This is a genomic window from Ralstonia sp. AU12-08 (assembly GCF_000442475.1).
GTDB lineage: Bacteria > Pseudomonadota > Gammaproteobacteria > Burkholderiales > Burkholderiaceae > Ralstonia > Ralstonia insidiosa.
In genome coordinates, this window is record NZ_ASZV01000023.1 from 1 (window position 1) to 49,295 (window position 49,295).

A 49,295-nucleotide genomic window follows, 5' to 3' on the forward strand; every position below is an offset into this window, starting at 1 on the left:
AACCACCGGCGTCGGCGCAAAATTCTGAGCGGTATTGCTGGAGCCCACCGGGTCCAACAGGAAGGTATAGGCGCGCGAAACGTGACCGCTTGCCCAGTTCAGGTCGACCAGCACGTCAACAAACGGCTCGGCGACGGGCTGGGTGGATCGCAGGCGCACCACGTAGTTGCCATTCGACTGGCGCTCAAGCGACGCACGCAGCGAGGAGACGATCGGGTTGTAGCTCAGACCGGCGCGCGAATAGGCATCCGGAGTAGCCAGCTTGGCGACCAGGTTCTGCGCCTCTTCGGGCGTCACGCCGGTCAGATCGATTTCGGCCTGCAGCGGCTGGCCAAGGCTGGAACGCACATGCAGCGCGCCGAAACCAGCTGCATGCGCTGCGGGCTGGATCAGCAACAGGCTTGCCGCAGCAATGGCGACGGCCGACCAGCTAGGACTGCGATGGGACGTTTCTCTCCGGCGGTATTGGCTCACCCTCACCTTCGACTCCGTTATCTTTTAATGTGCAAACGAACTTAACATCAACGAGTTAGCGCAGCAAGTTCACCCAATAGGCGAAAAGCTGAGGGTTCGAACCGCCGTCGATTTTTATCAAAACGACACAATTGGCGAGATTCTGAAGCATCCGACGTACCCCCCGGAATGCGAATGCTTCGACGTGGCGCTAACTATTCCCCGTAACTGTCCACCCCACGAAAGGGTGGACGGCTTTCATACCGCAATTCTGGCCGCTATTGTGTACCAACGTTACAGCCCGTGGGCGGCCAGATGGCACAACGCCGCGCAGGCCGCGCGGCGTTGGTAGAAAAAGCGCACTTTCTGTTGTCAGGCCGCAACGACAATCGCCGCCACCCGACCCGACAACGAATGCAAAGCCGGGGTCACTTGCCCAGCAGGATGCGCAACGTGCGACGCAGCGGTTCCGCCGCGCCCCAGAGCAGTTGGTCGCCGATCACGAAGGCGCTCACGTATTCCGGCCCCATGTTCAGCTTGCGTACGCGGCCCACACCGATCTGCAGGCCACCGGTGATGGACGCCGGCGTCAGTTCCTTCTCAGTGATGCTGCGATCGTTCGGCACCCACTTCACCCACGGGTTGCCCGAGCGGATGATCTGCTCGATCTCTTCAAGCGGCAGGTCGCGCTTGAGCTTGAGCGTCAGGCCCAGGCTGTGGCAGCGCATCGCGCCAATCCGCACGCAAAGGCCATCCACCGGAACCGGCTGCGCGTTGCCCAGAATCTTGTTGACCTCGGCCTGGCCCTTCCACTCTTCCTTCGACTGGCCGTTGTCGAGTTGCTTGTCGATCCAGGGAATCAGACCACCCGCCAGCGGCGCCGGGAAGAACTCGGTCGGCACATCTTCGCGGATGGTCTTGGCGACCTTGCGATCGATGTCCAGAATGGCCGATGCCGGGTTGGCCAGCTCGTCAGCCACGGCACCATGGATCACGCCCATGCCCTTGAGCAGTTCGCGCATGTGGTTCGCGCCACCGCCCGAAGCCGCCTGGTAGGTCATCGAGCTGACCCACTCAACCAGGCCTTCGCGGAACAGACCGCCCACGCCCATCAGCAGGATGGAGTTGGTGCAATTGCCGCCGATGAAATTCTTGGTGCCGGCCGCCACCGCGTTCTTGATCAGGCCCAGGTTGACCGGGTCCAGCACGATCACGGCGTCGTCTTCCATACGCAGCGTCGAAGCGGCGTCGATCCAGTAGCCGTTCCAGCCGGCGGCGCGCAGCTTCGGGAAGACTTCGGTGGTGTAGTCACCGCCCTGGCACGTGATGATCGTGTCGCAGGCCTTCAGCGCTTCGATGTCGTTGGCGTCGGCCAGCGGCGCATCCGTCTTGGCGAATGCAGGCGCCTTGCCGCCAGCGTTGCTGGTGCTGAAAAACACCGTATCGATCAGGTCGAAATCCTTTTCTTCCTGCATGCGCTGCATCAGCACGCTGCCGACCATGCCGCGCCAACCGACGAGACCTACCTTCATGATGTGGAACCCTTAGTGATTTTCCCCGCCTCGTGCGCCCGGCGGTGACCGCGCGGGGAAGGCAGGCGGACACGACCGGACGATCTACGAGATCGTTTTTTTCGTAATGGTTTTGGTGGTCGTGCGAATCTCGACAGGCGTCAAGCGAGCGCGCGCAGCGGCGCCCTTGGCGGCGATAGCCAGGGTGCCCAGAATGCCCAGTACGAGGACGGGGAGCGCGGTCGAGATCATCTGCAAAAATATACACGATTTGGCGGCGCGCACAATGCGCTGCAGCATGCGTCCGCCGAAAAAATACGGTTGCGGCACGTCATGTGACGGTGCCGCAACGCGTGGCTCAGCTTAGAGGGCAGCCAGCACAGCTTCGCCCATCTCCACCGTGCCGACCTGCTTGCAGCCCGGCGTCAGAATGTCGCCAGTGCGATAGCCCTGAGCCAGCACCTTCTTGACGGCGTTCTCGATGCGATCGGCTTGCTCAGCCTTGCCCAGCGAGTAACGCAGCATCATCGCCGCCGACAGGATCGTCGCCAGCGGGTTGGCCACGCCCTTGCCCGCGATGTCCGGCGCCGAACCGTGCGACGGCTCGTACAAGCCCTTGTTGTTCGCATCGAGCGACGCCGACGGCAGCATGCCGATCGAGCCCGTCAGCATGGCGGCCTCGTCCGACAGGATGTCGCCGAACATGTTGCCGGTGACGATCACGTCGAAGTTCTTCGGCGCCTTGACGAGTTGCATGGCGGCGTTGTCGACGTACATGTGCGACAGCTCGACTTCCGGGTACTCCTTGTGCACATCGGTGACGATGTCCTTCCAGAACTGGAACGTCTCGAGCACATTGGCCTTGTCGACGCTGCACAGCTTCTTGCCGCGCTTGGCGGCGGCCTGGAAGGCGACGTGCGCGATGCGGCGGATTTCTGGCTCGCTGTAGCGCATGGTGTCGAAGCCTTCGCGCGCGCCGGCGAACAGGCCGTCCGGTGCGGCACGCACACCGCGCGGTTGACCGAAGTAGATGTCACCGGTCAGTTCACGCACGATCAGGATGTCGAGACCACCGACGATCTCCGGCTTCAGGCTCGATGCGCCGGCCAGTTCCGGATAGCAGATCGCCGGACGGAAATTGGCGAACAGCTGCAGATGCTTGCGCAGGCCGAGGATCGCCTGCTCGGGGCGCAGTTCGCGCGCCAGCGTGTCGTACTTCCAGTCGCCCACGGCGCCGAACAGGATGGCGTCGGCTTCCTTGGCAAGCTTGAGCGTGTCTTCCGGCAGCGGATGGCCCTTGGCTTCATAGCCGGCGCCGCCAACGGGCGCGAATTCCATCTCGAACGACTCGCCCAGTGCATTCAGCACCTTGACGGCCTCGGCCACGATTTCCTTACCGATGCCGTCACCCGGCAACACTGCAATCTTGGTCATGCGTATTTCCTTGTTGTTCTGCGTGTTCTGTTGACGAGTTCAGCCGACGAGCTTGTGTGCAAGCCACGGCATCTTGGCCAGGCGCTGCGCTTCATACGCCTTGATCTGATCGGCATAGCGCAGGGTCAGGCCGATGTCATCGAAGCCGTTGAGCAGGCAGTACTTGCGGAACGCCGTGATGTCGAACGGATAGGCCGTGCCACCAGGCGTGACGACAACCTGCTTGTCCAGATCAACGGTCAGTTGATAACCGACGAAGGCTTGCGTCTCGTTGAACAGGTGGTCGACTTGCGACTCTGTCAGCACGATCGGCAGCAGGCCATTCTTGAAGCAGTTGTTGAAGAAGATGTCGGCAAAGCTCGGCGCGATGATGGCGCGAAAACCGTACTGCTGCAGCGCCCACGGTGCGTGCTCACGCGAACTGCCGCAGCCGAAGTTCTTGCGCGCCAGCAGCACCGAAGCGCCTTGGTAGCGCGGCTGGTTCAGCACGAAGTCCGGGTTCAGCGGGCGGTTGCTGTTGTCCTGGCCGGGTTCGCCGACATCCTTGTAGCGCCACTCGTCGAACAGGTTCGGGCCGAAGCCCGTGCGCTTGATCGACTTCAGGAATTGCTTCGGAATAATGGCGTCGGTGTCGACGTTCTCGCGGTCGAGCGGGGCCACGAGGCCGGTGTGGATGGTGAATTGTTCCATGATTGCTCTCTCTATCCTGCCGCTCAAGCGAGCTTGCGCACGTCGACGAAGTGGCCTTCCAGCGCGGCCGCAGCGGCCATCGCCGGGCTCACGAGGTGGGTGCGGCCACCCGCGCCTTGACGGCCTTCGAAGTTGCGGTTGGAGGTCGATGCACAGCGCTCGCCAGGGTCCAATCGGTCCGCGTTCATCGCCAGGCACATCGAGCAACCCGGCTCGCGCCATTCAAAACCTGCCGCCTTGAAAATCTTGTCGAGCCCCTCTCGCTCGGCCTGCTCTTTCACAAGGCCCGAGCCCGGCACGACCATCGCCAGCTTCACGTTCGAGGCAATGCGCTTGCCCAGCTTCTGAACGACCCACGCAGCAGCGCGCATGTCTTCGATACGGCTGTTGGTGCACGAGCCGATGAAGACCTTATCGATGTTGATATCGCTGATGGCGACGTTCGGCTGCAGGCCCATGTATTCGAGCGCGCGCTCCATGGCGTTGCGCTTGTTCGGGTCCTTTTCCTTTTCGGGATCCGGCACGCGGTCTTCAATGCTGACCACCATTTCCGGCGACGTGCCCCAGCTCACTTGCGGGCGAATCTCTTCAGCGCGCAGCTCGACCACATGGTCGAAGTGCGCACCTTCGTCAGAATGCAGCGTGCGCCAGTATTGAACGGCCTGCTCCCACTCCACACCCTGCGGGGCAAACGGGCGGCCCTTAATGTATTCGAGCGTGACGTCGTCCACGGCGACCATGCCGGCGCGCGCGCCGCCCTCGATCGCCATGTTGCACACCGTCATACGGCCTTCCATCGACAGCGCGCGGATGGCCGAACCGCCGAATTCCATGGCATAACCCGTACCGCCCGCCGTGCCGATCTTGCCGATGATGGCGAGCACGATGTCCTTGGCGGTGCAGCCGCGCGGCAGCATGCCTTCCACCTTCACGAGCATGTTCTTGCTCTTCTTGGCGAGCAGCGTCTGCGTGGCCAGCACGTGCTCGACTTCCGACGTGCCGATGCCGTGCGCCAGCGCGCCGAACGCGCCATGCGTGCTGGTGTGCGAATCACCGCAGACCACCGTCATGCCCGGCAACGTCGCGCCCTGCTCCGGCCCGATCACGTGCACGATGCCCTGACGCTTGTCGTTCATCTTGAATTGCGTGATGCCGTAGCTATCGCAGTTGGCGTCGAGCGTGTCGACCTGCAGCTTGGAGACCGGGTCAGCAATGCCGTGCGAGCGATCGGTGGTCGGCACGTTGTGGTCCGACACAGCCAGGTTGGCGCTGATGCGCCACACCGGACGCTGCGCCAGCTTCAGGCCTTCGAACGCCTGCGGGCTCGTCACCTCGTGCAGCAGTTGACGATCGATGTAGAGCACGGTCGTGCCGTCATCTTCGGTATGAACGACGTGATCGTCCCAGAGTTTGTCGTAGAGCGTCTTGGCCATGATGCGATCCGTGCACAACGCGCCATAGTCGGCGGCTGCGCGAGCAGTTTCGTGGGGAGTGATCGATTATGCCACCCGGTGCATTGCACACCGGACGTGACTGGCGAAAGGGGGTTTCGTCATTTCACGAAAGCTCGCCCGGGCAATCTTCGGGCGACAAAAAACCCCGCCCGGTTTCCCAGGCGGGGTTTCTGACCAGCGCGTTACCGAACAGCTTAGCGCTTGTCGATCGCCGGCACTTCGCGCGTGGCGGCACCGTTGAACAGCTGGCGCGGACGGCCGATCTTGTATTCCGGATCGGTAATCATCTCTTCCCACTGCGAGATCCAGCCCACCGAGCGGGCCAGCGCGAAGATGCAGGTGAACATCGACGACGGGATGCCCAGCGCGCGCTGCACGATACCCGAGTAGAAGTCGACGTTCGGGTACAGCTTGCGGCTGACGAAGTACTCGTCTTCCAGCGCGATCTTTTCCAGCTCCATGGCGAGCTTGAACAGCGGGTCGTTGTGCAGGCCCAGTTCGTTCAGCACTTCATGGCAGGTTTCGCGCATCAGCTTGGCGCGCGGGTCGTAGTTCTTGTACACGCGGTGGCCAAAGCCCATCAGGCGCACGCCGCTGTTCTTGTCCTTGACCTGCTTGATGAACTCGGGAACCTTGTCCACCGAGCCGATCTCTTCCAGCATGTTCAGTGCGGCTTCGTTCGCACCACCGTGCGCCGGGCCCCACAGACAAGCGATACCGGCAGCGATGGCAGCGATCGGGTTCGTGCCCGACGAGCCAGCCAGACGCACCGTCGAGGTCGACGCGTTCTGCTCGTGGTCTGCGTGCAGGATGAAGATGCGGTCCAGAGCACGCTCCAGCACCGGATTCACCTTGTAGTCTTCACACGGCGTGGCAAACATCATGCGCATGAAGTTGCCGGTGTATGACAGGTTGTTCTGCGGGTAGATCAGCGGCTGGCCGATGTTGTACTTGTACGCCATGGCCACCAGCGTCGGCAGCTTGGCGATCAGGCGGATCTGCGAGATCTCGCGCTCGCGCGGGTCGTTGATATTGGCAGCATCCGGGTAGAACGCGCTCATCGCACCGACCAGGCCCGTCAGCACGGCCATCGGGTGTGCGTCACGACGGAAGCCGCGCAGGAAGAACTGCATCTGCTCGTGCACCATGGTGTGATTCGTCACCACATGGTTGAACTCTTCCTTCTGCTTGGCGTTGGGCAGTTCGCCCTTCAGCAGCAGATAGCAGATTTCCATGAAATCGCACTTGCTAGCCAGATCGTCGATGGCGTAGCCGCGGTACAGCAGCTCACCCTTGTCGCCGTCGATGTAGGTGATCTTGGAGTTGCACGACGCGGTCGACATGAAGCCGGGGTCGTACGTGAACTTGCCCGTTTGACCGTACAGCTTGCGGATGTCGATCACGTCCGGGCCAACCGTGCCCTTGTAGATCGGCAGCTCAACGCTGGGCGAGCCATCGGAAAACGATAGGGTGGCTTTCACTTCGGACGGCGTCATGTCGGTTTCCTTCTCTGCTGTTTATGAAAATGAAGTCGGGAGATTCCCGCCAGACGGATCGCAGGGTGCCGTGGGGGCGGCTAGACCGATTCGTCTTGCGGCAACCTCTCGCGCGTTGGCCTGCGGTCGAACAATCAGACCGAACGCAGCAAGGTCAGGACGTGCTTGACTTCCGGCACGTCGAGATCACCTTCCGGCTCCTTGCGTGCAAGCAGGAGATCCATCAGGTCGTTGTCGGGCAGCTCGAACAACTGCGAGAGTGCAGCAACGTCATCATCTGACAGCTCCGTCTCGTAGCGGTTGAAGAAGCGCTCGACGATGATATCGTTCTCCAGCAAACCGCGTCGGGCACGCCAGCGCAAACGCGCGCGTTTGTGCGGATCGGATTGGTGAGAGAACGTCGGGGTAGTCACAGCGGTCATGCTTCTCAAAAGGACGCGTCGCCGGAAAACCGCTCCGGCGACGCTGGGTGCGTTGCGATTTACACCGCGCGGCGCACCATCAATTCCTTGATCTTGCCGATGGCCTTGGTCGGGTTCAGACCCTTCGGGCACACATCGACGCAGTTCATGATGGTGTGACAGCGGAACAGGCGGTACGGGTCTTCGAGGTTGTCGAGGCGCTCGTTGGTCGCTTGGTCACGGCTGTCGGCGATGAAGCGGTAAGCCTGCAGCAGGCCAGCCGGGCCGACGAACTTGTCCGGGTTCCACCAGAACGACGGGCACGACGTCGAGCAGCTCGCGCACAGAATGCACTCGTACAGACCGTCCAGCTCTTCACGCTCTTCCGGCGACTGCAGACGCTCCTTCTCGGGCGGCGGCTCGTCGTTGATCAGGAACGGCTTGATCGAGTGGTACTGGTTGAAGAAGTGCGTCATGTCGACGATCAGGTCGCGCACCACGGGCAGCCCCGGCAGCGGACGCAGTACGATCTTCTCGGGCAGTTCACGCATGTTGGTCAGGCAGGCCAGACCATTCTTGCCGTTGATGTTCATGGCGTCGGAACCGCACACGCCTTCGCGGCATGAACGACGGAACGCGATCGACTCGTCCAGCTTCTTCAGCTTGACCAACGCGTCGAGCAGCATGCGCTCGTGACCGTCGAGTTCGACCTCGTAGGTCTGCATGCGGGGCGCTGCGTCCTTGTCCGGATCGTAGCGATAGACTTCAAAAATACGCTTCATTTTTGTGGGTCCTTCCGGTTAGAACGTACGGGCCTTGGGCGGCACGCTTTCTACCGTCAACGGCTTCATCGTCACAGGCTTGTATTCCAGACGGTTGCCTTCGCTGTAGTACAGCGTGTGCTTCATCCAGTTTTCGTCGTCGCGGTTCGGGAAGTCGCTGTGGGCGTGGGCGCCACGCGATTCCTTGCGGGCAGCAGCCGACACCATCGTCGCCTTGGCGACTTCCACCAGGTTGGCCACTTCCAGCGCTTCAACGCGCGCGGTGTTGAACACCTTGGACTTGTCCTTCAGGTGGATGTTGGCGCTGCGCTCAGCCACTTCCATGATGCGCTGGACGCCTTCGTCCATCAGGGCCTGCGTGCGGAACACACCCGCGTGCGACTGCATGTTGCGGCGGATGTCGTTGGCAACGTCCTGCGCGTACTCGCCCGAGCTTGACGAATCCAGCTTGGCCAGGCGCGACAGTGCGAAGTCAGCGGCGTCAGCCGGCAGCGGCTTGTGTTCGCGGTTCTTCAGGTTCTGCGCAATGATGTGGTTGCCCGCCGAACGGCCGAACACCACCAGGTCGAGCAGCGAGTTCGTACCCAGACGGTTGGCACCGTGCACCGACACACACGAACACTCGCCGATGGCGTAGAAGCCATTGACGACTTCATTCGGGCTGCCGTTCTTCGGCACCACGACCTGGCCGTGATAGTTGGTCGGAATACCGCCCATCTGATAGTGGATGGTCGGCACGACCGGAATCGGTTCCTTGATCGCATCGACGTTGGCGAACTTCAGGCCAATTTCGCGGATCGACGGCAGACGCTTCATGATGGTCTCGGCACCGACGTGGGTCAGGTCGAGCAGCACGTAGTCGCCGTTCGGGCCACAGCCGCGGCCTTCCTTGATTTCCTGGTCCATCGAGCGCGACACGAAGTCACGCGGTGCCAGATCCTTCAGCGTCGGGGCATAGCGCTCCATGAAGCGCTCGCCATCCTTGTTACGCAGGATGCCGCCTTCGCCGCGCACGCCTTCCGTGATCAGCACGCCCGCGCCGGCCACGCCGGTCGGGTGGAACTGCCAGAACTCCATGTCTTCCAGCGGCACGCCAGCGCGTGCTGCCATGCCCAGGCCATCACCGGTGTTGATGAAGGCGTTGGTGGAAGCGGCATAGATACGGCCGGCACCGCCCGTGGCGAACAGCGTCGTCTTGCCTTCGAGGATGTAGACCTCGCCGGTTTCCATTTCCAACGCGGTCACGCCCAGCACGTCGCCTTCCTGATCGCGGATCAGGTCGAGCGCCATCCACTCCGTGAAGAAGTGCGTCTTAGCGCGCACGTTACGCTGATACAGCGTGTGCAGCAGTGCGTGGCCGGTACGGTCAGCGGCGGCGCAGGCACGCTGCACCGGCTTCTCGCCGTAGTTCGACGTGTGGCCACCAAACGGACGCTGATAGATCGTGCCGTCGGCATTGCGGTCGAACGGCATGCCGAAGTGTTCCAGCTCATAGACCACGTTCGGCGCCTGGCGGCACATGAACTCGATCGCATCCTGGTCGCCGAGCCAGTCGGAACCCTTGATGGTGTCGTAGAAGTGATAGTGCCAGTTGTCTTCGCTCATGTTGCCCAGCGAAGCACCGATACCACCCTGCGCCGCCACGGTGTGCGAGCGGGTGGGGAAAACCTTGGACAGCACGGCCACGGAGAGGCCGGCTTCTGCGAGCTGCAGCGATGCACGCATGCCCGAACCGCCCGCACCGACGATCACGACGTCGAATTTGCGGCGCGGCAGCCCAGTCTTGACTGCGACCATGTCTTAAACCCTCCAGAGAATCTGAGCTGCGTAGCCCGCACAACCAACGAGCCACAGAATCGTCAACACTTGCAGCGTCAAACGCACTGCCACGGGTTTCACGTAGTCCATCCAGATGTCACGCACGCCAATCCAGGCGTGATACGTGAGCGACAGGAAGGCTACGAACGTCAGCAGTTTCATCCACTGGTTGGCGAACAGGCCAGCCCAGCTTTGATACGACGTGTCTTTCGAGAGCAGGAACGCGGCCAGCAGCACAACGGTGTAGACCGCCATGATCACGGCAGTGACGCGTTGCGCGAGGAAATCCTTCAGGCCGTAGTGCGCGCCAACGACGAGGCGCTTGGGACCGATATTGTTATTTGCCATCTGGGACTCCTCAGAACAGGCCGAACAGCTTGGCGCCGAACACAACGGTCAGCAGCAGGCTGACGATCAGCACGCTCACAGCCGACTTGGCCGAGGTGGCCTTGTCGATACCGACATGCAGATCGAGGAGGAGGTAGCGGATGCCGGCGCAGAAGTGGTGCAGGTAAGCCCAGATCAGTGCGAGAACGACAATCTTGGCGAAGCCACCGGACAGAAGCGCCGTGAACTTGGCGAAACTGATTTCCGACGTGAGACTTTGCTCGAGCAAGTACAGCACGAACGGAAGAAGAAGGAACATCAGTGCACCGCTGGCACGATGCAGGATGGACACCTTACCGGCCCAGGGCAAACGGTAGCGGGCGAGATCGCCCAAACCGATGTTCCTGAATTCCGGTCTGGCTTTCTTGACGGCTTCTGCCATGTCAGACCCCATTGGCTAATCAACTAACAAAACTGCTTTGCAAAAATCCGCACGATTCTATCGCGCTTTTGTTGCGCAGCGCACCAATAATTCCACTCGGCGCGCTCCATTTTTGTGCTTCCTGCCCTCGCCTGCCAGTGGCGTGATGCGCGGGCAATTATCTGTTCTACACCTTCTTCGTGACGCGCAATACGCCGTTGCGCGCCTCACAAATCAAGACGCCGCCAACCCGCATGGCAGGCTGGCGGCGCGTCATCAATTCAACTCGTTCTGGTAGTAGTGCCGCGTCGTGACGTACAGGCCACGGCGCAGCTCCACAGGCTTGTCGCCGAACGTATGCGACACGCGCTCCACCGACAGCAGCGGCGATCCTGCCTGCACCGACAGCAACTCTCCCGTGGCCGCATCGGCCGCCACGGCGCGGATGCGCTCGGTGGCACGCAACATGCGCACACCGAATTCCGCCTCGAAGAACGCGTACATCGGGCCCTTCCACTCGGTCAGCTTTTCAGCCGTCAACCCTTTGAAACTGGCGCCCGGCAGCCAAATCTCCTCAAACACCGTCGGCTCGCTGGAGAAAAACAGCACGCGGCGGATCTGCACAACGCTGTCGCCAGCCTTGAGATCGAGCAGACGGGCAATCTCGGCCGGCGCGCGCATGCGCTTGCATTCCAGCACGCGACTGCTCGGGTAGTGCTGCTCGCCCTGCTCTGGCATCAATCGCAGGAAGCGGAACTGCACACCCTCTTCGTAATGTGTGGTGACGAACGTGCCCTTGCCCTGCCGGCGTGCCACCAGGTTTTCGGCAGCCAGTTCGTCGATCGCCTTGCGTACGGTGCCTTGGCTCACCTTGTAGCGGGCGGCCAATTCCATTTCGCTGGGGATCATTTCGCCCGGCTTCCATTCGCCGGCTTGCAGGCTTTGCAGGATCAGCGTCTTGATCTGCTGATACAGCGGGCTGAACGTGGGTGACCCGCCCCCAGCGCCCGCAGACGCAGGCTGTGCGCTCGCCTCACCGCCACTGGACGGCGGCACGACGACGGATTGAGGGCTGGATGTACTCGACATAACTGGCGATTTCACCACAAAAGCCGCAAACGCGTCCAGCCCGTTTATAGAATGTCTTATGTCTTATATAAGACAGAAGATCAATTGACTTTCAAACGAGGCCAGCCCTACACTCGCGCCTGTTCCGGACGACGGGCTTCGCACTCGCGTCGGCAGGCTTCAAGATCCATCGCAAGGGTGTTTCCACATCGTCATGCGGAGGCAGTAAACTGCGAGGCTCTTGCCCAATCCGAGCCGACCGCCCACGAGGCGCCGACCGTTGCCGGCAATGCCTGCGAGGCTGCACCGACATCCCGCCAGGATGCCCCGCCGCGCGCAGTGCGATCCGCTTTTCACACCCATTTGGAGAGTTCTCATGGCAAAAGCACCCATGCGCGTCGCAGTGACCGGCGCTGCTGGTCAGATCGGTTACGCCCTGCTGTTCCGTATCGCGTCCGGCGAAATGCTGGGCAAGGATCAGCCCGTCATCCTGCAACTGCTGGAAATCCCGGATGAGAAGGCCCAGAAGGCGCTCAAGGGCGTGATGATGGAGCTCGACGACTGCGCCTTCCCGCTGCTGGCCGGCATGGAAGCCCACTCCGACCCGATGACCGCGTTCAAGGACGTGGACGTGGCCCTGCTGGTGGGCGCCCGCCCCCGCGGCCCGGGCATGGAGCGTGCAGACCTGCTGTCCGCCAACGCCCAGATCTTCACGGCGCAGGGCAAGGCCCTGAACGCCGTTGCCTCGCGCAACGTCAAGGTGCTGGTGGTCGGCAACCCGGCCAACACCAACGCCTACATCGCCATGAAGTCGGCGCCGGACCTGCCGCGCGAGAACTTCACCGCCATGCTGCGCCTGGACCACAACCGTGCCCTGTCGCAGATCGCCGCCAAGACCGGCAAGCCGGTGTCGAGCATCGAGAAGCTGTTCGTGTGGGGCAACCACAGCCCGACGATGTACGCCGACTACCGCTACGCCACGATCGACGGCAAGAGCGTCAAGGACATGATCAATGATCCGGTGTGGAACAACGACGTGTTCCTGCCGACCGTCGGCAAGCGCGGCGCTGCCATCATCGAAGCACGCGGCCTGTCGTCGGCTGCCTCGGCTGCCGGCGCTGCCATCGACCACGTGCGCGATTGGCTGCTGGGTTCGAACGGCAAGATCGTCACGATGGGCATCCCGTCCAACGGCGATTACGGCATCCCGCAAGACGTGATGTTCGGCTTCCCGGTCACGACCGCCAACGGCAAGTACGAAGTGGTCAAGGGTCTGGAGATCGACGAGTACAGCCAAGGCAAGATCAAGATCACGCTCGACGAGCTGGAAGGCGAGCGCGCTGGCGTGCAGCACCTGCTGGGCTGAAACGCATGATCTGACGAAAAACCGGAGTGGATCGGCAACGAACCCTCCGGTTTTTTTACACCAACAAGGCGTCACGCACGCCACAAACCCGATACGACGCAGTGCACCCCACCGAGGTTTTGTTCCAGGACGACGCCGCCCCGGCCCAATTGCCGGTCTGCGATCACTATGCAGGCGCAGAGAAACTCATGCGCAAATCGCTTGCCCTGCAACAAACCCTTGGCCCCGTCTTCGATATCACGTTTGACTGCGAAGACGGCGCCGCCGTCGGCCAGGAACGCGCCCATGCCGAACTGGCCGCCGCGCTCATCAACAGCGACGACAACCGCTTCAATCGCGTCGGCGTACGCATCCACGACCCGAACCACGATGCGTGGACGCAAGACGTCGACATCCTTGTCGGCCAGGCCGGCAGCCGCCTCGCCTATGTGACCGTGCCCAAGGTGCGCGACGTGGTGGAGGTGGCCCGCGTGACCGATCGAGTCAATCAGGCCGCGCGTGCAGCCGGCATCGCGCGACACCTGCCGATCCACGTGCTGATCGAAACGCATGGGGCGCTGGCGCAGGTGTTCGACATTGCATCGCTGGTGCAGGTGGAATGCCTGAGTTTCGGGCTGATGGATTTCGTCTCCGCGCACAACGGTGCGATTCCGGGTGCGGCGATGGGTTCGCCGGAGCAGTTCGAGCATCCGCTGATCCGCCGCGCACTGACCGACATTTCCGCTGCATGCCACGCCCACGGCAAGGTCCCGTCGCACAACGTCAGCACCGACATCAAGCACCCGGACCGCGCCGGCCGCGATGCCGCACGCGCCCGAAATGAATTTGGCTATCTGCGCAAGTGGAGCATCCATCCGGACCAGATCGCGCCAATCGTTTCCGCGTTCCGCCCGTCGCACGAAGAAGTGACACAGGCAGCCGCCATTCTTGTGGCGGCGCAGGATGCGTCGTGGGGCCCGATCCAGCACGACGGGCGTCTGCATGACCGCGCAAGCTACCGCTACTGGTGGGCCGTGCTGCAACGTGCGCACACCACCGGCGTCGACATGCCGCCTGCAGCCGCCAAGCGCTTCTTCGAGTAAGAGGAAATGGCCATGACCGACAACAACCAAACCGGCGCAGGCACCCGCTTCCGCCAGGCCCTGGTCGAAGAAGCACCGTTGCAGGTTGTCGGCACCATCAACGCCAACCATGCCCTGCTGGTCAAGCGGGCCGGCTACCGCGCGATCACCCTGTCGGGCGGCGGTGTGGAACTGTACGAAAGCATTGGTTACCACGAGTACGAAGCCAAGCTGGACGCGCTGTTCGCGCAGAACCGCGGCTGAGCGACGTTTGCTCGAGTCCATCACCACACATCGACAAGGAGAGCGGCCAGGGCAAGAAAGGCAAGAGGAACGTCGCCCGGTACCGGGCTGTGCGTGGCCAATACCCCCCGTTTGGGCGAAGGGTTGCGTTGCCATGTAACAGAACGTTGGGCACGGCGTGCAAATCGGTCAAAATACCGGCCGGTGCGCGAAATGCCGTGGCAATCCCAGACTGCGGCTGTCGCCTCCCCCATCCTGTTCTACCGAAGGAAACTTTATGAACAAGTTTATCGTGGGCGCCTGCGCCGGCGTTCTTTCGCTGGCCGCGTCGCAATACGCAGCCGCCCAGACCACCACGCCCGCCAAGCCGGCTGCCAAGAAGGCCCCGGCCAAGAAGACCGCCAAGAAGGCGGCGCCCGTTGCCGCAGCCAAGCCGGATGGCGTGCAATGGAAGTGCGAACTCGGCAACGAGTTCTACGTCGCCGGCGACATGACGCGCGATCAGATCATCAAGCTGCACTGGAAGGGCAAGAACTACGACCTGCCGCGCCAGCTGACCCGCACCGGCGCCGACCGCTACTTCGACCAGAAGACCGGCTTCGACCTGGTGGTCATCCCGGCCAAGGCCATGCTGTTTGACCGCAACGAAGGCCACCGCCTGGCCGACGAGTGCCAGACCGCCGAAATGGCCGCTGGCGCACCGGCGCCCACGCAAGCCGGCGCCCTGCGCGCTCCGGCCGGCCTGCCGTTGATGCTGCAAGACAACGCTGCTCCGGCACCGGCCCCCGCGCCGGACGCTGCCCAGCCGGCCAAGCAGTAACGAGAATCAACGCGAGAGGCCCGTAGGAGCCCCCCCCATGTCCGCACCGGTTGCGAACATCCGCCCGAAACCTGACAAGGTCATCGTCGACATCGTTGACTATGTGACCGAGTCCAAGCTCACCAGCAAGACGGCCTATGAAACGGCCCGCCATTGCCTGCTGGACACCTTGGGCTGCGGGCTGGAGGCGCTGTCGTATCCGGCGTGCACCAAGCTCCTGGGGCCCATCGTGCCGGGAACCATCGTGCCGAACGGCGCGAAGGTCCCGGGCACCCAATTCCAGCTGGATCCGGTTCAGGCAGCGTTCAACATCGGCGCCATGATCCGCTGGCTGGATTTCAACGATACGTGGCTGGCAGCCGAATGGGGCCACCCGTCGGACAACCTCGGCGGCATTCTGGCCGTGGCGGATTGGTTGTCCCGCACAAACCTCGCCAACGGCAAGAAGCCGCTGGTGATGAAAGACGTACTGACCGCGATGATCCGCGCCCACGAGATCCAGGGCTGCATCGCGCTCGAAAATGCATTCAACAAGGTGGGGCTGGACCATGTCGTGCTGGTCAAAGTGGCCACCACCGCGGTGGTCGGGCAATTGCTCGGGCTATCGCGTGACGAGATCATCAACGCCGTGTCGCTGGCGTGGGTCGATGGCCAGGCGCTGCGCACCTACCGCCACGCGCCAAATACCGGCAGCCGCAAATCATGGGCAGCAGGCGATGCGACCAGCCGCGGCGTGCGCCTGGCGCTGATGGCCAAAACGGGCGAAATGGGTTATCCCTCTGCCCTCACTGCCAAGGGTTGGGGCTTCTACGATGTGTCCTTCAAGGGCCAGCCGTTCAAGTTCCAGCGCAAATACGGCACGTACGTGATGGAAAACGTACTGTTCAAGATCAGCTTTCCGGCCGAATTCCATGCGCAGACCGCTGTGGAAGCGGCCATGACACTGCACAAGGCACTTGCGAAGGCCGGCAAGACCGTAGACGACATTGCAAAGATCACGATCCGCACGCACGAGGCGGCGCTGCGCATCATCGACAAGCAGGGGCCGCTCGCCAACCCGGCAGACCGCGACCACTGCATCCAGTACATGGTCGCTGTGCCGCTCATCTTCGGCCGACTGACGGCGGAAGACTACGAAGACACCGTCGCCCGCGACCCGCGCATCGATGCGCTGCGCAAGAAGATCGTCTGCGTGGAAGACAAGCAGTTCACTCAGGATTACCACGCCCCCGAGAAGCGTTCGATCGCCAATGCGATCACCGTCCAGTTCAAGGATGGCAAGACGCTCAAGGAAGTCGTGGTGGAGTACCCGATCGGCCATCAGCGGCGGCGCAAGGAAGGCATGCCACTATTGGTCGAGAAGTTCAGGACCAACCTGGCCCGCCGTTTCCCGGCCAGGCAGCAGGACGCGATCCTGGCGGTATCGCTGGACCAGAAGGCTCTGGAAGCGATGCCGGTCAATGCGTATGTCGATTTGTATGTGATTTAAATTTAAGTTGGTCGATCTGATGTATCCGCAAGGGGCACTCCGGTGCCCTGCGCATCCTCAAGCCTGGAGTCATGCCATGCCCCACAACCTGAAAAAAACACTCAAGGAATTCAAGATCAACGGCGGCCAGACCGGCAAGTTCCATTCCCTGCCACAACTGGGCAAGGAACTGGGCGTGGCGATCGAGCGCCTGCCGGTGTCGATCCGTATCGTGCTGGAATCGGTGCTGCGCAACTGCGACGGCAAGAAGGTGACCGAAGAGCACGTCGCGCAACTGGCCAACTGGAAGCCGAACGCCGAGCGCGTTGACGAGATCCCGTTCGTGGTCGCCCGCGTGGTGCTGCAGGACTTTACCGGCGTGCCGCTGCTGGCCGACCTGGCCGCCATGCGCAACGTGGCCGAGCGCATGGGCAAGAACCCCAAGAAGATCGAGCCGCTGGTGCCGGTCGACCTGGTGGTGGACCACTCCGTGCAGATCGACCACTTCCGCGAGAAGAAGGCGCTGGATCTGAACATGCAACTGGAGTTCTCGCGCAACAACGAGCGCTACCAGTTCATGAAGTGGGGCATGCAGGCATTCGACACGTTTGGCGTGGTGCAGCCGGGCTTCGGCATCGTCCACCAGGTCAACCTGGAATACCTGGCACGTGGCGTCCATAAGAAGAGCGGCGTGTACTACCCCGACACCCTGGTCGGCACCGACAGCCACACCACCATGATCAACGGGATCGGCGTGGTGGGCTGGGGCGTGGGCGGCATCGAGGCGGAAGCCGGCATGCTGGGTCAGCCGGTGTACTTCCTGACGCCGGACGTGGTGGGCGTGGAACTGAAGGGCAGCCTGCGCGAAGGCTGCACGGCCACCGACCTGGTGCTCACCATTACCGAGCTGCTGCGCAAGGAGAAGGTTGTCGGCAAGTTCGTCGAGTTCTTCGGCGAAGGCACGGCCAGCCTGTCGCTGCCGGACCGCGCGACCATCGGCAACATGGCCCCGGAATACGGCGCCACGATGGGCTTCTTCCCGGTTGATGGCAAGACCATCGACTACTTCAAGGGCACGGGCCGCACCAAGGAAGAAATCAACGCGTTCGAAGCCTACTTCAAGGCACAGAAGCTGTTTGGCGTGCCGAAGGCCGGTGAGATCGACTACACCAAGACGCTGACGCTGGACCTCTCCACGGTGGCCCCGTCGCTGGCTGGTCCGAAGCGCCCGCAAGACCGTATCGAAATCGGCAACGTGAAGTCGACCTTCTCGTCGCTGTTCTCCAAGCCTGTGGCCGAAAACGGCTTCAACAAGAACGCCGACGATCTCGACAAGGGCTACACGACAACCGACGGTATCGAAGTGAAGAGCGGCGACGTGCTGATCGCGGCCATCACCTCGTGCACGAACACCTCGAACCCGAGCGTGCTGCTGGCCGCCGGCCTGCTGGCCAAGAAGGCGGTGGAAGCCGGTCTGCAGGTCGCACCGCACATCAAGACCTCGCTCGCCCCGGGAAGCCGCGTGGTGACGAAGTACCTGGAAGCGGCTGGCCTGCTGCCGTACCTGGAAAAGCTGGGCTTCGGCGTGACGGCGTACGGTTGCACGACGTGTATCGGCAACGCCGGCGACCTGACGCCGGAGCTGAACGAGACCATCGTGAAGAACGATATCGTGGCGGCTGCCGTGCTGTCGGGCAACCGCAACTTTGAAGCGCGCATCCACCCGAACATCCGCGCCAACTTCCTGGCCTCGCCGCCGCTGGTCGTGGCCTACGCCATCGCCGGCAACGTCACGCGCGACCTGATGACCCAGCCGGTTGGCCAGGGCAACGATGGCCGCGACATCTATCTGGGCGACATCTGGCCGACCTCGGACGAGATCGCCAAGCTGATGAAGTTCGCGATGAACGCAGACACGTTCCGCACGAACTACGAGCAGGTCAAGAAGCCGTCCAAGCTGTGGGCCAACGTCAAGGGCACGAAGGGTCAGGTCTATGACTGGCCGAAGTCGACGTACATCGCCGAGCCGCCGTTCTTCGAAGGCTTTGGCATGACGCCGGCCGCGGCTTCGGCATCGGTGTCGGGCGCACGTGCCCTGGGCGTGTTTGGCGATTCCGTGACGACCGACCACATCTCCCCGGCTGGTTCGATCAAGGAAACGTCGCCCGCCGGCAAGTACCTGCTGGCCAACGGCGTGCTCAAGGCCGACTTCAACAGCTACGGCTCGCGCCGCGGCAACCATGAGGTGATGATGCGCGGCACGTTCGCCAACGTGCGCATCAAGAACCTGATGATCCCGCCGAAGGCCGACGGTTCGCGCGTGGAGGGCGGCGAAACGCTGTTCCAGCCGAGCGGCGAGCAAATGTCGATCTACGACGCCGCCATGAAGTACATCGCTGAAGGCACGCCGACGGTGGTGTTTGGTGGCGAAGAGTACGGCACGGGCAGCTCGCGTGACTGGGCCGCCAAGGGCACGCAACTGCTGGGCGTGAAGGCCGTGATCGCACGCAGCTTCGAGCGCATCCACCGCTCGAACCTGGTCGGCATGGGCGTGCTGCCGCTGCAGTTCAAGGGCAACGACTCGGTGCAATCGCTGGGCATCGTCGGCGACGAGACCTTCGACATTGAAGGCCTGGAAGGCGAAATCAAGCCGCAACAGGACGTCACTCTGGTGATCAAGCGCGCCAACGGCGAGACCACCCGCGCGCAAGTGCTGCTGCGCATCGATACGCCGATCGAAGTCGACTACTACAAGCACGGCGGTATCCTGCCGTTCGTGCTGCGTCAGCTGCTGGCGGCCTAAACCACCGCTGCGCTGTCGATCGGAAGCCGGCTCTTAGGAGCCGGCTTTTTTATTGCCGAACGAAATCAAACAAGGTGACGATGCCCCAATCCGTGCCCGGGCTTTGGTAGAGTGTGCTGATTAGGCCGCGTAAAGCAGTCCCCCCGGCAGTCCCCCCGGCCATCGCACAATGGTTTCACCAGCAGGAGCTTCGCACCCATGGTCAAAGTGGTCCTTGCCCTACTCGTCGTGGCGGCCGCCGTGTTCTACATCCTGTTCAAGGCACCTCAGACCGATGCTCCGGCACCGACTGCCGCAACAGCAACCTCACCTGCCGTGACGGCCGCGCCCGTACCGCCACCCCCGCCGATGGAGACCCCCGCTTCTGCTGTAGCGCCTACCGTCCCCGCGAGCGCACCGGCAGCATCGGCAGCATCGGCAGCATCGGAACCGGTTGCCGTATCCGCCCCGGCAGCAGCCCATGACGTGGCGACCGAAGCATCGGCGCCCGCTGCCAAGCCTTAGGAGTTTCGCCGACAAAGCATCACACAGCAGTGACCAAGGGTAAAATAACGCCCCTTCTTTCCAATCGACCGGTACGGCACAGCATGGCAGGATTCCGCTCCAAGGCCCCCCAACGTCTTTCCCCCGATGCAGAACGGCTCGTCGCCGATGCCCTGGCGCTCGATGCGTCAGGCAGTCGTATCGAAGACGTCTACTGGGAACAACGGCTGTCCGAACGTCTTTCCCGGCTGCTCAAGAACGGCAGCCAGACCGCACTCGACGCCGCACTCGACCATCTCTTCAAGCACAACGAGGAAGCCTCCGACGTGCTGGCCGAACAGGCCGAGACACTGGCCGAATCGGCGGTGTTCACTTCTGGGGGTGTTGAGTACGATGCGCTGCTGATTGCGGCGCCCATCCTCGCGCACACGCGCTACATGATTCCGTCGGGCACCATCAAGCCGGAACTGGCGCAGACGCTGCAGGTGCATCTGCAGGCGCACGTGATGGCGTCCGGCGCCCGCGTGGCGCTCGCGCCCTATCTTTACAGCATCGACCAGCTCCCACGCACGCACTCCGACACCTTTGCGCTCACGCACAAGCTGGCGGCGTATGCTCTGTCGGGCCAACAGCCCAAGGTCGACCTGCGCGACATGCCCGAAACGGCGCCCATCCTGGCCGACCCGCGCTACCTGGTCGCCATCGTCGTGGCTCAGCACGGCCAACCGCTGTTCCGCTGGCAGGAAGACGCCAAGGAACACCACGCCGAGCGCTCCACCTGCCTGGAGCAATGGCGCGAGCAAGTCACGCCGACCATCTCCACGCTGATGCCGGGCTGCGAGTTCGAACTGCTGCTGCCGGACGCCTTCTTCCTGTCCTGCCGCGAATCCGACAAGCAGATCCGCCCGCTGACAGTGCGTGCCGCCGTCAACTACCTGCAAGGTGCGCTGGATCTGCCGGCCAATCGCTTTGGCGCGATCATCGGCGCGTTCGGGGAGGAGCAGATCGAAGAGTACCGCGTGGCCTTTACCGTGCGCGGCGAGAAAGAACTGATCTACGGCATCGTCTGGCCCGTCTACGGCCGCGATGGCGGCGCCACCGATGTCGCCGCGGAAGGCGAGCCCGGCAGCCCGCTGGAGCAGATCTGCGACGAGCTGCGTGCCTGCGGCATCGAAGACATCTTCCGCCACGGCCAGCTCTTCGAGCCGGAATATTGCGAAGACTGCGGTGCGCCGCTCTATGCCGACCGCGCTGCCGAAATCGTGCATGCAGAGATGCCGGAAGACGCGCCGACACAGCAGCCGCTGTTCCACTGACGCGGCCTCGCGAGCAAAAAAAACGGACGACCTCGGTCGTCCGTTTTCATGTGGTAAATCGCGGTTTACTGCCAGCCGTAGCGGCGCACGTAGACACGCTTCATCCACTGCGTGAGCGTCATGTAGCCCACCAGGATCGCCACCAGATAGGCGAAGTAGATGGGCGGCAACGGCTGCAGCTTGAAATACCCCGCCAGCGGCCCCATCGGCAGAAAGATGCCGATCGCCATGATGATCCCCGTCATCATCAGCAACGGCGCTGCGGCCCGGCTCTGGATGAACGGAATCTTCTGCGTACGGATCATGTGCACGATCAACGTTTGCGTGAGCAGGCCGACCACAAACCAGCCCGACTGGAAAAGCATCTGGTGCTCCGGCGCGTTTGCGCCAAATACAAACCACATCAACACGAAGGTGGTGATGTCGAACACCGAGCTGATCGGCCCGAAGAACAGCATGAACCGGCCGATCTCTGCGGGTTGCCAACGCTGCGGCTTCTTCAGTTGATCGGCATCCACGTTGTCGAACGGGATGGCGATCTGCGAGATGTCGTACAGCAGGTTCTGCACCAGCAGTTGCATCGGCAGCATGGGCAGGAACGGGATGAAGGCGCTCGCCACCAGCACGGAGAAGACGTTGCCGAAGTTCGAGCTGGCCGTCATCTTGATGTACTTGAGCATGTTGGCGAAGGTGCGGCGCCCTTCCAGCACGCCGGCCTCCAGCACCATCAGGCTCTTTTCCAGCAGGATGATGTCGGCGGCTTCCTTGGCGATGTCCACCGCCGTATCCACCGAAATGCCGATATCGGCCGCGCGCAGCGCCGGCGCATCGTTAATGCCGTCACCCATGAAGCCGACCACATGGCCGTTGGCCTTGAGCGCACGCACCACGCGCTCCTTGTGCGCAGGTGTGAGCTTGGCGAAGACGTTGTAACGCTCAACCAACTCCGCCAGTGCGGCATCGCTCTTGCGCTCCACGTCGGCACCCAGCACCACCAGCGAGGTGTCCAGCCCGACCTCATGGCAGATCTTGGCGGTCACCAGCGCGTTGTCACCGGTGAGGATCTTCACGGCCACGCCGTGCTCGCGCAGAGCGGCCAGCGCGGGGGCGGTGGTTTCCTTTGGCGGGTCCAGGAAGGCAACGTAACCGAGCAAGGTCAGTTCGCTCTCATCGGCCACGCCGTAGGTGTCCTTGAACGGCAGCGTCTCCTTGATAGCCACGGCCACTACGCGCAGACCCTCGGCATTCAAACCAGCCGTCACCTTGCCGATGCGCTCCAGCAGCGCGGCCGTCATCTGCTCGCTGGTGTTGCCGTGGCGCACATGGGTACACACGGAAAGAATCTCTTCCACCGCGCCCTTGCAGATCAGCACATGCGTGGCCGGGTTTTGCGCCACGACCACCGACATGCGGCGGCGCGTGAAGTCGAACGGAATCTCGTCGACCTTGCGCCAGTCGTACGGCTCCAGCTGGCGCGATATTTCCGCGTGCTCCAACACCGCCACGTCCAGTAGGTTCTTCAGGCCAGTCTGGTATCGGCTGTTGAGATACGCCATGCGCAGCACATCGTCCGAGGTCTCGCCAAACACATCGGTATGTCGCTCCAGGCAGATCTTGTCTTGCGTGAGCGTGCCGGTCTTGTCGGTGCAGAGCACATCCATGGCGCCAAAATTCTGGATCGCATCCAGATGCTTGACGATGACCTTCTTGCGCGACATCACCACGGCGCCCTTGGCCAGCGTGGAGGTGACGATCATCGGCAGCATTTCGGGCGTCAACCCCACCGCCACCGACAGCGCGAACAGGCAGGCCTCCACCCAATCGCCCTTGGTAAAGCCGTTGATAAACAATACCAGCGGCGCCATCACCAGCATGAAGCGGATCAGCAACCAGCTCACACGGTTCACGCCCGCCTGGAAGGCCGTGGGCATGCGGTCGACTGCCGTTACCCGCTGGGCCAACGTGCCGAAGTAGGTGCGACTGCCCGTTTCCACCACCACGGCCGTCGCCGAACCCGACACCACGTTGGTCCCCATGAAGAGGATGTTGTCCAGTTCCAGCACGGTGGCCGTCTGCACACTCTTCTGCTCCGCAAACTTCTCGACCGGCAGCGATTCGCCCGTCATGGCCGCCTGACTGACGAAGAGGTCCTTGGCAGACAGCACGCGCAAGTCAGCAGGGATCATGTCGCCGGCGGACAGTACCACCAGTTCACCCGGCACGAGTTGCCGGATGGGCACCTCGACACAGCGCACTGCGGCAGGCAGGCGGGTGTCCGGGGCCTCGCGGCGCATCACCGTGGCGGTGTTGCTGACCATCGCCTTGAGTTTGTCGGCCGCCTTGTTGGAGCGTGCCTCCTGCCAGAAGCGGATCAGGGTCGACAGCACCACCATGGTGGTGATCACGACGGTGGCCTGCATGTCGTCGGTGGCAAACGAGATCGCTGCCAGCACGGTCAACAACAGGTTGAACGGATTGGTGTAGCAGCGCCACAGGTGCATCCACCACGACAGCGGCTTCTCGTGCTCGACCTCGTTCGGGCCCACGCGCGCCAGCAGCGACTGCGCGTGCTGCGCCGTCAGCCCCTGCGGGTGCGAGCGCAAAAGCTTGATCTGGGTGTCCGCATCATTGCGCGAAGCGGCGATCAGCGACTGTGAAATGGCCTGCGCGACCTCACGGTTCTGCTCCGTAGTATCAAATGACTCCAGCATCAACAGCCGCCGGAAATGCCGGCCAATCGCGCGGTTGCGCACGAAGCCGGCGAAGAATTCTTTCAGTGCCTGGAAGATCATGACGGGCCCTCGGGTTGCAGATGAACTCAGGCGAGCGCCATCAACGTGCGGACATGGTCGGCACGTGGTGGAAAGGCGGCACCATACCGCGTGGATTGGCGTGATTGGGTCGATTGCATGACGGGCGCTCCTGGCACGTGAGGAGCGGAGCCAATCTGCAGGCCAGCCTTGCCCTGTGATGTTGCGTACGCACACAGGCCGACGCATTGGCAACGTGGCAATGCACGCTGCACAGGCATCGTCATTGCAGGTGGAAGCTACGGCCAAGCGCCGTCCACACACCTGCCTTCAGGTAAGAAAAGGAAAGGGGGAAATCACGCAGCCTGAACTGGCTACGGTTGCCACCATCATCCCGCGCCCGGCGAGATAACAGCAGCGAAACACTGCGCGTCAGCTTGCCGAACGGCGACCGGCACAAAGTACCGGGCAACTACCATCGATTGAGCAAGGGCCCACAGGGGGTCTCCGCAGTGTTGAAAACGGCGCGACTATAACCAGAAAAGAGACGTGAACAAAGCAAAATTTGCATAAGAATCGTCAATTGCGGCGCTGCAAGCACACTGCAGCGGCGATACACTGGCAACCCGATGCCGGCCCGCCTGACTCTCATTCAGGCCCGGCAATGCCCGCAACGATAGATCACACAAGGTTCTTCATCATGCGACCCTTCCTGCGCCGGCTGCTCACCCCCGCCCTCTCTTCGCTTGCCGTGGCCGCTGCCTGCGGCATCCTGTCGCCTACCGCCCAGGCCGACGACCTGCGCATCGGTCTGTCCGCCGACGTCACGTCGATGGACCCGCAATGGAACAACGCCGGCCCCAACAACGCCATGGCGCTGCACGTCTTCGAGTCGCTGGTCTTCCTCGACAAGAACGGCCGCTACACGCCGGGCCTGGCCACCTCGTGGAAGGCTGTCGACGCCAACACGTGGGAGATCAAGCTGCGCCCGAACGTGAAATGGAGCGACGGCACGCCCTTCACCGGTGAAGACGTGAAAGCCTCGATTGAGCGCCCGGCACGCCTGACCAACAGCCCCGGCCCGTTCACGAGCTACACCAAGTCGATCACCGAGGTGCAGATCGTCGATCCGCTCACGGTGCGGTTGAAGGTGTCGATTCCGAACTACGCCAGCATCCCGAACGACCTGAACAGCCTGCCGATCATCCCCAAGAAGGTCGCAGAGGCTTCACAGGCGGATTTCGATGCCGGCCGCGCCATGATCGGCACGGGCCCGTTCCTGTTCGACCACTTCACGCGCGGGCAGGAGATCGTGCTGAAGAAGAACCCGAACTACTGGGGCCATGTACCGCAGTGGGATAAGGTCACCTTCAAGATCATCACCGACAACGCCGCGCGTACGGCTGCCCTGCTCTCCGGCGATGTGGATGTCGTGGAGGCCGTGCCCGCCGCGGATGTGCCGCGCATCAAGCAGAACCCGAAGTTCCACCTGGAGCAGCAAGTATCGTGGCGCACGATCTTCTGGCAGATGGACCAGAGCCGCGATGTGTCGCCGTTCATCACGGATAAGGCCGGTAAGCCGCTCGCCAAGAACCCGTTCAAGGACCACCGCGTGCGTGAAGCCGTGGCACTCGCCATCAATCGCGATGCCATCGTCTCGCGTGTGCTCGAGGGCCAGGGCGTGGTGGCATCGAGCATCGTGTCGCCGCAAATCTTCGGGCACCCGGGCGGCAAGCCGATTCCGTATGACGCGGAGCGCGCGAAGAAATTGCTGGCCGAGGCAGGTTATCCAAACGGTTTCGGGCTCACGCTGCACGCCACCAACAACCGTTACCTGAATGACGCACAGGTCGCGCAAACCACCGCGCAACTGCTCACGCGCGTCGGCATCCAGACCAAGGTGGAAACGCTGCCGGTGGCGGCGTACTTCACGCGTGCGCGCCAGGGCGAGTTCTCGTTCATGATGCTGGGCTGGGGCTCGGTGGCGGCAGACGTGGCATTGCGCAGCATTCTCGGCACGCCGAATGCACAAACCGGCTATGGCAGCTGGAACTGGGGCCGCTACAGCAATCCGGAACTGGACAAGCTGGTGCAGACGTCGCTCTCGACGGTAACGAGCGAACAAGCCCACGAGCAGGCCGCCAAGACCGCCGCGCGCTTTGCGCAGACCGACTACGCGATCATTCCGTCGCACCATCAGCTCGCTACATGGGCAATGCGTAAAGGCATCCGCTATGAGGCGCGCACCGACGAATGGTCGCTCGCATGGTTGTTCACCAAGCAATGATGATCACTTGGTAACCAACACCGTGCCGTAACGCGCTGTTACAGCAAAATCGCTTGATGTGCCGCATTGGGGAAAGCTACAGGAACTTTCGGCCTTAGCTTTCCTCTATCATGGCGATTTTCCACGCCGACACCCTGTAACACTCGTGATGTTGCGACCCAAACTACTCTGTCTCGGCGTCGTCGCTTTGCTGGCCGCCTGCTCCAACTTGCAGACCGAACCGACCAACGCGTCGGCTCAGTCGGCCCAGGCCACCAACGCCACGCCGAGCACTTCAGCCGCGCAAGCCAAGCCGGCCACGCAGCCCGTACCGACCACGCCGCCGATCGTCTTCGGCTCGACCGATGCCAGCGGGACCACCACGGTCAACCTGCCGGCCAAGGACAAGATGAGCCTGTCGGAGTACCGCGCGCAAACCCGTGACCGCCTGATCCAATCCGAAGGGGCCCGCCCCGACGTGGCCGACTGCGCCGCACATGCGAGCTGGATCATCCCGCGCTCGACCAACTTCGATCAGTTCCGCCTGCCGACTGGCGCGCTGTCCAATGACCAAGCCAAGGTCGAGCCATGGGACTCGCGCTTCTCGTCGAGCAAGCAAGGCGCGGTCAAGGTATCGAGCGTCATCAGCTTCAATGCCGCTGTGCACAAGCGCGGCACAGGCAATGACCAATGGGAGCCGGTGCGCGTGCGCTGCGGCTATGACGAAGGGATGATGCTGGCGTACGAACTGCTCGACGCCAATGGCCAGCCGTTTGCAGCACCGGCCGCCGCACCGTCGTCAACGGCAACCCGCACGCACTGCCGCCGCGGCCATCGCTGCACAACCACCTCGGCGGTCCACAGCAAGAGCACTGCCAAGGGCAAAGCCGCGACGAAGTCCACGGCCAAGTCTGCGAAGAGCAACGGCACGGCCAAGACCAAGTCGACACCGACTGGCAAGACCACCGCCAAATCGACGGCCAAGAAGACGACGAAGAAGTCGACCTCCGGCCAGTAAAAACAAACGCGCCGCCAGAACCCTGGCGGCGCGTTTTGCATTGGTGACCTCGGCGCGATCGCTCAGCCGAGATATTCCAGGATCGCCTGCAGCATTGCCGCACCCAGTGCAGCACTACGGGCACCATCCCAGCCTACCCGTGCATCGGGCAGATCGGCGTTGTCCTTGAACGGCATTTCCAGCGTCAGCGACAGACAACCATACGTGTGGCCGATGTACTTGGAGGCGAGCTTGAGCGCATCTTCGTTGTACTTGCTGGCCTCGTAGCCGTATTGCGTCTGGAAATCCGGTGATGCACGCAGAAAGGCTGCCACGAAGCGGTCCTGATCGGCACGCTGCGCATCGGTAAAGCCCGGCAGCATTTCACTGCCGGCGACGAACACATAGGGCAACGCCTCATCGCCGTGGATGTCGAAGAACAGATCGACGCCGGTCTGCTCGATGGCCTGGCGCACGCACAGCACTTCGGGGCTACGCTGCGCGTCGGGTTCCATCCACTCGCGATTCAGGTTGGCACCGGCGGCGTTGGTGCGCAGGTTGCCAAGCGACGAGCCATCCGGGTTCATGTTCGGCACGATATGGAAGACGGCGCGCTCGGCGAGCACACGGCCGATCGGATCACCGCCCCAAACACCTTGACGCGTCAGGCGCGCAAGCAGCCCTTCGACGAACCACTCGGCCATCGTCTCGCCCGGATGCTGGCGCGCGATGATCCACACGTTCTTTTTTCCGGGGCCGGGTTCACCGACGGTGATGCTGGTCATGTCGCGCCCCTGCACCGTGCTGCCGAGGCGCTGCGTGCGCACGCCGGGTCGGACCTGCGCGGCGGCCACCAGCGTTAGGTGACGCTCGTCCGAATACGGCTCGAAGTACGCAAACCAGATGCTGTCGTGCTCGGGCGTGACTTCGATGGTCATCGTCTTGCCGTCGTAGCGCGTCGGCACACGGAACCAGTGCTCGCGGTCGTATGAGGCGACGGCCTGATAGTCCTTCCAGCCGGCGGGGTACGTGCATTCGCCGGCGTTTTCCAGCGCCAGCTTGCACGCCTGCCCTTGCACGCCCTGCAGGCGGAAGTGGAACCACTGCGTGAAGTCGGCGTACGAATCACGTCGGATGCGCAGGCGGATGGCATCCGCGCGCGTGGCATCGACGATCTCGATGGCGCCGCTGTCGAACGAACTGGAGATATGCGGTTGGGTGGCAGTCATGTCGAATCCTGTTCTCAAGTGAGCTTGCGGCGGAAAACCCAGCGTTCGTCGTCGGAATCAGTTGCGTCAAACGCATACCCGTCGACATCGAACGCCTTGAGCTTGCGTGGATCGGTGATGCGATGCTCGATCGCGTAGCGCGCCATCAGGCCGCGCGCGCGTTTGGCGTAAAACGAGATGATCTTGTATTGCCCATTCTTCCAATCCTCGAAGACAGGCATAACGACGCGCGCCTTGAGCACCTTGGGCCGCACCACCTTGAAATACTCTTCCGACGCGAGGTTGACGAGCACGGGGTCGCTATCGGACGGGCTCTGCTTGAAGAGTTTATTGAGCGCGAGCGTCACATCATCGCCCCAGAACGCGTACAGATCCTTGCCGTGCGGATTGGCCAGGCGCGTGCCCATTTCCAGGCGGTACGGCTGCATCCAGTCGAGCGGGCGCAGCACGCCATAGAGCCCCGACAGAATCCGCAGATGCTTCTGCGCAAACTGCAGATCATCCGCCGATAGCGAATTCGCATCGAGCCCGCCATAGACGTCGCCATCGAAGGCCAGCGCGGCCTGCTTGCTGTTCTCGGCGGTGAATTCGGTGGACCAATCGCCGTAGCGTGTCGCGTTCAACACAGCCAACGGGTCGGAAATCTTCATCAGCGTGCCGATTTGCGCCGGCGACAGCTTACGAAGCACTTCAATGAGTTCTGCGGAGCGCGCGATGAAATCGGGCAGCGTGTGGGTCTTGATGCGCGGCGGGGTGTCGTAGTCGAGCGACTTGGCCGGCGAGAGGACGATGATCATGTCAGAATCGCGGTTCACAAGTCTGGAATTGTATCGAATGGCAGACGCTGCTGCCCCGACCCTGGCCACCGCCCCACGCGTGGTGCTGGACTCCAACATCTGGGTCGACATCCTCATCTTTGACGACGCCGTTGCGCGCCCGATCCGCGCCGCGCTGGAAGCCGGCCGGCTGGATGCCATCATCAGCCCCGCGTGCCGCGAAGAACTGCGCCGCGTGCTCGACTATCCGCAGTTCGCGGACTATGCCGTCGATGCGCAGGCCGCACTGGCCTGGGTCGATCGCGTCACGCGCTCGGTGGCCGATCCGGAAGACGCTGCCCGCGCGCAAGGCGAACCGTTCGTCCCGCGCTGCAAAGACCGCGACGACCAAAAATTCCTCGCGCTGGCCGATGCCGCCAACGCCACCTATCTGGTCTCCAAGGACAAGGCTGTGCTCAAGCTCAAGCGCCGCATGGCCAAGTACTGCGACGTAGCTGTGCTGCCACCCAAGCAGTTTGTAGCGCTTGTCCAGTTGGAAACCGCTCTCCTCGCCCAAGCCTGAACCCGTATTGCCATGACCACCGCTACCGCCGTGTCCGCTGAATCGCTCGCGCCCATCGCTCCTCCGCCCTCGCGGCTGCCGAATGTCGGCACCACCATCTTCACCGTGATGTCGGCGCTGGCTGCAGAAAAGCAGGCCGTCAACCTCGGTCAGGGCTTTCCGGATTTCGATTGCGACCCGCGCATCGTCGATGCGGTGTCGGACGCGATGCGTGCCGGCCTCAACCAATACCCGCCGATGACGGGCGTGCCCGCGTTGCGTCAGGCCATCGCCGCGAAAGTCGCCAACCTGTACGGCCACACCTACGACGCTGACCGCGAAATCACCATCACCGCCGGTGCCACGCAGGCGCTGCTGACCACCGTGCTGTGCTGCGTGCATCCGGGCGACGAAGTCATCGTCTTCGAGCCCACGTACGACAGCTACATCCCGTCGATCGAACTGGCCGGTGGTAAGGTCGTGCCGATCACGCTGAACGCGCCGGACTTCCGCATCCCGTTCGACACGCTGGCCGCGGCCATCACGCCGCGCACGCGCCTGATCATGCTCAACACGCCGCACAACCCGACGGGCACCGTCTGGCATGCGGACGACATGCAGAAGCTGGCCGAGATCCTGGCGCCCACCAACGTGCTGCTGCTCTCCGACGAGGTGTACGAGCACATGGTGTATGACGGCGTGCCGCATGCATCGGTCGCGCGCATTCCGGAACTGGCACGGCGCGCCTTCGTGGTGTCGAGCTTCGGCAAGACGTATCACGTGACGGGCTGGAAGGTCGGCTACGTGGCAGCGCCCGCCGCGCTGTCGGCGGAGTTCCGCAAGGTGCACCAGTTCAACGTGTTCACGGTCAACACGCCGGTGCAGCACGGGCTGGCGAACTACATGGCTGATCCGCGCCCGTATCTGGATCTCTCGGCGTTCTATCAGCACAAGCGTGATCTGTTTCGCGCTGGGCTGGAGAAGACGCGCTTCAAGCTGCTGCCCTGCCAGGGCACGTACTTCCAGTGCGTGGATTACAGCGGCATCTCCGACCTGCCGGAGGCGGAGTTCGCGAAGTGGCTGACGAGCGAGATTGGCGTGGCGGCGATCCCGGTGTCGGCGTTCTATTCGCAGCAGCACGAATCGGGCGTGGTGCGCTTTTGCTTCGCCAAGAAAGACGAAACGCTCCAACTTGCGCTGGAGCGTTTGGCGAAGGTGTAACGCAATCGGTATAGCTATGGCGGCAGACGAAGATGGAAAGTATTGAGCAAGCTTTGCGGAAATCGATCCGTGACAAAGGTCGAACCCTAAAAACGCTGGGTGCGCGAGAAGCTCTCGGTTTCGCAACGGACTTCTATGCGAATACGCCTGTTTCCGAGGTGCGTGATGGAGAGGGAGACGGATTAGTCGCCTACTTCGCAGTCATGCAGCGCAAAACGATTGTCTTTGAGTTTGGCATCAACCGAGTCCTGCGAGCCCCAATCACCCCCAAGGATGAGGATAGCTGCGGATGGACGACCGCGAAACGCCTACGTTTGTCGGTTGGGTACAAGCCCGACTTGGACATCTTCCGCCTGCCACCATCGAATAGCTTGTGGGTCTGCTGGTGCCGAGAAGATTTGGTCAAGTTCGCGGCTGAGATCGAGGCATCCGCCGCCTTTCGACTTGTCACAGAAAAGCAGGCGGCCGGAGCGAACATTGCGTTAGAGGCAGTGCCCGCTCCCATCCGCAATGCAAACCATCCAACGGCGGAGATGACTTGGGCGTTCATGTGACCCGCACAGAAGACTCAAGTCAACGTGTCGCAAACAGTTGTCATGTGACAATCGATTCCGGCAACAGCCATCAAGAGGCCCGCTTGCTGGCGTAATGCGCCAGCATCGCCTCCAGGTTCGCCTTGCTGTCCGCCCGCATCTTCTGCACGTTGGGGTTCTCGGCCATCGCGGCCAGGTACGGCTTCACGCCCTCAACCTGCGCGAGCAGGTCTTCACCGTAGATGATTTTGGTAGCCTGGCTCACCAGCGGGAAGTGCACGATGGCCGCGCAGTCCGCAATGGTGAACGTATCGCCCGCCACGTACGGCGCGAACTTGAACAGTTTGGCCGCGGCGGGGATGTTCTTCTCCAGTTGCTCGCGCACCTTGACCTTCAGGTTGTCGCTGATCTTGCCGCCGAAGAACGCTTCGGGAAACAGCTGACGCGCCACCAACTCCAGGTGCAGCTCCAGGAAAGTCACGATCTCGCGCACCTTGGCCGCCTTGAACGGGTCAGCCGGAACAAGCGGATGTTCCGGATAGCGCGCCTCCAGATAGTCGACAATGACCTGCGATTCGCACATGCCGTGATCGCCATCCTTCAGATACGGCACCTTGTGCAGCGGCGAGATCTCGCCGTCGGTCTGATCGGGCCAGCGCAGCGCTTCCTCGAACGCAATGCCCTTCTCCATCAGCGCGAGCTTGACCTTGTTGTAGTAGTTACTCGCAGCAAAGCCGTATAGCGTCAGCATGAACCAGTCTCCTTGGGTTGGGTGGCTGCCTGTTATGGTCGGTGCGGATGCCAGAAATCGCACGCTCGTGCTATTTTAGCCAGACTTCTTTCGATCGAAGCGAATTTCATATGCAGACTATCGGGATTGTAGGAACCGGCGCCATGGGGCGCGGCATTGCGCAGATCGCGGCGCAGGCCGGCCTGCGCGTCAAGCTGTTCGACGCCAACCCGCCCGCCGTGGAAGCGGCGCGTACCGCACTGGCCGACACGCTGGCCAAGCTGGCCGCCAAGGGCAAGCTCACGGCGGAGGAAGCCGACGCCACCGTGGCGCGCCTGATCCCTGCCGGCGCCCTCACAGATCTGGCGGACTGCGATCTCGTCGTTGAGGCCATCGTCGAGAAACTGGAGGTCAAGCGCGACCTCTTCCGCCAGCTTGAAGACATCGTGCGCGCCGATGCGATCCTGGCATCGAACACGTCGTCACTGTCGATCACGGCCATTGCCACGGCCTGCAAGCACCCCGAGCGCGTGGCCGGCTTCCACTTCTTCAACCCCGTGCCGCTGATGAAGGTGGTCGAGGTGATCGACGGCCTGCGCAGCGCGCCTGCCACCGGCGAAGCCCTGGCCGCACTGGCCAAGCGCATGGGCCATACGGCCGTGCGCTGCATCGACATGCCGGGTTTCATCGTCAACCACGCCGGGCGTGGCATGAACACCGAAGGCCTGCGCGTGGCGCAGGAAAGCGTGGCCGCCTATGCCGACATCGACGCCATCATGCGCGAGCAGGCGGGCTTCCGGATGGGGCCGTTCGAGCTGATGGACCTGACCGGGCTGGATGTCTCGCACCCGGTGATGGAATCGGTCTACCGCCAGTTCTATGAGGAGCCGCGCTACCGCCCCTCGCAGATCACGGCGGTGCGCTTTGCCGGCGGCATCCTGGGCCGCAAGACGGGCGAAGGGTTCTATCGCTATCCCGAAGGACAAAAGCAGGTGCCAGCGGAAGCGCCTGTGCCGACTGCACGCCCGTCGTCGGTATGGATCAGCCGCGCGCACGAAGCCGGTCACGCCGCGGCACAACGCCTGATGCTCGACTTGGGCGTCACGCCTGAGGCCGGTTCCAAACCGTCTGCCGATGCGCTCATCATCGTCACGCCGCGCGGGCTGGATGCCACTGCGTGTGTGACTGCCGAAGGGCTGGATGCGCGCCGCACGGTGGCGCTCGACACGCTCTATCCGTTTGCGGCCACCAAGCGCCGTACGCTGATGACCACGCCAGCTACCGACCACGCTTATCGCGATGCCGCGCATGGCCTGCTCGCCTCCGATGGCGTACCGGTGACGGTGATCCGCGATTCGGGTGGCTTTGTCGCGCAGCGCATCGTCGCGTGCATCGTCAACATCGCATGCGACATCGCGCAGCAGCGCATTGCTACGCCGACGGACATCGACCTCGCCGTTACGCTGGGCCTCGGTTATCCCCAAGGGCCGCTGGCGCTGGGCGACACGCTGGGCACGAGCGCCATCCTTGAAGTGCTGCAGAACCTGTACGTGCTCTATGGCGACCCGCGTTATCGCCCGAGCCCGTGGCTGCTGCGACGCGCCCGTCTTGGTATGTCGCTGTTGACGCTGGACGCCTAACCCCTTCCCTCCCGACACGAGGCCATTGCCATGACCGCGCAACTGCTCTCCCAACGCATCGGCTCAACGCTAGTGCTTGTTCTGTCCAACCCCGACGCGCGCAACGCGCTGGACCCGGTGATGTACACCGCGTCGATGGAAGCGCTGGACCGCGCCGCCAACGACAACGAGATCCGCGCCGTCATCTTCACCGGTGCGGGCAATGCGTTCTGCGCGGGCGGCAACCTGAACCGCCTGCTGGAAAACCGCGGCAAGCCCAAGAGCGTGCAGGAAGAAGGCATCGACGCGCTCAACCATTGGATCGAGACGATCCGCACCTTCCCCAAGCCGGTGATCGCGGCGGTGGAAGGCCCGGCAGCGGGCGCGGGCTTCTCGCTGGTGCTGGCCTGCGACTTTGCGATTGCCGCATCGGATGCGAAGTTCGTGATGGCGTATGTGAACGTGGCACTCACGCCGGATGGTGGCGGCTCGTGGCACATCGCGCGCTTCCTGCCGCGTCCGCTGGCGAGCGAGATCATCATGCTCGGCAAGCCGGTCGGTGCAGAACGACTCGCGCACTTCGGCCTCATCAACGAAGTCGTCAAACCCGGCGAGGCACTGGACCATGCGCTGCTGCTGGCAGAGAAACTCGCGGCGCAATCACCACATGCGGTCGGCCGCATCAAGGGCCTGATTGCCAACGCGGAAGACGCTTCACTGCACGATCACCTCAAAGCCGAACAGCACAGCTTTGTCGAAGCGCTGCACCATGCCGATGGCAACGAAGGCATCTCTGCCTTCCTGCAGAAGCGCAAACCGCAATACCGCTGAGTCGCTGAGCATGATTCCGTTCCCGACACCCAACCGGCGTCGCATTTACCTGATGCGCCACGGCGCCGTCACGTACTTTGACGAGACCGGCCGCCCGATCGAGCCCGACACCGTGCCGCTCAATGAAGAGGGCCGCAAGCAAGCGACTGCTGCTGGGCGCACCTTTGCGGCGGAGAACATCCTGTTCGATCGCGTGATCGTCAGCGGCTTGCCGCGCACGGTGGAAACCGCACAGCGCGTGCTGGCGGAAATGCCCGCGATGCAGGCGCGCGGCATCACGCTTGAGCAATGGCCTGAGCTGCAGGAAATCCGTGGCGGCAAGCTGGGAGAGATTCCCGAGCACGAACTGGCGCAAGCGTTCATCGGCGTATTCGAAGGCACCGTACCGGAAGAACGCCGCTTCCTGAACGGCGAGAGCATCGGCGAATTTCTCAACCGCGTGATCCCGGTGCTCACGCATCTGCGCGCCCTGCCCGACTGGGACACCGTGCTGCTGGTGCTGCACGGCGGCACCAACCGCGCGATCCTCTCGCACGCCATCACGGGTGGCGAGCGTGTGTTCTTCGGCAACCTCGCGCAGACGGCCGGCTGCATCAATGCACTCGATGTGGGTGAGAGCCCAAGCGACTGGGTGCTGCGCATGAGCAACTTTTCGCCGCCCTCGCCTGTGCACTTTGGCTCGCGGCTGACGACGATGGAGGTATTGCTGCAGCAATACCTTCGCTATCGCAATCCCGCCTGAACCACAACAGAACACGATTCGGAGACACAGCATGACGCAGCAGGATTTCTCGGCCTTCGAAGGCACGCGGCCGGTGGCAGACCAGCAGAAGTTCGACATCGGCGCGCTGGAGGCGTGGATGCGCGAACACGTGACGGGCTTTGCCGGCCCGCTCACCGTGGAGCAGTTCAAGGGCGGCCAATCGAACCCGACCTTCAAGCTGATCACACCCTCGTGCACCTATGTGATGCGCGCCAAGCCGGGGCCGAAGGCGAAGCTGCTGCCGTCTGCGCACGCTATCGAACGCGAATACCGCGTGATGCATGCGCTGGCCAACACCGACGTGCCGGCCCCGAAGATGTTTGCGTTGTGCGAAGACGAAGCCGTGATCGGCCGCGCCTTCTACATCATGGAATTCGTGCAGGGCCGCGTGCTGTGGGACCAGGCGTTGCCCGGCATGGCGCCCGCCGAGCGCACCGCCATCTACAACGAGATGAACCGCGTCATCTCCGCGCTGCACACGGTGGACTATGCCGCGATTGGACTCGCCGACTACGGCAAACCCGGCAACTACTTCGCGCGCCAGATCGAGCGCTGGAGCAAGCAGTACAAGCTGTCGGAAACCGAGTCGATTCCGGCGATGGACAACCTGATCGAATGGCTGCCCAAGCACGTGCCGCAAGAGGCTGAAGAAATCACCAGCATCGTCCACGGTGACTACCGGCTCGACAACCTGATCTTCCACCCGACCGAACCACGCGTGCTGGCCATCCTCGATTGGGAGCTCTCCACGCTGGGTCACCCGCTGGCCGACTTCAGCTACCACTGCATGAGCTGGCACATCGAGCCGGGGCAGTTCCGCGGCGTGGCCGGGCTGGACTTCAAGGCCCTCGGTATTCCCTCCGAAGCCGAATACATCCGCCAGTACGAAGAACGCACCGGCCGTCGCATCACGGGCGACTGGAACTTCTACCTCGCCTACAACATGTTCCGCATTGCCGGCATCCTGCAGGGGATCATGAAGCGCGTGGTGGACGGCACCGCGTCTTCCGCACAGGCGCTTGAGGCTGGCAAGCGCGCCCGCCCGATGGCCGAGCTGGGTTGGAAATACGCCCAGCAGGCCGGCGCCTGATTCAGCGGCTCACTCGTACTCGCGCGCCGCTTCCAACGGACCGGACAGCGGCGCTTCCAGCTCAAGCACCACCCCAGCCAACTGCACGAAGATCTGCGCTGCCGGCCGATCGGGATGCTTGCGCACCTGGTGCGGCATACCGCTTTCGCGTACGGCGGCCAACACATCAGCCGCATCCCGCTTCGTGCGAAAGGCGACGTGCGAAAACACCAGCTCCGGGCTGTCGTCCTCCCGACCCTCCTTGTCCACCAGATGCACCAGCGCATCGCCGTTCTGGTACAGCCACGTGCCGGGAAACGGAAACGCCGGGCGCGGCCCTGGTTTCCAACCAAGCACCTCAGCGAAGAACTTGAGGATGGGCGCGTCACCTGCCACGTGAAAGTTCACGTGGTCGAATGTCCAGTCGCTGTCGGACGTCATAGCAAACCACCTCCGTCAATATCGATAATGGCGCCAGTCATGAAGCCGTTGGTCATGGCCAGCAGATAGCCTTGGGCGAGGTCCTCCGGCGTACCCACGCGGCCGACAGGTAAGCCGCTGCCGATGCGCGCGAGCATGGCCTCGCGATCCGCCGGTGCGCCCCACACTTCCGTATCCACCACACCGGGGCTGACCACGTTGACGCGGCGCGGCGCCAATTCCTTCGCAAGGTTCTTGGCCGCCGCTTCCACCGCAGCGTTGATGGACGCGCGCAGCAGCCCTGTCGCCGTGGGCTTGCGTGAGAGCAGGCCGGAGGTGAGCGTAATCGACGCCCGTTCGGCCAGATGCGGCAGCGCGGCCTGCACCGCCATCAGCGCGGCAAACAGCTTGGTGCCGAAGCCCTGCTCCAGATCGGCGCGTTGCAGCGAGGCAACCGGTGGCGGGCTCGTGCGCGAGCCGATGGTGATGACAAGGTGGTCGATCTTGCCTCCGTCCGCAGCCTGCACCAACGCACTGCCCAGCGAAGCCGTGTCATTCGCGTCGACAGCAATCCCATGGATACTGCCGTCTGTCTTGGCCGAGCGGCCCAGCACTGTCACGCGGGCGCCAGCGGCCGCCGCCGCACGCGCCACAGCCTGCCCAATGCCCGCCGTACCACCCAACACCACCACCGCCTGGTCCTGCAAGGTCTTCGAAGTCATGCCGATGCTCCTTTGAGAAGAAAGAAAAAACCGTCAACCGATGGGGGCGATTCTTTCATCAAACAAAAACAAGATAATCCGTCTATGCTTTGATGGTTCTCCAAACATGCTTTGACAATGATCGCCCTCGACGACCTCCGCCTGCTGGTGCGCATTGCTGACGCCGGCAACCTCTCTGCCGCGGCCCGGCAGCTCGGCTGGCTGCCCGCCACCGCCAGCGCGGCACTCAAGCGCGTGGAAACCGAACTGGGCGCCCGCCTGTTCGAGCGCACGACACGCAGCATGCGGCCCACCGAAGCCGGCCAGCGTTATCTAGGGTATGCAAGGCAGGCGCTGGAAGCATTGGACGAAGGCGCGGAAAGCCTCGGCCAAGACCGCACTGAACTGGCGGGCACCATCCGCATTGCCGCCACATCAGACCTGGGGCGGCACATCCTGCGCCCGTGGCTGGATGCCTTCTGCGACGAACACCCCGGCGTGCGCGTCACCCTGGTGCTGGGCGACCGGCTGGCCGACCTGATGCGTGAAGACCTCGACTTCGCACTGCGTTACGGGCATCTGCAGGATTCGGCGCTGGTGCGGCGGCCGCTGGCATCGCATCCGCGCGTGATCGTGGGGGCACCGTCGTATTTCAAGCAACACGGCCGCCCCGCCCACCCGAGTGATCTGGCCGATCACCGCTGCCTCATCCTGCTGCGCAACGGCGAGCCCGTTACGCGCTGGCAGCTCACGCATTCCAGTGGCCCCGCCCCGATCGACGTACGCGGCGATTTCCAATGTGATGACGGCGCCGTCGTGCGCGACTGGGCCGTCGCCGGGCGCGGGCTGGCATTCAAGTCATGGCTGGATGTGGCGCAGGACGTGTACGCGGGGCGGTTGGAGGTTGCACTGCCGGCGTGGAGCCACGCGCCCACACCGTTGCAGCTCGTGAGCCTCGCGCGCCGTCATCGCCCAGCGCGGCTGACGGCCTGTGCAGATTTTCTCGCTGCGCGCTTTGCAGAATTCAGCGCGCGCTATCCGTTCCCGTCAGCCAAGGCTGCAGCGACGTCGCCCAAGGTCATCGCCGCGAAGCGGTAATCACCCGGCCTGCGCGTTATTGGTTGTTGCGGCGACGAACCACCCACCAGGCGATCAGCGCAGTAAATCCTGCGACCAGCCCCACCATCATCCAGAAACCGTGGTGATTCTCGGCCAGGGGCACGCCGCCGACGTTCATGCCGAACAGGCCTGCCACGATGTTGATCGGCAGCGCGAGCACCGTGACCAGCGTCAGCGTGAACAGCGTGCGGTTGTTCTGCTCGTCCAGGCGCGCAATCACCTCTTCCTGCAGCAGCTTGATGCGCTCGATCAACCCGCTCATGTCGCGCAGCACGACGGAAAACTCCTCGGTCGACTCGCGCAACTGCTGCACATCTTCTGGATGGAGCCACACCGGCGGACGCGAGAGCAGGCGAAACACCGAACCCGGCTCGGGCGCCAGCATGCGCTGCAGGCGCACCAGCACCCGGCGAGTGCCGGCAAGCTCCTGCCGCCCTGAGGTGATTTTCGAAGCGAGAAAACGGTCTTCGATGCGGTCGATGTCGATACCGGTGGTGCGCACGATCTGCGTCATCAGGTCGGCCTGATCGCACATCAGGTGGCCCAGCAGGTTGGCCGGCGAGCGAAACGTCTCGCCGTTACGCACGCATTCGCGCAGCCTGTCGACCGAATGCAGCGGCTTGCGGCGCAAGGTCACCAGCAGGCGCCGATGCGCATACACCCACTGCGTTGCAACCTGCGTGGGCGTGCGCTCAAAATCGAAGATCACATCGTTGAAGACGGCAACCAGTGCCCCGTCCTGCTGCTCGATGCGCGTGGAGTGCGCCTCCTCGCCCAGCATCTCAAGAAACGGCTGCGGCAAGTCGAGATGGCTTTGCAGCCAACGCATGCACCCGGCGCGCGACAGGTTGAAGTGCAGCCAGATGAATGCGCCATCGGCGCACTCCGTATTGTTGTGTCCGGCACGCTCCAGCGCGTCGCCGATCTGCGAAGAATCCAGGGCAACGCCGGGCCGCCCCGGCTCGAAGCGAAAACCGCAGATAAGACCGGTGTTGTCGGATTGGAAACTGATCGCGGACGCTGTCGCAGTCATACATCACGAGGGAAGACGGTTTGCCAGGAAGCGCAGACGCTCGACGGCCGAATGCCATCAATCTGTCATAAACCGGCATGGCTAAGCCATTTGCGCTGCGCAGCCCCGATGATTGCGTTCGGCTTCGGGTTCGTCAACGTCCGTCGGCAAAGGCGGCAACGGCATCGTCCAACGCCACCTCGGCCATCGCCGCGAAAATGTGATCGCGCAGCCAGCGGCCGGCGGCATCCTGGTCGCTGTTGGCGTGCCAGTACAGGTACAACTCCAGCGCCGGCACGTTGAACGGCAGCGGCAGCATGACGTTGCCGTACGGCTCGTTGGCGATGCGCGCGTAGCGTATTGGCAGCGTGACGAGCCAATCGGTGCAACTGACGACGCGGCACGCCGCCGGGTAGTGCTGGCAACGCAGACGCACCCGGCGCTCGCGCCCCAGCCGGCGCAACTCCACGTCTTCCAGCCCCGCCCCACGCCGCCTTGACGACACTTGCACGTGTTCGCAGTCCAGGTAGCGATCGAGCGTGAGCGCCCCCCGCGTGATCGGGTGCCCAGGGCGCGCCAGCACCACCATCGGGTCTGACAGGATCGGCGCATGACGAATGGCAGGCGACGCCGGCAGCAGAATGTCCGCCACCGCGTCAATGGTGCCGGCCAGCAGTTCGGCTTCGAGCTGGCGGCGGTCGCCCCGCACCGTGGTCACGTCAATGCGTGGTGCCTCCTTGGCAATCGCCGCCATCAGGGGCGGCAGCAGCGTCGCCTCCAAGGCATCGCGCATCGATATGGTGAAGCGGCGTTCACTTGTGGCCGGATCAAAACGCGTGCCCTCGCGCAGCGTGCGCTCAAAGCCCCGTAGCGACGTGCGCACCTCGGCGATCAACGTGCGCGCCAGCGGCGTCGGCACCATGCCTTGCCCGCGCCGCTCGAACAGCGGGTCGTCAAACAGCTCGCGCAGCCGCCCCAGCGCATGGCTGACGGCCGGTTGCGTCAGGTTGAGCGTGCGCGCCGCTGCCGTAATCCCACCTTCCGTATAGATGGCATCGAAGACGACGAACAGGTTCAGGTCGACCCGTGATATATGCATGGCTTTGATGAATGGCAATCTACGAAATTCATTTCTCTTATTGTAGGTGAAGGCTTAAGCTGCGTGCATTGATGTGCGTTCTGCCATGTGCCATGACCACAGCCACCAACCTGACCGTACCCGTGGGCTTCGACCTGCTGAACAAGCCGAGCCCCTTCCTGACGATGCTGGGGCCGGTGTACGCGAAGGGCATGGGGCCGTCGATGGTGATGGGCTTCCATGTGCTGGAGCACCACCTGAACCGGCGCGGCATCCTGCACGGCGGTGTGGTCGCCTCCCTGGCCGATGCGGCGCTGGGTTACTGCTTGGCCGAACCTGGCGACGGTACAGGCGGCGCCATCGCCATGTCCACCGCCAGCCTCACCGTGGATTTCATCGCCTCAGCAGGTGAAGGCGACTGGATCGAGATCGCCCCGGAAGGTTTGCGTACCGGCAGCAAGCTGGCCTTTGCGCAGGCCCTCTTCCACCGCGGCGACCGGCTGGTTGCACGCGCGAGTGCCGTATTTGCAGTGCTCGGCGGCCGTATCACCACGCCCGCCTGAACCGACTTGATGGATTGCCCGTTCGAGACGCCTGTTCGATGTATTGAGGAGACACCATGAATTTCGATTACACGCCCAAGGTCAAGGAAATGCAGGCACGCCTGCTCGAATTCTTCGACCAGCACATCTACCCGAACGAGAACCGCTTCCACGAAGAAATTGAAGCCAACCGCCGTGCGGGCAATGCCTGGATCCCGACCAAGGTGATCGAAGAGCTCAAGCCGCTGGCACGCAAGGCCGGGCTGTGGAACCTGTTCCTGCCGCGCTCGACACGCGCACCGGAAGGCCTGTCGAACCTGGAATACGCCACGCTGTGCGAGATCATGGGCCGGGTGCCCTGGGCGCCGGAAGTATTCAACTGCTCCGCGCCGGACACCGGCAACATGGAGACGCTGGAGCGCTACGCCTCGGAAGCGATCAAGGACCGCTGGCTGGAGCCGCTGCTGCGCGGCGAGATCCGCTCGGCCTTCCTGATGACCGAGCCGGCCGTGGCCTCGTCGGATGCCACCAACATCGAATGCCGCATCGAACGCCAGGGCGATGAATACGTCATCAACGGCCGCAAGTGGTGGTCGTCGGGCGCCGGCGACCCGCGCTGCGCCGTGTACATCGTCATGGGCAAAACCAACCCGGACGCTGGCCGCCACGAGCAGCAGTCGATGATCGTGGTGCCGGCCGATGCGCCGGGCATCAACGTCATGCGCCCGCTCACGGTGTTCGGCTACGACGATGCCCCGCACGGCCACATGGAAGTTGACCTCAAGAACGTGCGCGTGCCGGTGGGCAACATCCTGCTGGGCGAAGGCCGCGGCTTTGAGATCGCACAGGGCCGCCTGGGCCCGGGCCGTATCCACCACTGCATGCGCAGCATCGGCATTGCCGAGCGCGCACTGGAACTGATGTGCAAGCGCCTGACCACGCGCATCGCCTTCGGCAAGGCCATCGCACAGCACAGCGTTTGGCACGAGCGCATTGCCGAAGCGCGCTGCATGATCGAACAGGCCCGCCTGCTCACGCTCAAGGCCGCGTACATGATGGACACCGTCGGCAACAAGGTCGCCAAGGCCGAGATTGCGATGATCAAGGTCGTCGCCCCGAACATCGCCTGCCAGATCGTCGACTGGGCGATCCAGGCACACGGCGGCGGCGGCGTGTCGGGCGACTTCCCGCTGGCGTCGTTCTACGCGCACCAGCGCACGCTGCGCCTGGCCGACGGCCCGGACGAAGTGCACCGCGCCGCCATCGCCAAGCTGGAACTGGCCAAGCACCTGCACAAGCTGTCCGATGTGGCTGACATGCCGGTCACGCGCGGCGCCTGACCTGTCGCACGGCTGTACCGTTCACTCCTTAACCCCGCCGAATGTACGCATCAGGCGGGGATTTTTTTGCCTGCGCGCGCCGTCTGCGCGTTTTTCCGTTCTGTGCTGGAATGGAACACTTTGCGGGCTACTGGTGGCCCGCACGTCTCTTCCCTTGCGGAGCCATTTCGATGATCGACGTCTATAGCTGGGCCACGCCCAACGGGCACAAAGTGCACATCATGCTGGAGGAATGCGGGCTGCCTTACCGCATCCACGGCATCAACATCAGCACTGGCGACCAGTTCAAGCCCGACTTCCTGAAGATCAGCCCGAACAACAAGATCCCGGCCATCGTCGATCAGGACGGCCCGGATGGCCAGCCCATCTCGCTGTTCGAATCAGGCGCGATCCTGCTGTACCTCGCCGGCAAGACGGGCAAGTTCATCCCCGAAGACGTACGCGGCAAGTACGAAGTGCTGCAATGGCTGATGTTCCAGATGGGCGGCGTCGGCCCGATGCTGGGCCAGGCGCACCACTTCCGCATCTACGCGCCGGAAAAGATCGAGTACGCGGTCAACCGCTACAGCAACGAAGCCAAGCGGCTGTATGGCGTGATCGACAAGCGCCTGTCCGAATCCAAATACCTGGGCGGCGCCGACTACTCGATCGCCGACATCGCCACGTGGCCGTGGCTGCGCAGCTGGAAGAACCAGGGCATCGAGCTGTCGGATTACCCCAAGCTGCAACGCTGGTTTGAAGCCATTGAAGAACGCCCCGCCGTGCAGCGTGCGGTCAAGGTGCTGGCCAAGGAACGCCCGGTTGTGCAAGACGACAAGGCGAAGGAAATCCTCTTCGGTGCCACGCAATATCAGCGCCGTTAACCGCGGGTATTTGCTCTCAGAAACAGGCCGCATGATGTGATCTGATGCGGCCTTTTCTTTTGGACGCCATCAATGCAACCGATTGGCGCGGGGCCTACACTGGGCGCATTCGGATTCTCTTGAGGCAGTCATGGCGGCATCGGCCAAGCTAGGCTTTGGAGCGGTGATTTCGGTACTCGGCTACCTCGCACTGGCGGCGTGGGGCTGGGGCGGCGTTGGTCCGCTGTTGGCGCATCCCGCGCGCGTGGCATTGGTAGTGGTGACGGTCGCGCTGACCATTGCCGCGCTGTTTGCAGGCGGCAACCTCAGCGCCGGCGAGCGCGAAGATCGATCCAACCGCTGGGTGTTGCCGGTGTTCGGCCTGATCGGCATCGTCAGTGCCTGGCTGCCCGCGTACACGGATCGACACGACCTCTGGTGCCTCGATGGCGATGCCGTGCGGTGGCTGGGCGTCGTGCTCTACGCTGCGGGCGGCGCCCTGCGGCTATGGCCGGTGCACGTGCTCGGCAACCGGTTCAGCGGGCTGGTGGCGATCCAGCCGGGCCATACGCTGGTCACCGGCGGGATCTACCAATACGTGCGCAACCCAAGCTACCTGGGGTTGCTCGTCAGTACGCTGGGCTGGGGGCTGGGCTTCCGGGCACTGGCCGGCGTGGTGCTGACGCTGCTGCTGATTCCCCCGCTGGTTGCACGCATGCGCGCGGAGGAAGCCTTGCTGCAATCGCAGTTCGGCGCGGCCTACGACGCGTACCGTGCCAGGACCTGGCGCTTGATTCCCGGGCTCTACTGACGCACCTCCTTGCCAAACCACGCCGTCAACACCGGCTGACACTGCGCGGCATCAAACTCGACCACGCGTGAGAAGCACATCTTCCCGGCCTTCACGCATGGCTCATCGGCCAGCAAGGCGTCCAACGCCTCGCGCGAGGCGGCCCGCGCCACCAGAAAGCCGCCGTCCGCCAGCGCCTCGAACGGAACAAGGTGCTCGCCTATCTCCGAGAACATTGAAAAATCAACGTCACGCAGCCAGCGCGCCTTCCACCACCATCTTGCCGCCCGCCGTACCGGCATCCAGCATGCAATGCGCGCGCTGGATGTCATCAAAAGCGAACACCTGTGCCGGCTCGGCACGCAGTTCACCCGCCTCGACCAGATCGACGATGCGCTGGAAGGGAACGTCAGTGAGCGGATACTCCGCGGTGCCGTAGACGAACGCACTGCCAAAGAAGCTCAGGTGCCGTCCGCTGGGCAGATGCTGCAGCGGATCGAACTGCGCGATCGGCACATGCCCGCCAAGAAAACCGGCAACGCAGACACGCCCACCACGCCGCGTCAGCCGCAGCGATTCCAGCATGGTGCCGGTGCCAACCAGATCGAGTACGGCATCGACACCCACTGGAGCGAGATCACGCAACGCTTCGCTCATGCCATCGCCCTCGATCAACACGACAGCCGCGCCGTTCTCTCTGGCGACAGACGCCCGGTCCGCGTGCCGCACGGTCGCAACCACGTGGGCCTGCGTGTACGCCGCCAGGTTGAGCGCAGCCAGCCCCAGCGCTGACGTGGCCCCGCGCACCAGCACCGTATCGCCACGCCGCAACGCCAGGTTGTCGAACAGGCAACTCCACGCCGTCGCATACGACTCGGGAATCGCTGCAAGCGCACTCCAGCTGAGCGCGCTGCGGATGGGCACGACGTTGTCCGCTGGCACTGTCACCAGCTCCGCATAGCTGCCGCTGCGCGAGCGTCCCATACCGCCCATCAGGGCGAACACGCGCTGCCCTGCCAGCAACTTGCTGCTGGGGTCACTGACCACTTCACCCGCGCACTCAATGCCGGAAATGGCTGCCACCTCGCCCCATTGGCCCTGCCGGAAATACTGCTCCGCGCGATTGATGCCGAACGCCTTCACGCGCACGAGCACCTCGTCCAGCCCTACCACCGGGTCCGGTACCTCAGTCACGCGAAGCTGCTCCGGCCCGCCATATTGCTGCCGCACGATTGCCTTCATGTCCCTGCCTCCTTTTCGCAATGGGAGGTGCTAGGCTAGGTTTTCAGGCTGTCAGAATAAATTGAATAATTGCGCCAATCTTTGTAAGTCGAGCGAACAATGGATTTCTCCCTGCACGAACTCGCATGTCTTGAGGCGGTGATTGCGGAAGGCAGCTTTCAGGCCGCCGCCGACAAGCTGCACCGCACGCATCCGGCCGTGCACGCCGCCGTCAAGAACCTGGAGCAACGACTGGGCGTGGCCCTGCTCGACCGCAGTGAGTACCGTGTCCGGCTCACATCGGCGGGCGAAGCGTTCTGCCGGCAGTCGGCGGCGGTACTGCGGCAGGCTGCCGCGCTTGACACGTTGTGCCAGCAACTGAGCCAGGGCGAAGAGACCGACCTGCGCGTGATCGTGGGCGACCTCACCCCAACTTCCGAGATGCTGCGGCGCCTGAAACGCTTCTTCAGTGCATGGCCGCAAACACGCCTGCATCTGCATTTCGAGGTGATTGGCGGCCCGTGGGAACGCCTGCTTGCCGAAGAGGCCGACCTCATCATTCACCATATCGACAAAAGCGACACCCGCTTCGAATGGACCGATCTGACCAAGGTAACGCTCGTACCGGTGGCTGCACCCGGCTATGTAACGGCGCCGTCTACACGCAACCTCACGCCCGAGCACATGCGAGCGTACGTGCAGGTGGTCATCCGCGATACGGCACAGCAGCCGCAGCGCGACTACTTTGTGATCAAGGATGCGCCCAACTGGACGGTGGCGGATCAGCACACCAAAAAGGATTTGATCGTGCAAGGTATGGGTTGGGGCCACATGCCGCAGCACCTGATCGAGAAGGAGTTACGCAGCGGCAAGCTGGTGTCGCTGGAGGGGCGTCACTTCAAGCGTTCCAAGCTCGACATCGTGGCGGCACGGCTGCGTGGGCGCCCGGTTGGCCCGGTGGCACAGGCGCTCTGGCGCTATCTGGCCGAGGAAGCCTGAGCGCTTCCACCAGGCAACGCAAAACACTGGACGTCGGGCGCCGTGTACACCGTCGGATAGGGTGATCGCGGCCCGCTTTGCAGCCGCAATGGTTGCGTGGCCAGCACTTCGGCTTCGTTGCGCTCACGGGTGCTCAATGGCGGGGGCATCGGATCAGGCAGCTGTACCGGCTGATTCACGGCACAGCGCACCGGCTTTCCATCGGCCAGCCGCACGTCCATCGTGTAGTAGGGCCCGACGATGGCTGGCGCGCATGCAGCAACACCCAGTACCGCCAGCATCAGCGTCACTCCGTGCAGCGTCCTCATCACTCACCTCCACGGCGCACGTCTCGTCACGTCCCTGCCGGTTTGACCGGCAACGCTTCAAGCGAGTGCCCGCCGTATCAGGCCGAAGCTGAAGCGCTCAGCATGCCCTGCCGCTCGATGAAGCGGATGACCTCATCCAGCCCGCCCTGCGCACGCAGGTTGCACATCACAAAGGGACGGTCGCCGCGCATCTTGCGCGTGTCGCTCTCCATCACCTCCAGGTTGGCGCCAACGTACGGCGCCAGATCCGTCTTGTTGATGATCAGCAGATCGGACTTGGTGATGCCCGGCCCGCCCTTGCGCGGGATCTTCTCCCCGCCTGCCACATCGATCACATAGATCGTCAGATCCGACAGCTCGGGGCTGAACGTGGCGGCGAGGTTGTCGCCACCCGATTCGATGAAGACCACATCCGCATCCGGAAACTTGGAGAGCATGCGATCGACCGCTTCCAGGTTGATCGACGCATCTTCACGGATGGCGGTGTGCGGGCAGCCGCCGGTCTCCACACCCATGATGCGCTCGGCCGGCAATGCACCGGAGATGGTCAGCAAGCGCTGATCTTCCTTGGTGTAGATATCGTTGGTGATTGCCACGAGGTCATAGCGCTCGCGCATGGCCTTGCAGAGCATTTCGAGCAGCGTGGTCTTGCCCGAGCCCACCGGGCCGCCCACGCCAACGCGCAAGGCTGGAAGTTTCTTGGTACGCATGATGTTCATGAACGAAAGAGTCTTGAGTATTGGGTCTCATGCCGGGCCGACAGCACACCAAGCCCCGGCGAAAACGTTGACAGTTCAGGCGGATGACAGGCCGCCCGGCGTGTGGCCTCCTCCACGGCTTTTGCGACGGCGGCATGCAAGCCAAAGAGAATGCGCTGCCCCGCTGCCTGCCCCAGCGGCACCGCCTTTACTGCCGCGGCCATCTGGTTTTCCACCCACGCAAAACAGTACGCCGTCACGCCGTCGTGGGGGTCCACGTTCAGTGCGGCGGCGGCAGCGGCAAATGCGGTGGGGAACGTCACCGATGCACGCGCCGCCAGTGCGGCACGCAATGCATCGCCGCCCCACCCCATCTGCTGGATCAGGCGGCTGAGCGACCAGCCCATCTGCGAGGTTTCCAGGCGCAGTTCGCGCGTTTCGCGTGTGGCGAGAAACCACGCATCGCGCTCGGCCACGGCGTCGAAACGACCCGCTTGCCAGTCAGCAAACTGCAGCAGCCACAGTGGTGCCTCGCACGCGGCGAGCACGTCGAGCCCTTCGGCAATCCACGTGGCTGCGGAGGCCTCATCACCCACGTGTCGCACATCCACCGCCGCTTCCAACCCCTGCGAATAGCTGAACGCGCCCACCGGCAGCGCCGGGGATGCGAGGTGCAGCAAGGCCGTCAGTTGGGCAACGCTAGTCATGGTGATGATGGTGATGGCCGCAGCCGGGGCCGTGCACATGACCGTGGCTGTGATCATGATCGTGCGCGTGATCGTGGCCATGGGCATGGCTGTGCCCGTGGTCGTGCGCGTGACCATGATCGTGCCCGTGATGCTCCTGGAACAGTGCCTGTGCAGCGGCGTAGTCCTCTTCGAACGTCGCATCATGGCCATGGCGGTGGCCACCGCCGTAAGCACCCGCCTCGGGCTCGAATGGGGCTTCCACATGCGCGACGGTCACGCCCAGGCGCACGAGCATGTCTTCGAGCACCGGATCGGCTTCGAGCTGTAGCGCATCGGCGCTCACCTGCACGGGCGTGTGCCGGTTGCCGAGGTGATAGGCCGCGCGCATCAGCGCGAGGCGGTTGTCGCTGCTCACGCGCAGCACTTGCTCGGGTGCGGCTTGCACTTCAACGAGCGTGCCGTCTTCCGCGACGAGCACATCGCCACCACGCATGACGGTGCCGCGCGGCAGCACGACGGCGACCTCGCGGCCATCGTCGAGCGTCGCACGCAGGCGGCTGCGGCTGCGCTCCAGGAACGGCAGCACGAGCTTGGGGGCACGCTTGACCAGTACGGAAGCCAGGCCGTGCGGCACGGGGAGGTGTTTATTGATGGAAAGCATTGTCAGTATCCATTTGCAACCGGGATATCAGTTCCAGAGACCGAACGTTGAGGTTCGGCGTGCCATCGGTGGCTCTCAAAGACTCAGCGCTGGGGCTTTGAGGCTCGACGCTCGGCGTAGCGGGCCTTCCCCTGT

49 protein-coding genes and 1 pseudogene are annotated in these 49,295 nt (G+C 63.2%); 23 read left to right on the plus strand and 27 right to left on the minus strand.

Annotated features, from left to right (window positions below; translation table 11 throughout):
• From C404_RS42605 to C404_RS42665, 13 genes are all read right to left on the minus strand, one after another.
• A partial coding sequence (locus tag C404_RS42605; protein ID WP_442792370.1) for a type IV pilus assembly protein FimV occupies positions 1–480 on the minus strand: 480 nt, incomplete at its 3' end.
• Positions 481–881: 401 nt separating this feature from the next.
• On the minus strand, positions 882–1,985 hold the full coding sequence (gene asd / locus C404_RS42610) for an aspartate-semialdehyde dehydrogenase (protein WP_021194913.1): 1,104 nt from the start codon (positions 1,983–1,985) through the stop codon (positions 882–884).
• A gap of 84 nt (positions 1,986–2,069) precedes the next feature.
• A complete protein-coding gene (locus C404_RS42615; protein WP_021194914.1) occupies positions 2,070–2,264 on the minus strand; it encodes a hypothetical protein in 195 nt (64 codons plus the stop codon).
• Positions 2,265–2,327: 63 nt separating this feature from the next.
• Positions 2,328–3,398 carry a 3-isopropylmalate dehydrogenase gene (gene leuB, locus C404_RS42620; RefSeq protein WP_021194915.1) on the minus strand — a complete coding sequence of 357 codons (1,071 nt, stop codon included), beginning with the start codon at positions 3,396–3,398 and terminating at the stop codon, positions 2,328–2,330.
• Between the two features lie 39 nt (positions 3,399–3,437).
• The gene (leuD, locus tag C404_RS42625; RefSeq protein WP_021194916.1) at positions 3,438–4,088 is read right to left on the minus strand and encodes a 3-isopropylmalate dehydratase small subunit; all 651 of its coding nucleotides are present in this window, start codon (positions 4,086–4,088) and stop codon (positions 3,438–3,440) included.
• A 23-nt stretch (positions 4,089–4,111) separates the two neighbouring features.
• A complete protein-coding gene (gene leuC, locus C404_RS42630; protein ID WP_021194917.1) occupies positions 4,112–5,521 on the minus strand; it encodes a 3-isopropylmalate dehydratase large subunit in 1,410 nt (469 codons plus the stop codon).
• A gap of 215 nt (positions 5,522–5,736) precedes the next feature.
• Positions 5,737–7,038: a citrate synthase gene (gltA, locus tag C404_RS42635; RefSeq protein ID WP_021194918.1), complete on the minus strand. Its 1,302-nt coding sequence runs from the start codon at positions 7,036–7,038 to the stop codon at positions 5,737–5,739.
• A gap of 134 nt (positions 7,039–7,172) precedes the next feature.
• Positions 7,173–7,460 carry an FAD assembly factor SdhE gene (locus tag C404_RS42640; RefSeq protein ID WP_021194919.1) on the minus strand — a complete coding sequence of 96 codons (288 nt, stop codon included), beginning with the start codon at positions 7,458–7,460 and terminating at the stop codon, positions 7,173–7,175.
• A gap of 59 nt (positions 7,461–7,519) precedes the next feature.
• Positions 7,520–8,221, minus strand: a complete 702-nt coding sequence (locus tag C404_RS42645; protein WP_021194920.1) for a succinate dehydrogenase iron-sulfur subunit — start codon at positions 8,219–8,221, stop codon at positions 7,520–7,522.
• An 18-nt stretch (positions 8,222–8,239) separates the two neighbouring features.
• Positions 8,240–10,018, minus strand: a complete 1,779-nt coding sequence (gene sdhA / locus C404_RS42650) for a succinate dehydrogenase flavoprotein subunit (RefSeq protein WP_021194921.1) — start codon at positions 10,016–10,018, stop codon at positions 8,240–8,242.
• Positions 10,019–10,021: 3 nt separating this feature from the next.
• Positions 10,022–10,387 (minus strand): succinate dehydrogenase, hydrophobic membrane anchor protein, encoded by a 366-nt coding sequence (sdhD, locus tag C404_RS42655; RefSeq protein ID WP_021194922.1) that lies wholly within the window; start codon positions 10,385–10,387, stop codon positions 10,022–10,024.
• A gap of 10 nt (positions 10,388–10,397) precedes the next feature.
• Positions 10,398–10,808, minus strand: coding sequence for a succinate dehydrogenase, cytochrome b556 subunit (sdhC, locus tag C404_RS42660; RefSeq protein ID WP_021194923.1), 411 nt, complete (start codon positions 10,806–10,808; stop codon positions 10,398–10,400).
• 255 nt (positions 10,809–11,063) lie between these two features.
• Positions 11,064–11,876 (minus strand): GntR family transcriptional regulator, encoded by an 813-nt coding sequence (locus C404_RS42665; RefSeq protein WP_031329360.1) that lies wholly within the window; start codon positions 11,874–11,876, stop codon positions 11,064–11,066.
• A 355-nt stretch (positions 11,877–12,231) separates the two neighbouring features.
• On the opposite strand from C404_RS42665, the gene C404_RS42670 reads away from it, so the two are divergent.
• The 8 genes and pseudogenes from C404_RS42670 to C404_RS42700 all read left to right on the plus strand — a co-directional run bounded on the left by C404_RS42670 (position 12,232) and on the right by C404_RS42700 (position 21,415).
• Positions 12,232–13,221, plus strand: coding sequence for a malate dehydrogenase (locus C404_RS42670; RefSeq protein WP_021194926.1), 990 nt, complete (start codon positions 12,232–12,234; stop codon positions 13,219–13,221).
• 101 nt (positions 13,222–13,322) lie between these two features.
• On the plus strand, positions 13,323–14,303 hold the full coding sequence (locus tag C404_RS42675; RefSeq protein WP_031329361.1) for an HpcH/HpaI aldolase/citrate lyase family protein: 981 nt from the start codon (positions 13,323–13,325) through the stop codon (positions 14,301–14,303).
• A 12-nt stretch (positions 14,304–14,315) separates the two neighbouring features.
• Positions 14,316–14,471 (plus strand): annotated as a pseudogene (gene prpB / locus C404_RS42680) (methylisocitrate lyase); the annotation flags it as partial.
• Positions 14,472–14,802: 331 nt separating this feature from the next.
• Positions 14,803–15,345, plus strand: a complete 543-nt coding sequence (locus tag C404_RS42685) for a hypothetical protein (RefSeq protein WP_021194929.1) — start codon at positions 14,803–14,805, stop codon at positions 15,343–15,345.
• Positions 15,346–15,382: 37 nt separating this feature from the next.
• Positions 15,383–16,834: a bifunctional 2-methylcitrate dehydratase/aconitate hydratase gene (locus C404_RS42690; protein WP_021194930.1), complete on the plus strand. Its 1,452-nt coding sequence runs from the start codon at positions 15,383–15,385 to the stop codon at positions 16,832–16,834.
• Positions 16,835–16,910: 76 nt separating this feature from the next.
• On the plus strand, positions 16,911–19,616 hold the full coding sequence (gene acnA, locus C404_RS42695) for an aconitate hydratase AcnA (protein ID WP_021194931.1): 2,706 nt from the start codon (positions 16,911–16,913) through the stop codon (positions 19,614–19,616).
• Positions 19,617–19,814: 198 nt separating this feature from the next.
• Complete coding sequence (locus C404_RS59320) at positions 19,815–20,120, plus strand: hypothetical protein (RefSeq protein WP_049285522.1); 306 nt, start codon at positions 19,815–19,817, stop codon at positions 20,118–20,120.
• Between the two features lie 83 nt (positions 20,121–20,203).
• Positions 20,204–21,415, plus strand: a complete 1,212-nt coding sequence (locus tag C404_RS42700; RefSeq protein ID WP_021194932.1) for a DUF2863 family protein — start codon at positions 20,204–20,206, stop codon at positions 21,413–21,415.
• 65 nt (positions 21,416–21,480) lie between these two features.
• On the opposite strand, the gene mgtA is transcribed toward C404_RS42700, so the two are convergent.
• Positions 21,481–24,207: a magnesium-translocating P-type ATPase gene (gene mgtA / locus C404_RS42705; RefSeq protein WP_021194933.1), complete on the minus strand. Its 2,727-nt coding sequence runs from the start codon at positions 24,205–24,207 to the stop codon at positions 21,481–21,483.
• A 658-nt stretch (positions 24,208–24,865) separates the two neighbouring features.
• Between mgtA and C404_RS42710 the strand changes: the two genes are divergently transcribed.
• Positions 24,866–26,452, plus strand: coding sequence for an ABC transporter substrate-binding protein (locus C404_RS42710; protein ID WP_021194934.1), 1,587 nt, complete (start codon positions 24,866–24,868; stop codon positions 26,450–26,452).
• Between the two features lie 148 nt (positions 26,453–26,600).
• Positions 26,601–27,449 carry a BspC domain-containing protein gene (locus tag C404_RS42715; protein ID WP_031329364.1) on the plus strand — a complete coding sequence of 283 codons (849 nt, stop codon included), beginning with the start codon at positions 26,601–26,603 and terminating at the stop codon, positions 27,447–27,449.
• A gap of 62 nt (positions 27,450–27,511) precedes the next feature.
• On the opposite strand, the gene C404_RS42720 is transcribed toward C404_RS42715, so the two are convergent.
• Positions 27,512–28,657, minus strand: a complete 1,146-nt coding sequence (locus C404_RS42720; protein ID WP_021194936.1) for a M14 family metallopeptidase — start codon at positions 28,655–28,657, stop codon at positions 27,512–27,514.
• A gap of 14 nt (positions 28,658–28,671) precedes the next feature.
• The gene (gene yaaA, locus C404_RS42725) at positions 28,672–29,454 is read right to left on the minus strand and encodes a peroxide stress protein YaaA (RefSeq protein ID WP_031329365.1); all 783 of its coding nucleotides are present in this window, start codon (positions 29,452–29,454) and stop codon (positions 28,672–28,674) included.
• 37 nt (positions 29,455–29,491) lie between these two features.
• Between yaaA and C404_RS42730 the strand changes: the two genes are divergently transcribed.
• From C404_RS42730 to C404_RS42740, 3 genes are read left to right on the plus strand one after another with little or no spacing between them, the layout of a single operon-like run.
• Positions 29,492–29,995: a putative toxin-antitoxin system toxin component, PIN family gene (locus C404_RS42730; RefSeq protein WP_021194938.1), complete on the plus strand. Its 504-nt coding sequence runs from the start codon at positions 29,492–29,494 to the stop codon at positions 29,993–29,995.
• A gap of 12 nt (positions 29,996–30,007) precedes the next feature.
• Entirely contained in the window at positions 30,008–31,195 is a 1,188-nt protein-coding gene (locus C404_RS42735) for a pyridoxal phosphate-dependent aminotransferase (protein WP_021194939.1), read from the plus strand.
• A 32-nt stretch (positions 31,196–31,227) separates the two neighbouring features.
• A complete protein-coding gene (locus C404_RS42740; protein ID WP_049285521.1) occupies positions 31,228–31,749 on the plus strand; it encodes a hypothetical protein in 522 nt (173 codons plus the stop codon).
• 70 nt (positions 31,750–31,819) lie between these two features.
• Here C404_RS42740 and C404_RS42745 read toward each other — a convergent pair whose 3' ends face one another.
• The gene (locus tag C404_RS42745) at positions 31,820–32,479 is read right to left on the minus strand and encodes a glutathione S-transferase (RefSeq protein WP_021194941.1); all 660 of its coding nucleotides are present in this window, start codon (positions 32,477–32,479) and stop codon (positions 31,820–31,822) included.
• A gap of 47 nt (positions 32,480–32,526) precedes the next feature.
• On the opposite strand from C404_RS42745, the gene C404_RS42750 reads away from it, so the two are divergent.
• From C404_RS42750 to C404_RS42765, 4 genes are read left to right on the plus strand one after another with little or no spacing between them, the layout of a single operon-like run.
• Complete coding sequence (locus tag C404_RS42750; RefSeq protein WP_152524444.1) at positions 32,527–34,098, plus strand: 3-hydroxyacyl-CoA dehydrogenase; 1,572 nt, start codon at positions 32,527–32,529, stop codon at positions 34,096–34,098.
• A 30-nt stretch (positions 34,099–34,128) separates the two neighbouring features.
• A complete protein-coding gene (locus tag C404_RS42755; RefSeq protein WP_021194943.1) occupies positions 34,129–34,908 on the plus strand; it encodes an oxepin-CoA hydrolase, alternative type in 780 nt (259 codons plus the stop codon).
• A 10-nt stretch (positions 34,909–34,918) separates the two neighbouring features.
• Positions 34,919–35,650 (plus strand): histidine phosphatase family protein, encoded by a 732-nt coding sequence (locus C404_RS42760; RefSeq protein WP_021194944.1) that lies wholly within the window; start codon positions 34,919–34,921, stop codon positions 35,648–35,650.
• A gap of 31 nt (positions 35,651–35,681) precedes the next feature.
• On the plus strand, positions 35,682–36,761 hold the full coding sequence (locus tag C404_RS42765; RefSeq protein ID WP_021194945.1) for a phosphotransferase: 1,080 nt from the start codon (positions 35,682–35,684) through the stop codon (positions 36,759–36,761).
• Between the two features lie 9 nt (positions 36,762–36,770).
• Here the strand turns inward: C404_RS42765 and C404_RS42770 are convergent, their stop codons facing one another.
• Together C404_RS42770 and C404_RS42775 are read right to left on the minus strand one after the other, a co-directional pair.
• Positions 36,771–37,181 (minus strand): glyoxalase, encoded by a 411-nt coding sequence (locus C404_RS42770; protein WP_021194946.1) that lies wholly within the window; start codon positions 37,179–37,181, stop codon positions 36,771–36,773.
• Entirely contained in the window at positions 37,178–37,882 is a 705-nt protein-coding gene (locus C404_RS42775; protein ID WP_021194947.1) for an SDR family oxidoreductase, read from the minus strand. Before C404_RS42775 ends, C404_RS42770 begins: the two co-directional genes overlap by 4 nt.
• Before the next feature lie 117 nt (positions 37,883–37,999).
• Between C404_RS42775 and C404_RS42780 the strand changes: the two genes are divergently transcribed.
• Entirely contained in the window at positions 38,000–38,959 is a 960-nt protein-coding gene (locus C404_RS42780; protein WP_021194948.1) for a LysR family transcriptional regulator, read from the plus strand.
• A gap of 16 nt (positions 38,960–38,975) precedes the next feature.
• Here C404_RS42780 and C404_RS42785 read toward each other — a convergent pair whose 3' ends face one another.
• Positions 38,976–40,013 carry a transporter gene (locus C404_RS42785; protein WP_021194949.1) on the minus strand — a complete coding sequence of 346 codons (1,038 nt, stop codon included), beginning with the start codon at positions 40,011–40,013 and terminating at the stop codon, positions 38,976–38,978.
• A 133-nt stretch (positions 40,014–40,146) separates the two neighbouring features.
• Positions 40,147–41,091: a LysR family transcriptional regulator gene (locus tag C404_RS42790; protein ID WP_031329369.1), complete on the minus strand. Its 945-nt coding sequence runs from the start codon at positions 41,089–41,091 to the stop codon at positions 40,147–40,149.
• Between the two features lie 92 nt (positions 41,092–41,183).
• Here C404_RS42790 and C404_RS42795 point away from each other — a divergent pair, with 92 nt between their 5' ends.
• The 4 genes from C404_RS42795 (at position 41,184) to C404_RS42810 (ending at position 44,605) form a co-directional block, all read left to right on the plus strand.
• Positions 41,184–41,633: a PaaI family thioesterase gene (locus C404_RS42795; protein WP_021194951.1), complete on the plus strand. Its 450-nt coding sequence runs from the start codon at positions 41,184–41,186 to the stop codon at positions 41,631–41,633.
• A 56-nt stretch (positions 41,634–41,689) separates the two neighbouring features.
• Positions 41,690–42,952: an acyl-CoA dehydrogenase family protein gene (locus C404_RS42800; protein ID WP_021194952.1), complete on the plus strand. Its 1,263-nt coding sequence runs from the start codon at positions 41,690–41,692 to the stop codon at positions 42,950–42,952.
• 170 nt (positions 42,953–43,122) lie between these two features.
• Positions 43,123–43,815 (plus strand): glutathione binding-like protein, encoded by a 693-nt coding sequence (locus C404_RS42805; protein ID WP_021194953.1) that lies wholly within the window; start codon positions 43,123–43,125, stop codon positions 43,813–43,815.
• Between the two features lie 130 nt (positions 43,816–43,945).
• The gene (locus C404_RS42810; protein WP_021194954.1) at positions 43,946–44,605 is read left to right on the plus strand and encodes a methyltransferase family protein; all 660 of its coding nucleotides are present in this window, start codon (positions 43,946–43,948) and stop codon (positions 44,603–44,605) included.
• Here the strand turns inward: C404_RS42810 and C404_RS42815 are convergent.
• Entirely contained in the window at positions 44,599–44,820 is a 222-nt protein-coding gene (locus C404_RS42815; protein ID WP_021194955.1) for a YciI family protein, read from the minus strand. The two genes, C404_RS42810 and C404_RS42815, sit on opposite strands and share 7 nt — an antisense overlap.
• A 13-nt stretch (positions 44,821–44,833) precedes the next feature.
• Positions 44,834–45,826, minus strand: a complete 993-nt coding sequence (locus C404_RS42820) for a zinc-binding dehydrogenase (protein WP_021194956.1) — start codon at positions 45,824–45,826, stop codon at positions 44,834–44,836.
• Between the two features lie 99 nt (positions 45,827–45,925).
• Here C404_RS42820 and C404_RS42825 point away from each other — a divergent pair, with 99 nt between their 5' ends.
• Positions 45,926–46,804 carry a LysR family transcriptional regulator gene (locus C404_RS42825; protein WP_021194957.1) on the plus strand — a complete coding sequence of 293 codons (879 nt, stop codon included), beginning with the start codon at positions 45,926–45,928 and terminating at the stop codon, positions 46,802–46,804.
• On the opposite strand, the gene C404_RS42830 is transcribed toward C404_RS42825, so the two are convergent.
• From C404_RS42830 to ureE, 4 genes are all read right to left on the minus strand, one after another.
• Entirely contained in the window at positions 46,783–47,112 is a 330-nt protein-coding gene (locus C404_RS42830) for a hypothetical protein (protein ID WP_021194958.1), read from the minus strand. The two genes, C404_RS42825 and C404_RS42830, sit on opposite strands and share 22 nt — an antisense overlap.
• A 77-nt stretch (positions 47,113–47,189) precedes the next feature.
• A complete protein-coding gene (gene ureG, locus C404_RS42835; RefSeq protein ID WP_031329372.1) occupies positions 47,190–47,822 on the minus strand; it encodes an urease accessory protein UreG in 633 nt (210 codons plus the stop codon).
• A 5-nt stretch (positions 47,823–47,827) separates the two neighbouring features.
• A complete protein-coding gene (locus C404_RS42840) occupies positions 47,828–48,517 on the minus strand; it encodes an urease accessory protein UreF (protein WP_031329373.1) in 690 nt (229 codons plus the stop codon).
• Positions 48,510–49,160 carry an urease accessory protein UreE gene (gene ureE, locus C404_RS42845; RefSeq protein ID WP_021194961.1) on the minus strand — a complete coding sequence of 217 codons (651 nt, stop codon included), beginning with the start codon at positions 49,158–49,160 and terminating at the stop codon, positions 48,510–48,512. Before ureE ends, C404_RS42840 begins: the two co-directional genes overlap by 8 nt.
• Positions 49,161–49,295: the final 135 nt, after the last annotated feature.

Excerpts from the sequence above, each read along its gene's own strand:
- asd (WP_021194913.1), bottom strand. The coding sequence starts at position 1,985 with ATGAAGGTAGGTCTCGTCGGTTGGCGCGGCATGGTCGGCAGCGTGCTG.
- C404_RS42615 (WP_021194914.1), bottom strand. The coding sequence starts at position 2,264 with ATGCTGCAGCGCATTGTGCGCGCCGCCAAATCGTGTATATTTTTGCAG.
- leuB (WP_021194915.1), bottom strand. The coding sequence starts at position 3,398 with ATGACCAAGATTGCAGTGTTGCCGGGTGACGGCATCGGTAAGGAAATC.
- leuD (WP_021194916.1), bottom strand. The coding sequence starts at position 4,088 with ATGGAACAATTCACCATCCACACCGGCCTCGTGGCCCCGCTCGACCGC.
- leuC (WP_021194917.1), bottom strand. The coding sequence starts at position 5,521 with ATGGCCAAGACGCTCTACGACAAACTCTGGGACGATCACGTCGTTCAT.
- gltA (WP_021194918.1), bottom strand. The coding sequence starts at position 7,038 with ATGACGCCGTCCGAAGTGAAAGCCACCCTATCGTTTTCCGATGGCTCG.
- C404_RS42640 (WP_021194919.1), bottom strand. The coding sequence starts at position 7,460 with ATGACCGCTGTGACTACCCCGACGTTCTCTCACCAATCCGATCCGCAC.
- C404_RS42645 (WP_021194920.1), bottom strand. The coding sequence starts at position 8,221 with ATGAAGCGTATTTTTGAAGTCTATCGCTACGATCCGGACAAGGACGCA.
- sdhA (WP_021194921.1), bottom strand. The coding sequence starts at position 10,018 with ATGGTCGCAGTCAAGACTGGGCTGCCGCGCCGCAAATTCGACGTCGTG.
- sdhD (WP_021194922.1), bottom strand. The coding sequence starts at position 10,387 with ATGGCAAATAACAATATCGGTCCCAAGCGCCTCGTCGTTGGCGCGCAC.
- sdhC (WP_021194923.1), bottom strand. The coding sequence starts at position 10,808 with ATGGCAGAAGCCGTCAAGAAAGCCAGACCGGAATTCAGGAACATCGGT.
- C404_RS42665 (WP_031329360.1), bottom strand. The coding sequence starts at position 11,876 with ATGTCGAGTACATCCAGCCCTCAATCCGTCGTCGTGCCGCCGTCCAGT.
- C404_RS42670 (WP_021194926.1), top strand. The coding sequence starts at position 12,232 with ATGGCAAAAGCACCCATGCGCGTCGCAGTGACCGGCGCTGCTGGTCAG.
- C404_RS42685 (WP_021194929.1), top strand. The coding sequence starts at position 14,803 with ATGAACAAGTTTATCGTGGGCGCCTGCGCCGGCGTTCTTTCGCTGGCC.
- C404_RS42690 (WP_021194930.1), top strand. The coding sequence starts at position 15,383 with ATGTCCGCACCGGTTGCGAACATCCGCCCGAAACCTGACAAGGTCATC.
- acnA (WP_021194931.1), top strand. The coding sequence starts at position 16,911 with ATGCCCCACAACCTGAAAAAAACACTCAAGGAATTCAAGATCAACGGC.
- C404_RS59320 (WP_049285522.1), top strand. The coding sequence starts at position 19,815 with ATGGTCAAAGTGGTCCTTGCCCTACTCGTCGTGGCGGCCGCCGTGTTC.
- C404_RS42700 (WP_021194932.1), top strand. The coding sequence starts at position 20,204 with ATGGCAGGATTCCGCTCCAAGGCCCCCCAACGTCTTTCCCCCGATGCA.
- mgtA (WP_021194933.1), bottom strand. The coding sequence starts at position 24,207 with ATGATCTTCCAGGCACTGAAAGAATTCTTCGCCGGCTTCGTGCGCAAC.
- C404_RS42710 (WP_021194934.1), top strand. The coding sequence starts at position 24,866 with ATGCGACCCTTCCTGCGCCGGCTGCTCACCCCCGCCCTCTCTTCGCTT.
- C404_RS42715 (WP_031329364.1), top strand. The coding sequence starts at position 26,601 with ATGTTGCGACCCAAACTACTCTGTCTCGGCGTCGTCGCTTTGCTGGCC.
- C404_RS42720 (WP_021194936.1), bottom strand. The coding sequence starts at position 28,657 with ATGACTGCCACCCAACCGCATATCTCCAGTTCGTTCGACAGCGGCGCC.
- yaaA (WP_031329365.1), bottom strand. The coding sequence starts at position 29,454 with ATGATCATCGTCCTCTCGCCGGCCAAGTCGCTCGACTACGACACCCCG.
- C404_RS42730 (WP_021194938.1), top strand. The coding sequence starts at position 29,492 with ATGGCAGACGCTGCTGCCCCGACCCTGGCCACCGCCCCACGCGTGGTG.
- C404_RS42735 (WP_021194939.1), top strand. The coding sequence starts at position 30,008 with ATGACCACCGCTACCGCCGTGTCCGCTGAATCGCTCGCGCCCATCGCT.
- C404_RS42740 (WP_049285521.1), top strand. The coding sequence starts at position 31,228 with ATGGAAAGTATTGAGCAAGCTTTGCGGAAATCGATCCGTGACAAAGGT.
- C404_RS42745 (WP_021194941.1), bottom strand. The coding sequence starts at position 32,479 with ATGCTGACGCTATACGGCTTTGCTGCGAGTAACTACTACAACAAGGTC.
- C404_RS42750 (WP_152524444.1), top strand. The coding sequence starts at position 32,527 with ATGCCAGAAATCGCACGCTCGTGCTATTTTAGCCAGACTTCTTTCGAT.
- C404_RS42755 (WP_021194943.1), top strand. The coding sequence starts at position 34,129 with ATGACCGCGCAACTGCTCTCCCAACGCATCGGCTCAACGCTAGTGCTT.
- C404_RS42760 (WP_021194944.1), top strand. The coding sequence starts at position 34,919 with ATGATTCCGTTCCCGACACCCAACCGGCGTCGCATTTACCTGATGCGC.
- C404_RS42765 (WP_021194945.1), top strand. The coding sequence starts at position 35,682 with ATGACGCAGCAGGATTTCTCGGCCTTCGAAGGCACGCGGCCGGTGGCA.
- C404_RS42770 (WP_021194946.1), bottom strand. The coding sequence starts at position 37,181 with ATGACGTCCGACAGCGACTGGACATTCGACCACGTGAACTTTCACGTG.
- C404_RS42775 (WP_021194947.1), bottom strand. The coding sequence starts at position 37,882 with ATGACTTCGAAGACCTTGCAGGACCAGGCGGTGGTGGTGTTGGGTGGT.
- C404_RS42780 (WP_021194948.1), top strand. The coding sequence starts at position 38,000 with ATGATCGCCCTCGACGACCTCCGCCTGCTGGTGCGCATTGCTGACGCC.
- C404_RS42785 (WP_021194949.1), bottom strand. The coding sequence starts at position 40,013 with ATGACTGCGACAGCGTCCGCGATCAGTTTCCAATCCGACAACACCGGT.
- C404_RS42790 (WP_031329369.1), bottom strand. The coding sequence starts at position 41,091 with ATGCATATATCACGGGTCGACCTGAACCTGTTCGTCGTCTTCGATGCC.
- C404_RS42795 (WP_021194951.1), top strand. The coding sequence starts at position 41,184 with ATGACCACAGCCACCAACCTGACCGTACCCGTGGGCTTCGACCTGCTG.
- C404_RS42800 (WP_021194952.1), top strand. The coding sequence starts at position 41,690 with ATGAATTTCGATTACACGCCCAAGGTCAAGGAAATGCAGGCACGCCTG.
- C404_RS42805 (WP_021194953.1), top strand. The coding sequence starts at position 43,123 with ATGATCGACGTCTATAGCTGGGCCACGCCCAACGGGCACAAAGTGCAC.
- C404_RS42810 (WP_021194954.1), top strand. The coding sequence starts at position 43,946 with ATGGCGGCATCGGCCAAGCTAGGCTTTGGAGCGGTGATTTCGGTACTC.
- C404_RS42815 (WP_021194955.1), bottom strand. The coding sequence starts at position 44,820 with ATGTTCTCGGAGATAGGCGAGCACCTTGTTCCGTTCGAGGCGCTGGCG.
- C404_RS42820 (WP_021194956.1), bottom strand. The coding sequence starts at position 45,826 with ATGAAGGCAATCGTGCGGCAGCAATATGGCGGGCCGGAGCAGCTTCGC.
- C404_RS42825 (WP_021194957.1), top strand. The coding sequence starts at position 45,926 with ATGGATTTCTCCCTGCACGAACTCGCATGTCTTGAGGCGGTGATTGCG.
- C404_RS42830 (WP_021194958.1), bottom strand. The coding sequence starts at position 47,112 with ATGAGGACGCTGCACGGAGTGACGCTGATGCTGGCGGTACTGGGTGTT.
- ureG (WP_031329372.1), bottom strand. The coding sequence starts at position 47,822 with ATGCGTACCAAGAAACTTCCAGCCTTGCGCGTTGGCGTGGGCGGCCCG.
- C404_RS42840 (WP_031329373.1), bottom strand. The coding sequence starts at position 48,517 with ATGACTAGCGTTGCCCAACTGACGGCCTTGCTGCACCTCGCATCCCCG.
- ureE (WP_021194961.1), bottom strand. The coding sequence starts at position 49,160 with ATGCTTTCCATCAATAAACACCTCCCCGTGCCGCACGGCCTGGCTTCC.